The organism is Amycolatopsis sp. La24 (genome assembly GCF_029087445.1).
GTDB classification, from domain to species: Bacteria; Actinomycetota; Actinomycetes; order Mycobacteriales; family Pseudonocardiaceae; genus Amycolatopsis; species Amycolatopsis nivea.
This window is the reverse complement of sequence record NZ_JARACH010000043.1, coordinates 1-57671: the sequence shown is the minus strand read 5'-3', so window position 1 is coordinate 57671 and position 57671 is coordinate 1. Positions and strand designations below refer to the sequence as shown.

Below are 57671 nucleotides of genomic sequence, written 5' to 3'. Positions count from 1 at the left end.
TGCTCGACGCGCTCACCGATTCGTCAGTCACCCTCGGCACGATCAACGCCAAGCGCACAGACCTCGGCTCGCTGTATCAGCAGGTGACCACGTCGTCGCAGGACCTCACGACGTTCCTGCAGCAGAACCGGAACAACATCATCGCGTTGTCCGCGGACAGCCGCCGTCCGCTCGAAATCGGTGCTAAGTACTCCCCCAGCTTCCCTTGCACTCTACAGGCGCTCACCGACTTAAAACCGTCGATGGACAAGGTCCTCGGCGCCGGAACGAAGGAACCCGGGCTGCACGTCGAGGTCACCGTGTCCAAGTCGCGCGGGAAATACGTGCCGGGCAAGGACGATCCGGCGTACACCGAGAAGACCGGCCCGCGCTGCTACCCGAGCGGGGTGACGCCGACCGCGGGCACTCCGGCGACCGTGCCGTCGACCGGCGACCTCGGTATCGCGAATTCCCCGCAGGAGCAGCAGTTCCTGGGCCCGTTGCTCGCGCCCCAGCTGGGTGTTCCGACCGCTGACGTGCCGATGTGGAGCAGCGTCCTGGTCGGCCCGCTCTATCGCGGAACGGAGGTGACGGCGAAGTGAGAAACCTTGCCGCTCCCCTGGTCAAAAGCCTGATCTTCATCCTGGTCACCGTGCTCGCGACGGTCGTTCTCGCGTTGTCGATCACCGGCGGCTCGGTCGGCGGGAGCCAGCGGTACGGGGCCACTTTTGTCGACGCCACCGCGCTGAATGTCGGCGACGACGTGCGGATTTCCGGGGTGAAGGTCGGGCAGATCGAAGGCCTCGACGTCGTCGACCAGAACCGCGCGCACGTCAGCTTCTCACTGGAAGACGGCCGCACGGTGCCCGCCAACGTGACCGCGGTGATCAAGTACCGCAACATGGTCGGCCAGCGCTATCTCGCTTTGGAGCGCCCCCGCGACCCGGCCGGGGTGTTGCCGTCCGGCGGCGAAATCCCGCTGGACCGCACGACTCCGGCGCTCGACCTGACCGACCTGTTCAACGGTTTCAAACCGCTCTTCCAGGCCCTCTCACCAAAGGACGTCAACGACCTGTCCGGCGAGATCGTCCAAGTGCTGCAAGGAGAAGGCGGCACGGTGACCGAACTGCTGCAGCACACCGGATCGCTCACCAGCACGCTCGCCAGCCGCGACCAGGTCATCGGCGAGGTGATCGGCAACCTGAACTCGGTGCTGAAAACCGTGAACGGCAAGGGAGATTCGCTCGCGACGCTGGTGTCGACGCTGCGCCAGCTCGTGTCCGGGCTCGCCGAGGACCGCACGGCGATCGGCGACGCGGTGTCCGGGCTGGCCGAGCTGACGCAGTCCACCAGCGGGCTGCTCACCGAGATCCGGCCCGGGCTCAAGGACAGCATCTCCGGTCTCGACGCGCTGACCCGGAACCTGAACAAGGGGGAGGCCGACGTGGACAAGGCATTGACCACGCTGCCCAAGAAGATGGACCGCATCGGCACGCTCGGGTCGTACGGCTCGTGGATGAACTTCTATCTGTGCAAAGCCGTCCTGGAGACGTCGCCGCCGCGCGGCGTGGCGGAGACCGCGGCGAGGTGTGGCGCGTGAAGTCGTTCCGGGAGCGCAATCCGCTCGTGCTGGGGGTCGTCGGCAGCCTCGCGCTGGCCGCGGTGCTCACCGGCACGCTGAACTACAACCGCCTGCCGTTCCTCGGCGGCACCACCTACCAGGCCGAATTCAGCGAGGCCGCCGGGCTGCAGGCGGACGACGAGGTGCGGATCGCCGGGATCAAGGTCGGCGAAGTGTCCCAGGTGGACCTGGACGACGACCACGTGGTGGTCAGTTTCCGGGTCAAGAACGCCTGGATCGGCAACCGGACGTCGGCGCAGATCAAGATCAAGACGTTGCTGGGCCGCAAGTTCCTGGCTCTCGACCCGGCCGGGCGGGCGGAGCAGGACCCGGACCAGCCGATCCCGCGCGACCGCACGGTGACCCCGTACGACGTGACCGACGCGTTCAACGGCCTCGCCGACACCGCGGGCGCGATCGACACGAAGCAGCTCGCGACCAGCTTCTCCACGATCAGCGACACCTTCCGCAACTCGCCGCAGCACGTCCGCACCGCGCTGGACGGGCTGAGCGCGCTGTCGAAAACGATCTCCTCGCGCGACAACGAGATCGCGGAACTGCTGGCCAACGCGCGCAAACTGACCACCACGATCGCCAACTCCAACGACGACTTCGAGAAACTCGTCAAAGACGGCGACCTGCTGCTCACCGAACTGGACCACCGCCGCGACGCGATCCACCAGCTGCTCGTCGGCACCCAGCAGCTCGCGAAGCAGCTGTCCGGGCTCGTCGCGGACAACACGGCGCAGCTCGCACCGGCGTTGCAGCAGCTCGGCCGCGTGACCGATCTGCTGCAACGGCAGGACGAGAACCTCGCGCAAAGCCTCAAGCTCGCCGGGCCGTACTTCCGCGTGCTGACCAACACCGCCGGCAACGGCCGCTGGATCGACAGCTACCTGTGCGGCCTCCTGCCGGAGAACCGCGATCCGTGCACCCCGCCGAAGGAAGGCGCGAAATGACCACGCGCGCGTACCGTTTCGTCGTCTTCCTGCTGGTCATGGCCTTGGTGGTCTGCGGCGTCCTGTGGTGGGTGTTCTCCGGGTCCGGCCGATACCGCGTCACGGCGTACTTTTCGCGGGCAGTCGGTGTCTACAGTGGATCCGACGTCCGGGTGCTCGGGGTGAAGGTCGGCGAGGTCACCGCGGTCCTTCCGCAGGGCAGTCAGGTTCGTGTCGACTTATCGGTAGATCCGCACATCCCCGTCGCCGCCGACACCACCGCGCTGGTCATCGCGCCGAGCGTGGTCGCCGACCGCTATGTCCAGCTGGGCAAACTCGCCCGAGGCGGCCCACGTTTAGCCGACGGCGCGGTGATCGGCACTGCCCGCACGGGCACGCCAGTGGAGCTGGACCAGCTGTATTCGAGCCTGGACACGCTGAGCAAAGCGCTCGGCCCGAACGGCGCGAACTCCCACGGCGCGCTGTCCGACCTCCTCCGCACCGGCGCGGCGAACCTGGACGGCAACGGCAAGGCGTTCAACAGCTCCGTCCGCGACTTCGCCCGCCTCGCCCGCACCCTGGCGGGCAATTCGCAGGACCTGTTCAGAACCGTCGACGAACTGCAGAAGTTCACCACCATGCTCGCCACGAACGACCATCAGGTCGCCGACGTGAACCAGCAGCTGGCCAAGGTGTCGGCCACCTTGGCGGAGAACCGCGGCGAACTGTCCGACGCGTTGCGCTCGCTCGGCGGCGCGCTGGCTTCGGTCCAGGGCTTCATCCGGGACAACCGGGCCGCGATCAAGTCCAATGTAGACAAACTGGCCAAGACGACGCAGACGCTGGTCGACCAACGCGCGTCGCTGGCCGAAGCGCTGGACGTCGCGCCGCTGGCCGCGCAGAACGTGCTGAACGCGGTCGATCCGGAAACCGGACGTCTGCAAGGCCGCGCTGACCTGCTGGATTACCTGCCGTTCCCGACGACGGACGCGGCCGTGACGGGAGGTGGCCAATGAAGGCGCGAAGGCTCTTCCTTGCGCTGGCAGTGAGCACGCTGGCCGGCTGCGCCGCACCCGGCGGCTTCCGGGGCGTCTACGACCTCCCGCTGCCCGGCGGTGCGGACCTCGGCGCGCATCCGTACGAGGTCACCGTCCAATTCGCCGACGTCCTGGACCTGGTGCCGCAAGCCGCGGTGAAGGTGGACGACGTCCCGGTCGGGCGGGTCCAATCGATCCGCCTGGGCGCGGACGGCTGGACCGCCGAAACCGTCCTGGCGGTGAACGGCGACGTCCACCTGCCCGCGAACGCCGTCGCCCGGCTGCGGCAATCGTCGCTGCTGGGCGAGAAGTTCGTGGAACTGGCCGCGCCGGTCGCGTCCCCCTCCGGGCAGTTGGGCGACAAGGCGGTCATCCCGGTGTCGCGAACCAACCGGAACCCGGAGTTCGAGGAGATCTTCGGTGCACTGTCGCTGCTGCTCAACGGCGGCGGGATCGGGCAGTTGCAGACGATCAACCGCGAACTGACGAAGGCCATGGACGGCAACGAGGAGGAGATCCGCAGTTTCCTGTCCGGGGTCAACCAGCTGATGACGAACCTCGACGCGCACCGCCGCGACATCACCGCCGCGCTGGACGGTCTCAACCACCTGTCGGCGTCGCTGGCCGACCGGAACCAGCAGATCGCCGACGCCCTCACCGACCTGACCCCCGGTCTGAAGACCCTCACCGACCAGCGGCCGCAACTGGTAACGATGCTGCAATCGCTGGACCAACTGTCCACAGTGGCCACTGATGTCACGAACAAGAGCCGCGACGACCTGGCCGCCGACCTGCGCGCACTCGCTCCCATCCTGCGCCGCCTGGCCGATGCGGGGCAGAACCTGCCGAAGGCGCTGGAAATCCTGCCCTCGTTCCCCTTCACCGACCCCGTCCTGGACGCGATCAAGGGCGACTACCTGAACGTCTACGCCACGGTCACTCCGGGTGCCGGTGTCCCGCTGCCGCCGCCGGGTCAAGGCGTCCCGCCCGGCCTTCCGACACTGCCTCCCCCTTCCGGGGGTCAGTGATGCTCACCAGACGGATCCGGATCCAGGTCATCGCCTTCGTGATAGTCGCGCTGGCCGCGACCTCGTTCGTCGGCGCGAAATACGCCGGGATCGCGCGCCTTTTCGGAGCCGGGACCTACACCGTGCACCTGGAACTTTCCGAAGGCGGCGGCATCTTCACCAACGGCGAGGTCACCTACCGAGGCGTGGCAGTCGGCCGGATCGGCCAATTACGCCTGACCGAACACGGCATGGAAGCGGATCTGCTGCTGGACACCTCCGCCCCGCAGATCCCCTCGAACGCCCGCGCAATCGTCGCGAACCGCTCCGCCGTCGGCGAGCAATATGTCGACCTGCAACCGACCACCGACCGGGGTCCCTACCTGGAAGACGGCAGCGTCATCCCCCGCAGCTCCACCACCCTGCCCCTTCCCGTGCAGACCTTCTTGTCCGACGTGGACTCGCTAACGGCCTCGGTCCCGACCGAGGACCTGCGCACCGTGGTCAACGAACTGGACAACGCCCTGCAAGGCAGCGGCCCAGACCTGCAGTTGCTGATGGACACCGCGAGATCCTTCACCGATTCCGCCTCCGCCCACCTGCCCCAAACCACAAAACTCCTCGACGACGGCTCGACAGTCCTGAAAACGCAAGCCGCGTCCTCGACCGCGTGGCGCGACTTCAGCCGGAACGCCCACCTGTTCGCCTCGCAACTGGCTTCGTCGGACGGTGACCTGCGCCAGCTGATCGCGACCGCCCCGCCGGCTGCTACCCAGGTGACGGGCTTGCTGCGCGACAACAGCCCCGGCCTCCCCATCCTGATGGCCAATCTTTTGACGACAGCCGACGTCTTCAGCGCCCGTACCGACGGCCTGGAGCAACTGCTGGTGACGCTGCCGAAAACCGTAGCCGCAACGTCGTCAGCCATCACCCCCGACAGCGGACGGCTTTCACTGGCCCTGACGTTCTTCGACCCGCCGCCGTGCCGGAAAGGCTACGAGAGCACGAAGATCCGCAGCAGCGCCGAGCTTCCGGTGCTCCCGTTCAACACCTCAGCGGCCTGCACGCTGCCCGCCGGAGACCCGTCGTCGGTGCGCGGCTCCCAGCACGCACCACACCCCGGAGTCCCAGAGCCCGCCCACCCAGGCGGCCTCCCCGCGGCGGCTGCCGGACTTCCGACGTCGACTGATCTGGAGGAGATGCTGTGGCTACGCCGGGGAAACTGACGGTCTCAGCGGACGAGACTTCCTCCGTCGACGACGTTTTGCTGCCTGCCGCGGAGTCTTCGCTTGTCGCCGACTCGTCGACCGACACAACCTCCTCCGATTTGCTGCCTGACGCGGAGTCCTCACCCGTCGCCGACTCCGCGACCGACACAACTGCCTCCCCCACGACCGCAAAATCCCCTCGCAGGTGGACGTGGGCCGCCGGAATCGCCCTGACCGCAGCCGCCGCTTTCGCCGCCTGGTCAGCCTGGTCATGGCACGCCGCCGCGACCGCTCCCGCCTCGACCGCAGGCGCGACCCGCGACGAAGCCGTCACCGCCGGCCGCGCCCTGATCACCACGGTCACCACCTTCGACCCCCAACACCGCGACCAAACCCTGACCCACTGGCAATCCGCGACGACCGGCTCTCTCCAGTCGACCTTGCCCAGCAACATCCCGCCCGACGGCTCCGCCACCACAGGCCACGTCCTAGACGCCGGACTCTCCGACCTAGACGCCGAAGCCGGTACCGCGAAACTTCTGGCTTCCGTGGAAATCACCGTCACCAAGGACGGCACCGCACAGCCCATCCGCCGCACCCGCCTGGCCGCGACCATGACCCGCACAGCTTCCGGCTGGAAACTCAGCTCACTGGAGCAACTGGGGGTGGCGGGGTCATGAAGCTCTCCCTGCACCGGCGGAAGCCACGCACCGAACCCGCTGACTCCGCTGGGGCCGCAACCGACTCCGCGCAGCCGAGCGCTGTTGCGGCCGATTCCGCGCAGCCGCATGCAGCAAGTACCGACCAGCCACCAGCCGCAGCCGTCCAGCCACGCACTTCCGGTGCCGGAACTGCCAAGGCATCTTCCGAACCCGAGACCACCGCAGCAGCGCACACCGCTCCCGAGCACGCCACTGCCCCAGCCGAATCCGCCCAGCCACCCGCGAACCCCGCCCAAGCCTCAGCCACCGACCAGCGAACCACCGCGGCAGCCATTCAGCCAGCACACACCACCGCTCAGCCACCCTCTCCCGCGACCGCCACCTCCTCCCGCACCGACTCAACTCCCCACACCACAACAACCTCCGATCCCCACCAACCACCCGCCGACACCGAACCCGCCAAACCTCCCGCTCCCGGCCCCAACGCCGAGCATCCCCGCAACACCCGCCTCCTCGCTCTCCTCCTGTCCTTGACCGTCCTGTTCACCGCCGTCGGCGTCTGGTGCACCGTCGAAGCCCGTTCCACCAGCGCGTCCGCCGCCGCCTCGAACCGCGCGCTGACCGATCAGCCCGCGACCGCCGCGGCTACTTCCGCCATCAGCCTCACCCTCAACAAGATCTTCTCCTACACCTACGACAAAACCGACGTCACCGAGAACGCCGCCGCCACCCTGCTCCGCGGCCACGCCCGCGATTCCTACGAAAAACTCTTCGCCCAAGTCCGCACGATGGCCCCGAGCCAACGCCTGACTCTCACCTCCCGCGTCTCCGCCGCCTCCGTCCAGCACCTCACGAACGATCACGCACAGTTGCTCGTTTTCCTCGACCAGTCCGCCACGAGGGGGAATTCCGCCACTCCCGAGACAGCCGCCGCGCAACTGGCCGTCACCGCTGAACGCATTGACGGAAACTGGTTCGTCACCGATCTAGCTCCCCGATGAAATTCTGTTTCCTCACCGCCGAAGGAGTACCGTCATGCCCATTTCCCGGATCGCCAGAATCGGCGTGCTCGCAGCGGCCGCCGCGACCGCGGTCAGCCTCGCCTCCGCCGTTCCCGCATCAGCGACCGAAATACCCATTCCGATCTCCTACTCGGTAACGGGCAGCACGGTCGTGAAGAAGACCGGAAGCACCCTCGACCTCGGCCCCGGAAGTCTCGCCGGAAATCTCCTGGTCGACGATCAAACCGGAGCCGTCGGTCTCAACGCCAATCTGCAATTGCCGCCGGCCACCGCGCACATTTCGCTGCTCGCGGGCGGCTTCAAGATCAAGGCGAAGGTCACCGTCACCCCGACCGCACCCGCTACTGGCACCCTCGCGAACGGCACCCTCACCACGCACGAAACCGCGAACATGGAGATCAGCGACATCTGGGCGGGCCCGATCGTGCCGGTCTTCCCGGTCCCGACCGTGCCCGGCAGCTGCACGACCGTCAAGCCGATCGACCTGACCCTGACCGCGGCGAACGTCGACATCACCAAGCCGATCACGCTCACCGGGAATTACACCATCCCGGACTTCAAGAACTGCTTCATCGCCGACCTCGCGCTCGGCGCACTGGTGTCCGGACCGGACAACACCATCTCGCTGACCTTGACCTCCAAGAACTGATCAACCACCCGAAAACGGAGTGCCGGAAAATGTTTCCGGAACTCCGTTTTCGCATATACAACCTGAGCACAATTGTCATGCTCACACGAAACGCCGATACTGTTTACGCGGCCGATGACAAAAGAATCGGTCCAGTCGCCGACTCGCGGACAAGGCGCTGACCAGGGTTGTTGCCGACTGAACTCGCGGGTAACCTTGGGCTCGCGGCCGGTATTGCTCACCGAGCCGATCCCCGTTCCCGAAAACCTGGTCCGGAACGGAATCCGCGGAAACCTCCGTCCCCACTGCGCAGGATCGCCGCGAAAACTGCAGTCCGATCTAAGGAGAATGGTATGCCCCGGCTCAGCAAACTGTCCACGGGCGTGGTGACCGGCGTCGCGGTAGGCGCGATCGCGGTCCTCACCGCAGGCACGGCCTCGGCCGCCACCGCGACCTACCAGGCCGGCCCCGCGAACTACAGCTGCACGTTCCCGGCCATCCCGGCACAGAACGTGGCGATCACCGCGCAGTTCGGCGGCCCGGACACGATCCCCGTCAACGGCACCACGACGCCGTCCAATGTTTCCGGCACCGCGACCATCACCGCGCTGGTCCACGCGCTGCTCACCGCCGCGGGATACGACGGAATCCGCGGCACCGCCGACGTCCCGATCACCGTCGACAACGGTTCGCTCTCCCCGTCGGACGCCTCCGGCCTGCAGATCCCGGAGCAGATCTACCCGGCGGGCGGCGCGATCACGGTGAACATCGCCCAGACCTCGACGTCGTCGATCCCGACCTACACGGCGCCGAGCACCCCCGGCACGGTGACGTTCGGCCTCGACACGGGACTCTCCGCGCAACTCGAGTTCCACAAGGCGTCAGACGGCAGCTGGACCCCGTGGACCATGCAGTGCAGCGCCCCGTCGGGCACCAGCTTCAGCCCCTCGGGCACCATTTCCTGACCCATTCCGGCGGAGGGGCGGCCGAGTGCCGCCCCTCCGCCGTCGTATCCAGGACCGGCGCAGCCAACCAGAAGACCAGCTCCCGCCCGGCCGTGTGCCCCGGTCTGGCACCTGAGAACCGCTTCCCGTCGTGACACGGAGAAGCGCCTTCCTCAGCATGCGGGCAACGATCCGCTGGTGCGGCGAACGAGAAACCGGTTCAACGCCCGAGCTTCCCAGCGCACCGGAAACCGGCTCCGTTCAACGTCCGGCAACCGGCTCGACCCGAGACGAACAGTCGTGACCCCGTTCCAACGCACCGGAAACGCGGCCCTGCACCCTCGCCGCCTGGCGCTTCACCGACGGCAGCGGATCGACAGATCCGTGATCACCAGGTTGTACTCGTAGCCCGCCGACGCACCGGTGACCGGCCCGCACACCGGCGGTTTCGGCACCGTCGCCTGGCTGTAAGTGTTGTTGCCCCAGAGGACCATCGACCCGTCCGCCTTGACCACCAGGTTGTGGTTCCACCCCGCATCAATGGCGACAACCCCGCTCTTGGCCGCCGCGGGGACCTCGGTCTGGCCGTCGTTGTCGTGCCCCCAGGCGATCACTCCGCCGTCTTTCAGCGCGAGGCCGTGCTCATACCCGGCCGAAATCGCAGTCACCCCGGACCGCGCCGCCTCGGGAACTGTCGCCTGGCCGAAAGTGTTGCTGCCCCAGGCGAATACGGAGCCGTTCTTCAGTACGAGGCTGTAATCCCCGCCCGCCGAGATCGCGCTGACGCCGGACTGCGCGAAGTCCGGAACGTCCGACCGGTTCCCCCAGCTGACCACCCGGCCGTCCGCCAGCAACGCGAGACTGTGCACCGCACTGGTGGAAATCGCCGTGACCCCGCTGGAGACCGACGCGGGAAGCTCCGTCTGGCCGTACCAGTCGTTCCCCCACGCATACACCTTGCCGTTCTTGAGTCCAAGGCCGTGCGTCCAGCCCGCAGCGATCTGGCTGGTGCCCGACGACAGTTCCGCCGGCACTTCGCTTTCGCCGAAATTGTTGTCGCCCCAGGCGAGCACGGCACCGTTCTTGAGCGCCATCGCGAACTCTCCTCCGGCCGAAACCGCGGAGAGACCCGAGGTCAGGGCCGGTGGCATGGGCGAGGGCGCTTTTTGCGTCCCCCACTGGTAAAGCCCGCCCGCGGCGGTCAATTGCGGCACGTTCGCCGCGCCGGCCGCACTGCCTGCCTCCCGCTGCGCTCCCGCCGCATTCGGTCGCGTCGGCTGCGGCGCCCACGTCGCGGCTGCCGGACCGCTCGACGAGGTCCCTGCGCCCACTACGACGACCGCGAAGACCGCCGTCGCTGCCTTGCGCCATCTCCGGCGTCCGGCCGCCATCGCAGCTCCTTCCTCCGTGCTTCCCGCAGAGATGTTCCCAGTCCCGCGGCCTGCGCGGGGAACGCGCGAATTCTTTGTCAGTTTCCGATGAAAAACCGGCTCCAGACTAGCTCCCGGCCATAAGAAAACCCTTTTCCCGCAACGGAAAACGACCGTCCGCCACCCATGCTTGCGCACCGGCGAAACTCACCGGTAACTTCGCTCGGAACCCATTTTCCGGACCGCAGGGCGAGGAGGTACACGATGCCGAACCCACGCGGGCGCTCCGCCCGCCGCCGCCCAGCTTCCCTCGCCCTTGCCGTACTCGGCGCACTGTCGATCGGCACCGGCGCCCTCACCGGCGTCAGCTCCGCCTCGACCGAGACACCCACCCCCGCCGCACCGCCCCCGTTGTCAGCCAGCGAACAGAGTGTCAGCAAGGACATCGTCCTCGACTGCCCGTTCGCCGCCCCCGCCGGCTCGCAGCAGATCACCCTCACCGTCTCCGCGACCGTGCCCGCGACGGTGCCGGTCGGGTCCGCGCTGAAATTCCGTTCCCTGACCGCGTCTTTCACGCTTCCGCGCGCCGTCGCCGTCCAGCTGGCACCAGATGCCCCAGACGGCATCCGCGGCGGCCTGACCCTCGACCTCACCGCGCGCCAAGGCGACAAGAGCACCGCGATTCCCGCTCCGTTCACGATCGCCGCGACCCCGTTGCCGCCAGCAGGCGACGTGAAACTCACCGCGACCGCGGACCTGCCGGAACAGGCGGTTACCGTCCCCGGCAAGGTCAGCTTCGACGTCGGAGCCCCGACCATCGCGGTGAAACCGGCTGCCGACGGCGCCGCCGAGACCGCACCGGTCGCCTGCACCCTTCTTCCCGACCAGACCACCACCCTCGCGTCGATCCTCGCCACCGGAGCGCCCACGACTGTCCCGAAGAAGCCAACCGAGCCGAGCACCGCGCCGTCGCCGCCGCCTTCAGCCCGCCGCGACGCGGCTACTCCGCAGGACGACCCTCCTTTCCCGCTCATCACCCCGCTCGACTACGTCCAGGTCGCGGCGACTTCGTCCGTCTACCGGCTGGGCGCGACCGTCGCCAGCGCTCGGACCGGGGTGCTCAACGGAACCTGGACGGTCCTGCTCATCCCGCCCGACTATCTCCAGCACGACCCGAGCACGATCAGCGGAAACGTCGGCTTCCGCCCGGTCGACGCGACTTTCCTCGGCTTCGGCTTCGTTCCGGTGACCGCCACCGTCGAGTTCCTGCCCGTCGACTACCGCAACTCCAAGCTGATCGAGTTCACCGGCAAGCTCGTCCTCTCCGGCGATTTCCTGACCACGCACATCCAGGTCATGGCCCGGATGAGCAACGCCAGAATCAACGGCGTGCCGCTTGACCTCGGCCCGGACTGCGTCACCGCCAAGCCGATCTCGCTCAGCCTGTCCGGTGCGTACAGCGCCTTGAAGGGCGGCATCCTCAGCACGGACCCGAATTCGCCCGACCCCGACTACCGGGGTTTCGCCCTGCCGCCGTTCGTCCACTGCGGCACCGCCGAACCGCTCAGCCCGCTGCTCACCGGCATGGCCTCCACCACGACGAACGTCAACCAGGCCAAGGTCGTCAACGTCAACTTCGGCTCCTGCCCCGCCAAGGACTATCCGGATCACACCAAGTGCAAGCCCATCCCCAGCACACCGCCTCCTGGCTGAGACCGAACACCGCACCGGCTGCCGGAACCGTCGGGGTTCCGCCAGTCGCCGAAGACCGGGCGTCACCGGTTTCGCTCCGCTGCTTCACCCGGTGGCCGCCGACCACGACCATGAAGCCGGCGGCCCGGCCCCGGCACCCGCGCACCGGTCGCCGCTCGTCTAGCAGCATCGCGGCACGCGGCCGATCGGTCATCCGCTCGCCCGACAGGAAGCCGCCAGCACCGGAATGCGCGGCGCGCTCAGACCATGACAATCCAGCCAAGCACGACCGCCACGAAGGCAACGTCAATGAAGGGCGGAAACCTGTGCCGTCATCAATGAGGAAATTATGCGTGGCAACAACCGCGTTAGCCGCCACCGTATTGGCTGGATCCCCACCGGCCTCAGCCGCCAGCGGAACGGAGTACACACTCGGAGCGGATCAGCCGGTGCAACTGTCGTGCCTGCTAGGCCCGCTCGGGCCCGAGCCCGCCGAGATCACGGCACACTTCACGGGACCAGCTTCTGCCGGACGGGGAGACACCGTCACGTTGACGGAGTTCGGCGGAGCACTCACCCTTACCGGGTTCGTCAGCGCAATCCTCCAAGCCGCAGGAATCGACGGACTACGAGGTGCCGCGGACGGACACGCCTTCGACTTGTCGCTGTCGGCCTCCGCGGGCTCGCTGTCGCCGCCTTCTGTCACCGGGTTCACGATCCCTGAAACCGCTACCTCGGCAGGCAAGGGAAACGACCCCATCGCGCTGCCGATCGTGCCAGCTGCCTCGTCGGCCGTCTCCTACAGCGCTCCCGGGAGTCCAGGAAGCGTCTCCTTCTCGACTACCGGAAACGTCCCCGGCATCGACGACTTCACCTTTCACCTGCAAACCCACTACAAAAGTTCTGGCTGGCAAGACCTTCTGGTGCAGTGCCACCCGACAGTCGAAATACCCGACTTCTCTCCCAGCATGACGATCTTGTGAAGCCGCGAAGGGTCGTCGCAAGCCAAGCCGAACGCCCCTAGGCCGCCAACGTCAGCCCGCGCTCATCGCACACTGCTCCAGTCTCACCCGCAAACCACACAAAATTCGCCATTGAGCGGCTACGTTGGCTGCTACCAGCGATTCCGACGCTGTCCGTCCTGGTGTTCGCCGGGTTGCGTTCCCTCCCCGCCGGGCCCTCTGCTCGAGGCAAAGCGACCCCGGAAATACTGGCGAACCTGAATCACCTGCCCGACCTTGGACCGGACGAATTTTCGAGCGAAGTCGGCCGACGGCTGGCGGGCACCATATTCGCCCCGGCAAGAGGCTGCGGCCAAGACAGCCCCGAACGTGGCCGGTCGTCCGCGGCCGCGCGCAAGACCAGTTCCATTTCGAACCGCGCGGCTGGATCGCGCAGCAGCTCGCCGAAGGTTGCCTGCAATTGGCGCATGCGGTACCGCACCGTCTGCGGGTGGACTTGCAGGCGTTCGGCGATCTCGACCACGTTCCCCTGACTGTCGAGCCAAGCGCGCAGCGTTTCGAGCAGACGCTCCTGTTGCTTGTCGGTCATGTCCGCCAAAGGGGCGAAAAGCCGGGTGCGGAGGAGGTCGGTGAGCGCGCCGTCCGAGTGCACCAGCAAGGAAGCGAGATATTCCTCCGCGCGCAGCACCCGCTCACCAGGGATTCGCCCCCGATCGGCGAGAACCAGCGTCCGGCGTGCCCAGCGCAGGGAATCGGCGAGGCTCGCCAACGGAACACACGGCCCGATGGACAGTCGGCAATTCGGCAGCGCAGCCTGAAGTGTCGCCAGCCGCGCACCATTGACCGCGCCGGGCACGACGATGCACGGCTCGGCGGAGTCCAACTCCGCCAGGACGTCCGAGTCCAACGTCGCGTGCCGGCGGGCCCTGCCGTTCAGCGGCGATTGGACGGCAATCGGCGACGCCTGTTCCGGCACGGCCCATCCGGTCAGCTGCGCCAGCTCCGCGATCGCCTTCGGCGGAGCGGCCGGGACCTCCAGCAGGACGCCGAGCAACCGTCGCCGCCAAGTGTCCAATGCGCCGGCGGTGCGAGCTTTCGCCTCTAAATAGCCATCGAGCGCGACCGACGCCAATTCGTCCATGAACGCCAACATCGCGTCAGCCAGCTGCGACATCACCGCCGACGAAAGGCCGGCCCGCCGTCCGACGCGCATGATCCGGCGCCACGACACGCGCGCGCCGACCCGGTAGGCCGACTGCAGAGTGTCGAGGCTCCGCCCTTCCCGCATCTCGTTCTGCCCGAGCCGATGGTGCACCTCGTGCGACTGTTCCTTCGACGCCCGCGGGTCGGCGATCTGCGCGACGAACAACGTGATCGCATACTCGACGCCAGCACGGATCGATCTCCCGTACGGACCGTCGAGCGGCCGCGCGTAGGCGGGAATCGTCGCGCGGATTTCGTCGACGATCTCGGCGGACAGGCTCGCCAGCTCGGGCCGCAGGATCTCGGCGAGTTTGCGCGGCAGCGCAGCCGACGGCACAGCGTGATCGAGTCCCCGCTCCACCGACATCGCAGCTCCTTCGCTCCGCCCCGGTTCCCCGACCGCGCCACGGCGCCGCCGGAAGCCCCCGCATCCATTGAGGGGTGACACCCGACACATCGAAAAACCAACGCCAAACGTGTCACCACTCCCCGAAGAAACCGATTTCTTGTCACGTTCGTGACAAGTTCACGAGGTCGGAGGGGCACATCGCGACAACACACCACCAGGTGCGCTACGCGATGCCTGCAAACGGGCGAACCTGGACACCTGCCTTCAGCGGCGGCCCGCCGGGTCGCCAAAACGACCACAGAGCGTCACACGGCAAAGCCCATGGCCCTCTTGTAGCATGTACTTGATACAAGAGGGAGGGGTCCACGATGCAACTCGACTCGGCGCTCGCCGTCGCGGGCATTACCGGCCTGTTCGGGCTGATCATCCTCGTCGTGTTGTGGCCAGGCGAGAAACAAGGCGCTCGACTGCTCGCGAAATGGGGCGTGCGGAACCCGACTGCCGACCAGGTGCCGGTAGCCGTGCGCTATCTGCGCCGTCGTCGATTCTGGTATCCGTGGCTGTTCCTCGGTCTCCCCCTCATCCCGGGCGCGACGAATCTCGTCGGAGAACGGACGGCGAACTCGCTCGTGTTCGTGGTGCTGCTCGGCGGGCTCGCCGCCAAAATCCTCGCTCAGCGTCCCTCGCGGGAACCCCGCAGGGAAGCCGTGCTGGCTCCACGCGCCGTACTCGATTTCGCTCCGTTGTGGACGGTCATCGTCTCCGGGCTGGCCACTGTCGCCGCCGTCGTGCATCTCGCCGTTTTGCGGCAATGGGGCCCGCTGGCGGTGACTGTCGGCGCGGCGGCGGTGTCGTGGATCATCGTGCTCCTCGCGGTGCGGCGTCCGGCCGCCGGCGACCCGGAAGTCGACCAGGCACTGCGCGTGCGCAGCGCCCGCGTCGCTCTCGGGCTCGGCACCGGAACGGCTGCCACGCTCGGCTGGACGGTCGGCGACCTCGCCTCGTTCCTCGCGTTCGTGGCCACCGTCGCCGCGTTCCTCGCGATCGTCGGCCCGCCGCCCAAGCAGCGCGCGACAACCACGGCAGCGCGGTAGATGCCGCTGCGAGTAGTGGTCGACGCCGAAAGCGGGGTTCCGCCCTGGCGTCAGGTGCACGACCAGATCATCCGCGCGATCACGACCGGCGCCCTCGTCCGGGACGCCCGTCTGCCGCCGATCCGTCAGCTTTCAAGGGACCTCGGACTCGCCTCCGGGACCGTCGCCCGCGTGTATCGCGAGCTCGAGGCCGCCGGCTGGGTCACCACCGCACGAGCACGCGGAACCGTCGTGACCGGCCCGGCCGAACGACCGGATCCGGGCACGCTGCTTCTCAACGCGGCCGTCGAATACGCCCGGCACAGCCGGGAACTCGGGGTCGCGCCGGACGAAGCCGTCGACGCCGTGCGCGTGGCATTGGCGAGCCTGGACGCACCGTCGCAGTGAATCCGGGCGATCGTCCGGCCGGCGCGGTTTTCGCCGTTCTGTGAACCGTCTTCCGCACGGTCTCGGGCACACCTCCTTCTTGCCCGTGCGTTCCCGTGGTCCACTCACCGGACGAGGCGCGGATCCCGCCGCCTCGGCGCGGAGGTTCAGCCCTCCATCAGCACCCTCCCCACCGCGGCCAGCACGGGTTCCAGCGCGGCGACTTCCGTGCCGACGCATTCCGTGATGCCCGCACCGACGACCTCCATTCCGGAAAGCCCGTCGATTGCGTCAACCAATTCTGCGATCGTGAGCCCGCCGGGCTCCGGATAATTCACTCCGGGGAACTCGCCGGGATCAAGAATGTCCAAATCCACATGCAGATAAACGCGGTCGGCTCCGGCGGCGTTCAGCGCTCCGGCGACATCGTCGGAGCGCACGGCGAGGCCGCCGGCAATGGCTTCCTCTTCCGCGGGATCGAGCGAGCGGGCGCCGAACAGCACCGCTCGGCCGCGTTCGATCGCCGGACTCGCGGCGAACTCCTTGTCGCCCTCGCCGAGCAACGACCGCAGCACCATGCCGTGATACGCGCCCGACGGCGAGGAATCCGCTGTGTTCAAGTCCGCGTGCGCGTCGAACCACGCGACGCCAAGCGTTGCGCCGTAACGGAAACGCGCGACGCCGACCGGGACCAGCTCAACGCCGCAGTCGCCGCCGATCGTGAGCACCGGGCCTTCCGGCGCTTCGAGCGCAGCGAGCTGCAACTGCCGGTTCGTGCCCGTAAGCACGGACCGGTTGGCTATCCCGGCGACGACGTCGGACGCCGCTGCGTCCTGGCGTACGTGGTGCACCGGCTTGCCGAGCACGTGCCCGGCCAGTTCGGAAAGTGCGCGGCAGCCCTCGATCAGCCCCTTCGCCCCGGGGCTGATCGCGCCCTGCCATTGCGGCACCGCGTTGATCAGCATGCTTCGACGCTAGCGCGAACACCCCGGAAAAAGCGAGCCGTAAATGGTGCGAGGGGTCCCCTCGCTCCGTTTGGAGCGAAGGGACCCCTCGCACAGGAAAAAGTGGCGCGGGAGCCGGTTATTCGAGCACGATGAGAAGGTCTCCGCCCTCGACCTGCTGAACGGAGGTGATTGCCAGCCGACCGACTTTGCCCGCCGCCGAAGCGGTGATCGACGCTTCCATCTTCATGGCTTCGATCGTCGCCACGGTCGCCCCTGCCGCCACCTGGTCGCCTTCGGCCACCTGCAGCGTCACCACGCCCGCGAACGGCGCGGCGATCTGCTTCGGGTTGCCCTTCTCGGCTTTTTCGGTGGCCGGGATGTCCGAGGCGATCGACCGGTCCCGGATCTGGATCGGCCGGAGCTGGCCGTTGAGCGTGGACATGACGGTCCGCATGCCGCGCTCGTCGGCCTCGCCGATGGCTTCCAGCTCGATGAGCAGCCGGACGCCGGGCTCGAGGTCCACCGAGTACTCCTCACCCGGGCGCAGACCGTAGAAGAAGTCCTTGCTCGGGAGCACACTGGTGTCGCCGTAGGCGTCGCGGTGCGCGAGGAATTCCTTGGTGGGACCGGGGAACAGCAGCCGGTTCAGCGCGCCGCGGCGGTTGTCGGCGAGTTCCTTGTGGTCCTCTTCGGACAGTTCGGCGACCGGTTTGGCCGCCGAACGGCCTTCGAGCGCCTTGGTGCGGAACGGTTCCGGCCAGCCGCCGGGCGGGTCGCCCAGTTCGCCGCGCAGGAAGCCGATCACCGAGTCCGGGATGTCGAACTTGTTCGGCTCCGCCTCGAAGTCCGCCGGGGAAACGCCGGCGCCGACGAGGTGCAGCGCGAGGTCGCCGACCACCTTGGACGAAGGCGTGACCTTCACGAGGTGGCCGAGGATCTTGTCCGCCGCGGCGTACATGGCTTCGATGTCCTCGAACCGGTCGCCGAGGCCCAGCGCGATCGCCTGCGTGCGCAGGTTGGAGAGCTGGCCGCCGGGGATCTCGTGGTCGTAGACGCGCCCGGTGGGCGACGCGAGACCAGCCTCGAACGGGGCGTAGATCTTGCGGACGCTCTCCCAGTACGGCTCCAGATCGCCGATCGCGTGCAGGTCGAGGCCGGTGCTGCGATCGGAGTGGTCGGTGGCCGCGACGATCGAGCCGAGCGACGGCTGCGACGTGGTGCCCGCCATCGACGACACGGCGCCGTCCACCGCGTCGGCGCCCGCCTGGATGGCGGCCAGGTAGGTGGCGAGCTGACCGCCGGCGGTGTCGTGCGTGTGGATGTGCACCGGAAGGTCGAATTCCTTGCGCAGCGCGGTCACCAGCCGAGCCGCGGCGGGCGCACGGAGCAGACCGGCCATGTCCTTGATGGCCAGCACGTGCGCCCCGGCTCCGACGATCTGCTCGGCGAGCTTGAGGTAGTAGTCGAGCGTGTAGAGCTTTTCGTTCGGGTCCGACAGATCGGAGGTGTAGCAGAGCGCGACCTCGGCGACCGCGGTGCCGGTGGCGCGAACGGCTTCGATGGCCGGCCGCATCTGCTCGACGTCGTTGAGCGCGTCGAAGATGCGGAAGATGTCGATGCCGGTCGCGGTGGCCTCCTCGACGAAGGCCGTGGTGACCTCGGTCGGGTAAGGCGTGTAGCCGACGGTGTTGCGACCGCGCAGAAGCATCTGCAGGCAGATGTTCGGCACGGCTTTGCGCAGCTGCTCCAGGCGTTCCCACGGGTCCTCGGCGAGGAATCGCAGCGCGACGTCGTAGGTCGCGCCGCCCCAGCACTCCAGGGACAGCAGCTGCGGCACCGTCGCGGCGACGACCGGGGCGACGGCGAGCAGATCCTTCGTCCGGACGCGCGTCGCGAGCAGCGACTGGTGCGCGTCGCGGAAGGTGGTGTCGGTGACGCCGAGCTGCGGAGTTTCCCGCAGCCAGCGCGCGAATCCCTCCGGGCCGAGTTGGGTCAGCTTCTGCTTGGAGCCGTCCGGCGGGACGAGATCCGCGGGCAGCTTCGGCAGCTTCGTCGCGGCCTCGGGAGTGCGCGGACGCTCGCCGTGCGGACGGTTCACCGTCTGGTCGGCGAGGTAGGTCAGCAGGCGCGTGCCGCGGTCGGCGGAGTGCCGTGCGGTCAGCAGGTGCGGCCGTTCCTCGATGAACGACGTGGTGACGTTGCCCTCGCGGAAGTCCGGGTCGTCCAGCACCGCCTGGAGGAACGGGATGTTCGTCGCCACGCCGCGGATCCGGAACTCGGCGACCGCGCGGCGGGCGCGGCCGACCGCGGTGCGGAAATCGCGGCCGCGGCAGGTGAGTTTCACCAGCAGCGAGTCGAAGTGGGCGCTGATCTCGGTGCCGGAGAACGCGGTTCCGCCGTCGAGCCGGATGCCCGAGCCGCCCGGCGAGCGGTAGGCGCTGATCATGCCGATGTCCGGCCGGAAACCGTTGGCCGGGTCCTCGGTCGTGATGCGGCACTGGAGCGCGGCGCCGCGCAGGTAGATCTTGTCCTGCGACAGGCCGAGGTCGGCGAGGGTCTCCCCGGAGGCGATCCGCAGCTGGGACTGCACGAGGTCGACGTCGGTGACCTCTTCGGTGACCGTGTGCTCGACCTGGATGCGCGGGTTCATCTCGATGAACACGTGCTTGCCTTCGCGGTCCAGCAGGAATTCGACGGTGCCCGCGTTGCGGTAGCCGATCTGCCGGGCGAATTTCACGGCGTCGGCGCAGATGCGGTCGCGCAGTTCCGGGTCGAGGTTCGGGGCGGGGGCCAGCTCGACGACCTTCTGGTGGCGGCGCTGCACCGAACAGTCGCGCTCGAAGAGGTGGATCACGTTGCCCTCGCCGTCGGCGAGGATCTGGACCTCGATGTGCCGCGGCTCGACCACGGCCTTCTCCAAGAACACGGTCGGGTCGCCGAACGCGGATTCGGCCTCGCGCGCGGCGGCCTCGATCGACTCGCGCAGCTGAGCCGGGTCCTCGACGCGGCGCATGCCCCGGCCGCCGCCGCCGGCGACCGCCTTGACGAACACCGGGAAGCCGAGTTCGTCGGCTGCCGCGACCAGTTCGTCGACGTTGCTGGACGGCTCCGACGAGCCGAGCACCGGGACCCCGGCCTCGCGCGCCGCCTTGACCGCACGCGCCTTGTTGCCGGTCAGTTCGAGGATTTCGGCGCTCGGGCCGACGAAGGTGATCCCCGCTTCTTCGCAGGCCATGGCCAGGTCGGGGTTCTCCGACAGGAAGCCATAGCCCGGATAGACCGCGTCCGCGCCCGCCTTCTTCGCGGCCTTGACGATCTCCTCGACCGACAGATACGCGCGGACCGGATGGCCCGGTTCGCCGATCTCGTAGGCCTCGTCGGCCTTCAGCCGGTGCAGCGAGTTGCGGTCTTCGTGCGGAAACACGGCGACTGTGCCCGCGCCCAGTTCGTAACCTGCGCGGAACGCCCGGATCGCGATTTCGCCGCGATTGGCCACCAGCACTTTGCGGAACATGCCCGGTCCTTCCCTTTTCGGATCGGTATCGAAGGCACGTTACCCGGTTCGTCCCGCGGTGCGGGAGCCGTAGTCCAAGTGATGGACATCATGCACGCCGACCTGCATGCATGATGCTGGTCGGACCGCGGTGCCGCAACCGTCAGGGCGTTCCCGCAGGCAGTGTGCACAGCAGCCGATTCGCGGTTCCGGAGGGCGCATTCTTGACCACGTTCTGCGTTGCGTCCTGCACAATTGCTTCGCCGACCGCATTGGGCGCGGCGTCGGGATGTGCGGACCGGTAGAGGGTCACCGCGCCAGCGGCCACCGCGGCGGCCATCGCTGTGCCGGACAAAGTCCCGACGTCGGCCGTTCCGGCGATCGGCGCGGGAATGTCGACGCCCGGTGCGTACAGGTCGAGCGACGTGCCGAAGTTCGAGAACGGCGCGACCTGGTCCTGGACGTCGGTCGCGCCGACGGTGAGCGCTTCCGGCACTCGCGCGGGCGAGGTCTGACTGGCGTCGGTGCTGCCCTCCCCCGCCGGAAGCACGATCGGCATCACCGCGGCGACTCCCTTGACCGCGTTGTCGAGCTGCTCGTTCGGCACGCCGCCGATGCCCAGCACCGCGACCGCTGGTTGGTGTGCGTTCTGGGCGACCCAGTTCAGCCCGGCGATGATCGTGTCGGTCGCGCCGCCGCCTGCTTTGTCGAGCACTCGGACCGGGAAGATCTGCGCGCCCTTCGCGACGCCGTAGCTGTGTCCCGCAACGATTCCCGCGACGCGGGTGCCATGGCCGTTGGTGTCCGACGTGTCCGTGCCGGTGGTGAGGAAATCCTTGCCGGGCAGGACGCGGCCCTGCAGATCCGGGTGTTTGGCGTCGACGCCGCTGTCGATCACGTAGACGGTGACGCCGGAGCCGTCCGAGTCGTAGTGGTACTTCTGATCGAGGCCGGTTCGCTGGTCGATCCGGTCGAGCGCCCAGCTCGGCGGGTTGTCCTGCGTCCCGCTCGCCGCCAGCGCGGCCGGTTGCACCCCGGCGACCAGCAGGAATGTCAGAGTTGCCGAAAAAAGGCCACGCGCCGCTCGGTTCCGCATGCCTGCGGTCGTATCCCGGTGGCCATTCGGCGGCAACTCGACGTCACACGATGGGCTGGTCTCAGTCCAGCAGCCGCCCGCCCCGACGCACTGATAGGTAAAAGGCAAGGGGGGGGGACGATGCACGGCACCTATCTCGCCGTTAAGAGGCAAACTGCTGTCCGACCGACGCGTTTCGCCGCTCCGTGGCCAACGGTTGACCGGCTGAGAGCTTTAGCCGCTAGCCGGCCAACCGTTGGCAGACCGACAATTACTTCTCCGCCGGGACGTGCGCGCTCACCGACATCGTCGGCAAGTAGACCAGCGCGTCGAAGGCTTGCACGACGTCGACCTTCGTGAACATGTGCGCGTGCCGCACGCTCGACGGTCCGGTCAGGCCCTGCGCCCGGTCTTGCCGCAAATCGACCACGCACGGATCCGCACCGGCCAATGCCGCTTCGACACTGCCCTCGGCGGGTGGCTCCAACTCCTGCGCGTAGACCCGGAAGCCGAGCCGCTCGTTCTCGTCCGGTTCGAGGCCGGTGGTCGTGCCGGTGCCCGCAGTGAGGCCGAGGGCGAAATAGTCGTCGCCGAACTCCTCGGCGAGGTGTGTGCCTGCGGAAGGGAACGTCATGGTCGGCATAGCGGCGAACGGCACTCGCTGCAGGTGTCCGTTGTGGACCATCACCACGATCTTCTCGCCTTCGCCGTACAGCTTGCGAAGCAGCTTCACGGTTGCGGCCATGTACGTGTCGCGAGACGACCCCTGGAGCGACGGTGCCGTTCCCGACATCATGGCGCTCAACTCGCGCAGGTACGCGTCGACGCGAAGCGCGCCGACCGCGTGGTGCTCGGCGATCGCATACCGGGCTGGCTCGCTCCGTTGCCGATAAACTGGCGAAAGAGAACGAAGGTGCGCGACGAGAGTCGTCAACGCGGCCGTGGCTGCGTCCCGGTCCGCAGCGGTCATTGCCGCATAACGGCCAGGCGCGACCGCGCTGCTGACCGCCGAGTACGGCTCGGACGCGGCGATCGCGGCGTCGACCAGCGGAAGAACCTCCGGATCGACCTCCTCCACGAAGCCGCGGACAATCTTCAACGCCGGCTGCGGCGAACCGCTCGAACTGGGCAGGTCGAGTCCGGAAAACCGGACGCCGCCGTGGCTGCGCATCCACGTCAGCATCTCGTGCACCTCGGCCGACTCGCCGAGGGAAAAGGTGAATCCTTCTCGCCCGACCTCAGCGACCGTGCCGGGGCCGCCGTCGAGCCACTGCTGCACCAGGTCGCCCTCGGCGAAGCCTGATTCGAAGCCGAGCACCGTGAACCCGTGGTCCTCGACGAGGCGGCGGAGCAACCGGTCGCGGAGTTCGCCGAACTCGCGGATGTGGTGGTTGTTCTCGCCGATCGCGACGATGCGCGCGTCGCCGATCAAGCTGGTGATCGAGGCGACGTCGCCGTCCAGCGGCGAACGGGTGCTCAGCGGTGTCATACTGAGGACACTAATGCAACAGGGGTAGCGATTGGCCACTGAGGTACCCGGGACCAGCAGGCCGGGCGGGCGCACGGAACGCACGCGCGTCGCCGTTTTGCGGGCGACGCTCGATCTGCTGGCGGAGGTCGGTTTCCCGGATCTGACGGTCGAGGCTGTCGCCGAACGGTCGGGCGTGCACAAGACCACGGTTTACCGGCGATGGGAGTCGCGCGAAGGACTGGTCGCGGCCGCACTGCGGTTCGGCACCGGCGAACCGTGGAGCCCGGCGGACACCGGTTCGCTTGTCGCCGATTTGCGGCGAATGGCGTTGGACGTGGTGCACATATTGACCACCCCCGGGCAACGCGAGCTGCCGACCGCCGCGGTGCTGGCGGCCTTCCACTCGGAACGGGCGGCCGAGGCGTTGCGGGACTTCTATCAGGATCGGCATGCCCGGGCCGCGGTGATCGTGGAGCGGGCGGTGGCGCGTGGGGAGGTGCCAGCCGACACGGACCCAGACGAGGTGACGCGGACGGTGTGCGGGCCGGTGTTCTACCGGTTGTTCGTGTCGCGGGAACCGGTGTCGGAGGAGACGGCTGAGATCGCGGCGGAGGCTGGGGCCGCGGCTGCCCGGGCGGGGGTGTTGTGCAGGCGGTTGCCGGGCGATGGCGACCGGGGTTGATTCCGAGGTGTGGGCTTTGTTGCCGGAAAACGGCGACGGGTGGAGGGCGCCGCTGGATTGGGTGGTTTGGCCGCGGAACGGCGAAAGCATAGTGCGGCTGAGCTATGGGCTGGCTCGATGCTCTCGGCGAAGCTGGGACGACGCAGGCGAAGCCGGGCGGCGGGAAGAGAGGCACGGTCGGTGATTCGGTTCTGCTTTCGCCGCTGAACGGCGAAAGCAGGGTACGGCCGTTCGACGGTCCCGGCGAAGCGGGGCAAGCCAGGCGTCGGGCACCAGACGACGGGCGGAGAAGAGCGGTTGGCGGGTCGGCTCTGGTTTCGCCGCAAAAGGGCGAAAGCAGAGTGCGGCTCAGGGACGGGCTGGCTCAACGTTCGCAGCAAAGCGGGGACGAACCAGGCGAAGCCGGGCACCGGGCACCGGGCACCGGGCACCGGGCACCGGGCACCGGGCACCGGGCACCGGGCACCGGGCACCGGGCACCGGGCACCGGGCACCGGGCACCGGGCGATGGTCGCCAACGAGCGGCATGCGGAGCGACCCTGACGGGCGAGATGTGCAGGAAGTCGCCGTCAAAGCGGCAACGCACGATGAGAGATCGCAGCCAGGCTGAGCAGGCAATCGCCACTCAACGGCAACAGCCCGAACAGCAACAGGCCGAGCTAGCTGCCGAGCAACCCGACGCGCGTTGCCGCCAAACGGCGACAAGCGCGAACGGCAGGGAGCAGAGGCAAGCAGTCGCCACTAAACGGCAACAACCGGAGCTCGCTCAAAGAAGCACGACTACCCCAACGGCAGCCGGTACCGGACCTCCTCCAAGGTCACCGCTCCGTCGGACATCGATTCCACCTTGGTCTTTCCGTCCGCAACCCACCCGGCCCGCTCGTAGAACTTCCGGGCCCGGGTATTAGTCGAGAGCACCCACAGCGTCGCCGACTCGAACTGGGACGACAGGCCGCGTACGCACTCCTCGTGCAGGGCTCGGCCCATCCCCTGGCCCCACTCGGACGGGAGGAGGTAGATCGACGACAGTTCGCCCGTCTCAGGGGTGGCGTCGTCGTCTCGGCTGGGGCCGAAGACCGCGAAACCGGTGATCTTCTCGCCGGTGCTTGCGGTCAGGACGGTGTGGGGGCGGGAGGTGTCCGCGAGGCTCGAGGCCCAGAACTGTTCCCGTGTCTCGACCGACAGGCCGGACAGGAACTCGTCCGGCAGCAAACCCGCGTAAGCCGCTTGCCAGGAGCCGACGTGGACCGCTGCGATGCCTGCCGCGTCTTCCGGGGTCGCGGGGCGGATGACCAGGTCGGGCACCATTCCTCCAGAGGCTCGGCACGAAGGGCGATCGGGCTGGGAGCAGTTCAGCACACAATCCCGCAGGCCCGCATGCGGTTTACCGGAGTGACCACAAAGGACAGTCAGGGAACCGGACAAGGGCGGCGGGGTCAGCGGGGAGTGAGTGTGTTCGGGCAAGGGTTCCGGGACTTCAGGCATCGCCGCCCCGCCTGGGAGGCTCGTCGGGACTCCGGCCGATAGCCTCGTCGGATTGGCGGGTCAGGCTCCGCTCGTTCGTCATGCCCGTGCGCACCAGGAAATGGGACTATCGATGACCAACCCGTTGATCGCGCCGGTGAAGGACTCCACGACCGCGATGTCCGGGATTCCTTTGCTGGAGGACGCGACCGGCCTCAAGACCGCGATCGAGAGCAAGAACTGGGCGGCCGTCGCGATCGGGGCGGTGGGCACCGCGATCGACGTGCTCACCGCGGTGATGGATCCGTTCGGCGCGATCTTCGCCGCGGGGGTCGGGTGGCTCATGGAGCACGTCGGGCCGCTCAAGGAGGCGCTCGACGCGCTCACCGGCAAGGCGGACGAGATCAAGTCCCAGGCGGAGACCTGGACGAATGTCGCTAAAGAGCTCGAAAGCGTTTCGGCGGAGCTGACCGAGCTGGTCAAAAAGGACCTGCAGGACTGGAACGGCGAAGCGGCCGACACCTATCGCAAGAAGGCGGAAGACACTTCGGCGCTGATCGCCAGCGCGCAGAAGGGCAGCGAGGGCGCGGCGAGCGGGGTCAAGACCGCAGGCGAGATCGTCGCCGCCGTCCGGTCGCTGGTGCGGGACACGATCGCCGACCTCGTCGGGCACCTGATTTCGTGGGCGTTGCAGGTGCTGTTCACCGCGGGAATCGGGATGGCCTGGGTGGTTCCGCAGGTCGTCACCGCCGTCGCCAAGACCGCGTCGAGCATCGCGAAGGTCACTTCGAAGCTGGTCAAGGCGCTCAAGGCGTTGGTGCCGCTGCTGAAAAAGGCCGGCGTGCTGTTCGAGGACGCTGGCAAAGCGTTGAAGGGCCTCAAGAGCGGCAAGGCAGCGCCGACGCACACTCCCAAGGACATCAAAACCGGGAACAGGTCTCACCCTGGCGGAGACGAGGGCACGCATACTTCCAGCGCCGGAGGAGACAGCGGGCACCACGGCGGCAGCCACTCGAGCGGCAGCCACGAAAGCGGCGGCGAGCACGGCGGCAGCGGAGGGGCGGGCGGGCACACGTCGGCTTCCAGCAGTTCCTCCTCAGGCGGGGCCAGGGGGAACAGCGACGCCTCGCGGTCGCTCGACAAGCAGGGCGAGAATTCGCGCAGCCTCGACAACATCTGCACCACCGGCGACCCGATCGACGTCGCGAGCGGCCAGATGGTGATGGCCGAGACCGACGCGACCTTCCTCAGCGCGCTGCCGATGGTCTTCGAGCGCACGCACTTCTCGTCGTTCCGTGCGGGCGGCTGGCTCGGCCCCGCCTGGGTGTCCACTTTGGACGAGCGGATCGAGGTGCACGAGGACCAGGTGTGGTTCGCCGGCGCGGACGGGATCGTCCAGGTGTTCCCCCGGCCGCGCGGAGACCAGTGGGTCGCCGCCGAGCACGGGCCCGCGCGGTATCTCGCCGAGGAGCCCGGCGGCGGGTTCGTCCTCGAGGACCGCGAAAGCGAGCGGGTCCTGACCTTCGAGCGCGGCAACGGCCCGGTCCGGCCGATCCGCTCGATCAGCGGCCGCGGCAAGGAGCACATCTACTTCCAGCGCGACCAGCACGGCACGCCGGTCGCGATGCGGCACAGCGGCGGCCACCTGATCCAGATCGCCACCGAAGGCGGGCTCGTGACCGGGCTGTCCACCGTCACCAAGGACGGGGACGAGGTGCCGCTGGTCCGCTACGGCTACACCGCGGGCAACCTCACCGAGATCACGAACGAATCCGGTCTCCCGTTCCGCTACGCCTACGACAACCTCGGGCGGATCGTCGAGTGGACCGACCGCAACGGCGAGTGGTACCGCTTCCACTACGACCGCGACGGCCGCGTCGTGCGCACCGAAGGCTCCGGCGACTGCCTCACCGTCACCATGCACTACGACCTGGCCGCCCGGATCACCCACGTCGTCGACTCGCTCGGCCGCCGCAGTGCCTATCACCTCAACGAAACCGGCCGGGTCGTGCGCGAGGTGGACCCGACGGGCGCGGCGCGCGCCTACGAATGGGACGCGCTGGACCGCCTGGTCGGCGAAACCGACGAAATGGGCAGGCAGCGGACCTACCGCTACGACGAAATGAACAACCTGGTCGCCCTCCAGCGGCCGGACGGCACGGAATTGACCATCGAGCGCAACGACTTCGGCCAGGCCGTCCGCATGGCCGAGGCACCCGGCGTCGAAACCCGCTGGGAGTACGACGAACGCGGCAACGTGACCCTCGTCGTCGAACCGGGCGGCGCGACCACCAGCTACACCTACGATGAGTGGGGGCACGTCGCGTCGGTCACCGATCCGAACGGCTCGACGCTGACCGTGGTGTCCGACGACGCGGGCAACCCGATCACCGTCACCGACGCCCGCGGCGCGACGACCGCCTACGCCTACGACTGTTTCGGCAGGCTCTCCGCGATCGTCGATCCGAACGGCGCGGCCGAGGAATTCGGTTACACCGTCAGCGGCGCGCTCGCCTGGCACCGCCTGCCGGACGGCTCGACGGAGGAATGGTTCTACGACGGAGAAGGCAACAACCGCCTGCACTCCGACGCCTCCTCGGCGATCGCCCAGCAGGAAGTGACCCACTTCGACCTGGTCTCGGCCGAGATCCGGCCGGACGGCACCCGGCTCGAATACTCCTACGACACCGAACTGCGGCTCACCGCGGTGACCAACGAACAGGGCCAGGTCTGGCGCTACGAATACGACCTGGCGGGCAACCTCTCCCGCGAGACCGATTTCGGCGGGGCCAGTTCGTCCTACGGCTACAACGCCGCCGGCGAGCTGACCGAGATCCGCAACCAGGAAGGCGAGGTCGTCACCCTGCGCCGCGACGTACGCGGCAACATCGTCGAGGAAACCGTCGAAGGACCGTCCGGGACGCTGCGCACTCGCTTCGAATACGACGTCCTCGGCGAGCTCGTCGCCCTCGACGACGGGACGACCCGCATCGAGTACACCCGGGACGCGGCGAGCCGGATCGTCGGGGAAACGGTCAACGGGCGCGCCGTCCGCTCCGAACTCGATCCCGCGGGCAACCAGGTCCGGCGGCAGACGCCGTCCGGGGCGGAAAGCGTCTGGGAATACCGCGAAGCCGGGCTCCCGGCCGCGGTGCGCGCCGCCGGCCGGACCACCCGGTTCGAGTACGACCGGGCAGGCCGCGAAACCCTCCGCGCGTTCGGGCAGGACGCGGCGATCGTCCGCTCCTGGACCCCGGCCGGACGGCTCGCCCGGCAGGCGGTCCGGTCCGCGACCGGCGAATTCGGCCAGGACCGGCAGTACCACTACCGGCCCGACGGCCTTCCCGACCGGATCGACGACGGGACGGCCGGGTCGCGCTGGCTCGCGATGGACGTCCGCGGCCGGGTGATCTCGGTGCGTGCCCAGGGCTGGAACGAGCAGTACGCCTACGACCCGACCGGACGGCTCGTCGACGCCGACTGGCCCGCGCCCGAGGACGAGGACCGCCGCGGCAGGCGGGCCGGGCCGGCTTCGGTGATCACCGAGGCGGGCGGCGTCCGCTACACCTACGACCAGTCCGGCCGGATGCGCACCCGGCGGCACGAGGACGGCCGGACCTGGACCTACACCTGGGGCCCGCTGAACCGGCTCGTCGCGGTCGAGGTCCCGGACGCCACGACCTGGCGCTACACCTACGACCCGCTGGGCCGCCGCATCCGCAAGGAACACTTCGCCGCCGACGGGACGACGCTGCTCGAACGCGTCGATTTCGCGTGGGACGGCGAAACGCTGGCCGAGGCGACCAGTTCCGGCCCCGGCGCCGCCGAAACCACGGTGTGGGACTACGAACCGGGCAGCTTCGTGCCGCTGCTGCAGCGGCGGCGCACCGGTTCCGCGGACCAGAAACGCGTCGACGAGCAGTTCTTCGCCATCGTGGCCGAACCCTCGGGCACGCCGACCGAACTGCTCGACGACCGCGGCGAGATCGCGTGGCAGTCCCGCAGCAGCCTGTTCGGCGTCGTCGTCGCCGAGTCCGGCGGCACCGGGATCCCGCTCCGGTTCCAGGGCCAGTATTTCGACGAGGAAACCGGGCTGCACTACAACTTCCACCGGTACTACGACCCGGTGCTCGCCCGGTACCTCAGCCCCGACCCGCTCGGGCTCGGCGGCGGACTCGACCCGCACGCCTACGTCAGCAACCCGCACGTCTCGGTCGACCCGCTCGGCCTCGTCGGGGGATCCTGCAACACCCCGCGCGGGTCCGGCGGCTCCGGCGGCGGTTCCCAGCGCGGCCGGGGCCGCACCCGCTCGCCCAGCCCCGGCCCGAACGGGGAGCGCCGCGTGCGCTCGCCCGGCGGCCGGGTCTACCAGGAGGGACCGCCCACCCTCGCGGCCGGCGCGCGCAGGCGCGAGCACTACGGCTACAAGAACCTGTCGCACAAGCATTCCAAGATGCGGCCGCTGTTCGAGCGGAACGCCGTTTCGCCGCCGCCGAAGTTCCGCAGGCGCGGCGACGACACCAAGTGGTACATGGACCCGAACCGGCGCTACCAGACGCACGACTACCTCGGCAACCCCACCGGCATCGTCCGCGGCCACAGCAATGTCGTGATGGGCCACAACCCGTCGGCCGGAACCCATTTCAACCAGACCGGCCATCGGAACACGCCCGAACAGAACTTCGCGCACAACTCCGACGTGCGGATCTTCAAGCACCTCGAACCGAAGAGCAACTCCGCCGCGAGCGGATCCCAGGAACCCCGGTTCGGCGCCCCGGACCCGCGGGACTCCAACCGGGTCTACTGGGACAAGAACCACCGCGGCTATGTCGGCAACCCGGACCACGACTGGGATCTGGTGAGTCCGCAGCCGAGCCGGTCCTCCGGCCACCGCGGGTCAGGCGGCGGGAGCTACAGCGGCGGATACAGCGGGAGTTACGGCGGCGGTTCCAGCAGTTACGGCGGTGGCTCCAGCAGCCACGGCGGATACAGCGGTGGCTACGGCGGCAGCGGCGGATACGGCGGCGGCAGCAGCTACGGAGGCAGCAGCAGCCGCCGGAACCACGGCTACGACTCCGACGACGACCTCTACGACGCCTGACCCGACGAGAAACCTCGAGCAAGAAGGCGTGGCCTGGGAAACCCCCGGGTCACGCCCCGCTCAGCTCTTCTCCAGGTACTCCGCCCGCTCCAGGTCGACGACGTCCGCCACCATCTGCGCCAGACCCGGCAGCGAAGCCAGCTCCGGATCGGCCGTCACGATCTCCTGAGCCTGCGCCCGCGCCTCGGTGATCACGTCCTCGTCCCGCAGCAACGACAGCAGTTTCAGCCCGGACCGCTTGCCCGACTGGGCAGCACCGAGGATGTCGCCCTCCCGGCGCAGTTCCAGGTCCAATCGGGACAGTTCGAAGCCGTCCGTGGTGGACTCGACCGCCGCCAGGCGTTCGCGGGTGGAAGTGCCGTCCAGGGTTTCCGTGACCAGCAAACACAATCCGGGCACGCTCCCCCGCCCGACCCGGCCGCGCAGCTGGTGCAGCTGGCTCACGCCGAAGCGGTCGGCGTCGAGGATGACCATCGCCGTCGCGTTGGGGACGTTCACGCCGACCTCGACCACGGTCGTCGCGACCAGCACCTCGACCTTCCCCGCGCCGAACGCCTGCATGACGGCGTCCTTCTCGTCCGTCGGCATCCGGCCGTGCAGGGCGGCGATCTTCAAGCCCCTCAACGCGCCGTTGGCGAGATCCGGCGCGACGTCCAGCACCGCGAGCGGCGGCCGCTTGTCGCTCTTGTCCGACGGCGGTTCGTCGCCGATCCGCGGGCACACGACGTACGCCTGGTGTCCCTTGCCGACTTCCTCGCTGACCCGCTGCCACACCCGGTCGAACCACGCGGGCTTCTCCGCGACCGGCACGACCGTCGTCTTGATCGGCGAGCGGCCGACCGGCATTTCGCGCAGGGCCGAGATTTCCAGGTCGCCGTAGACCGTCATGGCGACCGTGCGCGGGATCGGCGTCGCCGTCATGACCAGCACGTGCGGACTCGTCGAATCGGCACCGCGCGAGCGGAGCGCGTCCCGTTGCTCGACACCGAACCGGTGCTGCTCGTCCACGACCACGAGCCCGAGATCGGCGAACTGCACGGTGTCCTGGATCAGCGCGTGCGTGCCGACGACGATGCCCGCCTCGCCGCTTACCGTCTCCAGCAACGCTTTCTTGCGTTCCTTCGCGCCCATCGACCCGGTGAGCAAGGTGATCCGGGTGGAATTCTCGGCCGCGCCAAGCTCGCCCGCCATCCCGATGTCGCCGAGCATTTCGCGCAGCGAGCGCGCGTGCTGCGCGGCAAGTACCTCGGTGGGCGCGAGCATCGCCGCCTGCCGTCCGGAATCGACGACCTGCAGCATCGCCCGCAGCGCGACCACCGTCTTGCCGGAACCGACCTCTCCCTGCAGCAGCCGGTTCATCGGATGCTCGGTCGACAGGTCGGCCGCGATCTCGTCGCCGATCGCGCGCTGGCCCGCGGTGAGGTCGAACGGCAGCCGCTTGTCGAACGCGTCGAGCAGGCCGCCGTCGACGTGCGGGCTCGCCTTCGCCGGACGCGACACCGCGGAATGCCTGCGCTGCGCGAAAATCAGCTGCACGGCCATCGCTTCGTCCCACTTGAGCCGGTGCCGCGACGACTCCAGGTGCGCCCAGTCCTCCGGGCGGTGGATGCCGCGCAGCGCGCGCTCGAGGCCGGGCAGCCCGTGCCGCTTGCGCAGTTCCTCGGGCATCGGGTCCTCGCCGACCTCCAGCACGTCCAGCACTTGCCGCACGCATTTGGCGATCGACCAGGTCGGCATGCCTTGCGCCGCCGGGTAAACCGGGATGATCTCGGCGAGGAAGTTGTCGACCGCCTCGGCCTCGCGTTCGGCGTCGAGCAGTTCGTACTCCGGGTTGGCCAGCTGCAGCGTGTCCCGGAACGCGGTGACCTTGCCCGCGAACAGCCCGGTCTTGCCGGGGGCCAGTTCCTTCTCGCGCCACGCCTGATTGAAGAACGCGCACGCGAGCCGTCGCTTGCCGTCGGTGATCACCATGTCGAGGATGGTGCCGTTGCGGGATTTCATCCGGCGCTTGCTGATCTTCTCGATCCGCGCCAGCACGGTCGCGTGCTCGCCGAGCTCCAGCCCGGCGATGTCGGTCAGCTCGCCGCGTTCGGCGTAGCGGCGCGGATAGTGGCGCAGCAGATCGGAAACCGTCTCGATGTCGAGCGCACTCGAGAGCGCCTTCGCCGTTTTCGCGCCCAGCAGCAGCGGGAGCTTGTCGCGAAGCCCGGCCATGATTATTCGACCCCCATCAGCAGCACAGCATCGTTTTGCCCGCCGGCGTAACTCGTCAACTCCACCTCGGGGTGCTCCAGCCGCAGTTGTTCGGCGAGCTCGGCGGCCACCCTCGGCGGAGCGTCCGCCCCGCTCAGGACGGTGACCAGCTCGCCGCCGAGCGCCAGCATCCGGTTCAGCACGCTGACCGCCGCCGCGACGAGATTCGTCGCCGACGCCGGGGCGGGCTCGATCAGCACCACCTCGTCGTCGACCAGGCCGATCACGTCGCCGGACTGGGCCCGGCCCACCCAGGTTAGCGACTCCTCGTGCGCGATCCGCAGCTCGCCACGCCTGGTCGCGGCGGCCGCCTCGGCCATCGCGACGACGTCGTCGTTGACCCGGCGTCCGCTGTCGTGCACCGCGAGCGCGGCCAGCACCTGCACCGGCGACGCGCACGGGATCACCACGACGTCGCGCTCGCCCGCCATCGGATGCCCGGCGGCGGTGTCGGCGGCCGCGGTGAGGTCCGGCCCGCCCGGCAGGACGCTCAGGTGCTGTCCGGCCGCCTCGTTGAACAGCCCGATCATGTCCTCGACGCTCGGCGTCTCGCTCTCGGGCACCGCCAGCACGGCGACGCCCTCGGCGCGCAGCAGCTCGGCGAGCCCGCCGCCGCGCACCACCGCGACCACAGACCGGTCGATACCGCCACCGGGTTCGATCGGCGTCGGCGTGATCAGCGGTTCGACCCGGATCTTCCGCGGCCTGCCCAGCTGCAGCCCGGCTTCGATGGCCGCACCGATGTCCGCGCAGTGGACGTGCACCGCGTGGCTGCCCGAACCGTCTCCTGCCACGGTCACGCTGTCGCCGAACCCGCTCAGTTCCTTGCGCAACGCCGGCAGCCGGGCCTCGTCGACCTCGTCCAGCAAGTACATGACCTCCCACGCGTACGGCGCCTGCTCCGGCAGCGAAGCGACTGCCTTCAGGTCGTGCCCGGGATCCTCGGGTTCGCCGGTGATCACCCCGGCCAACGCGTCGAGCACCGCGACCAGACCCCGGCCCCCCGCGTCGACGACTCCCGCCTTGGCCAGCGCGGGCAGTTGCTTGGGCGTCTCCTCCAGCGCCGCCGCAGCCACGGTGACGACCTCGCGCGCGACCTCGGGCAACGTCCGCGTCGTGTCTCGAACGGCGGCGGCCACGGCGTGCAGGACGGTCAGCATCGTCCCGGCGACCGGCCTGCTGACCGCGCCCGTGGCGGCCTGGTCCGCGTGCCCCAGCGCGGCGGCGAGACCCGATCCGTCGAGGTCGCCGCCGGTGGCCGCCCAGTCCGCCATCCCCCGCACGACCTGGGAAAGGATCACTCCCGAATTGCCCCGCGCGTGCGCCACCGCCCCGCGCGCCAGCACCGCCAGCGCCTCGGCCGCGCCGGCCGGTTCCGCCGCGGCGAGCGCCTCGTGCGCGCCGGTCATCGTGTACAGCAGGTTGGAACCGGTGTCGGAGTCCGCGACCGGGTAGACGTTGATGCCGTCGATGGCCGCGCGCAGCCTGTCCAAGCTGCGCACAGAGGCCGCCGCCCAGCCCGACACCGCCGCCGCGTCCAGCACCCGCACCCCGTAACCTCCTAGCCGGTCCCCGCGAGGGTAACGACCCCGCGGCAAGGCCCCCGAGACCACTCGTTACTATGGTCGAGTTGCCCGGCACGTTCGGGCGCGCATTCTTTGTCCCATATCCAGAGGAGTTCGACGTGGCTGCCGTGTGCGACGTCTGTGGCAAGGGACCCGGCTTCGGCAAGTCGGTCTCGCACTCCCACCGGCGTACCAACCGCCGGTGGAACCCGAACATCCAGGTTGTGCACGCGAAGGTCGGCGTGTCCCAGCGCAAGCGCCTGAACGCCTGCACCTCGTGCATCAAGGCTGGCAAGGTCGTGCGCGGGTAGCGACAAACTCGAAGGGTGGCGAGTGCTCGTGGAGAGCACTCGCCATTTTTTGTCGCTACGTGTCTTCCGGGGGTCGAACCCCCGGGCCCCCACCAGGGGGCAAGCCCCCTGGACCCCCGCGTTGGGTCGCCTGGGAATCGAAGGGGCGAGTGCCGTAGCACCCGCCCCTTTTTCGTCACCGCAGGAAGTTCGCCAGCACCTCTCGCAGGGACTCCGGTGCGTTCAGCACCCCGTGGTCCTGCCCCGGAATCTCCTCGTACCGCCCGTGCGCGACCGCAGCGGCGACGGCCTTGGCGGACGACGTCATCCACGCCTCCCCCGCGCCGCCGGACAGCGACAGCACCGGGACGGTGATCGCCGCCAGGCGGTCCGTCGGCAGGTAGTTGCCGCGGCCGCACACGGTCAGGTCGTACGGCAGCGTGTGCGCCAGTCCGACGAACCAGCCCCACACCGGCGCGGACTTCATCGAGTCCACCACCGAGGCCGGGGTCCCGGTGCCCTCGACCAGGAACAGTTCGACCGCGCCGTCCCGATCCCCAGAAGCCAGGCAAGCGCTGACCCGGTCCACCAGGTCTTCAGCCGGCCGTGGGCGGTCGTCGCCGATGAACGGCGGTTCGTACACCGCCACCTTCGTGATCGGCAGCCCGCGCGCCGCCGCTTCCAGGGCCAGGATCGCGCCGGACGAGTGGCCGAACACCGCGGCCGAGCCGCCGACGGCCTCGATCAGCACCTCGAGGTCATCGATCTCGCGCTCGACGGCGTAGACCGGCGCGTCGCCGCTGTCGCCGCGGCCTCTCCGGTCGTAGGCGACGGCGGTGAAACCGGCGTCGGCGAGCACCGCGGCGAGCGCGGCGACGGTCGTGCGGTCGTTCACCGCGCCGCCGACCAGCAGCACCGGCGAACCCGTGCCGTAGGTGTCGAAGGCGATCGGGGTGCCGTCGGCGGACGTGACGGTGGCGGTCATGGCGTTCCTCCAGGGTTTCAGTCGCTGCTTACCCTGGTGGTCGGCGCCGATCGCCGGAACTGGACACGCCGCGTCAGGGAAGTTTCCAGTCGAGCGGTTCCGCGCCCTGCTGGACCAGCAGCTGGTTCGCCCGGCTGAACGGCCGCGACCCGAAAAAGCCGTTGCGCGCCGAAAGCGGGCTCGGGTGCGCCGATTCGATGCACGGCACCTCGCCGAGCATCGGCCGCAGGTTCCGCGCGTTGCGGCCCCACAGGATCGCCACCAGCGGTCCGCCGCGCGCGGCGAGCGCCTTGATCGCCTGCTCGGTGACCTGTTCCCAGCCCTTGCCCTGGTGCGAGTTCGACTTGTGCGGCTGCACGGTGAGCGACCGGTTCAGCAGCAGCACGCCCTGCTCCGCCCACGGGGTCAGGTCGCCGTTGGACGGCGTCGGATGGCCCAGGTCCTCGCAGTACTCCTGGTAGATGTTGATCAGGCTCTTCGGGATCGGCCGCACGTCCGGGGCCACCGAGAAGCTCAGGCCGACCGCGTGCCCCGGCGTCGGGTACGGGTCCTGGCCGACGATCAGCACGCGGACGTCGTCGAACGGCTGCTTGAACGCGCGCAGCACGTGCTCGCCCGCGGGAAGATAGGTGCGGCCCGCGGCGATCTCGGCGCGGAGGAACTCCCCCATCGCGGCGACCTGCGGGGCCACTGGTTCAAGGGCTTTCGCCCAGCCGGCTTCGACGATTTCGTCCAGCGGTCGTCCAGTCACGGCCCGCGAGCCTAGCGCCACGTGCCCGAGGTCACCGGGGCGGGTCCAGACTCCGGCGAGCGGTCCGTGAAGGACTCCTTGGGGAACCAATGCCCGATTCTCTCCCCCATTTGACCGCGTCTTGAGGTCCGTGAGGGCCACCCTGAGGGAATCTGATTCCCTCAGGGTTCCCCTCACGGACTTAGTCCAACTTGCGCAACTCCGCCCGGAACCGGGCCCCGCGCCGGACGTAGGAATCCACGACCGCGGCGATCTGGTCTTCGGAAAACGACTTGTTCGGCCGCGTTTTCGCCGGAACTCCCAGTGCGATCTCGCCGGTGCCGACGCTCGATTCGTACGACAGCACCGCGCCCGCGCCGACCATGCCGCCGTCCTCGATCACGCTTCCGTTCAGCACCACCGAACCCGACGCGATCAGGCAGCCGGTGCCGATCGTCGCGCCCTCGATGTGCACCGCGTGCCCGACCGCCGAGGACGGGCCCACGATCGTCGGATGCCGCGCGGTGCAGTGGACGACGCAGCCGTCCTGCACGTTCGAACGTTCGCCGATCTCGATGTACCCGTGGTCGCCGCGCAGCACCGTCTGCGGCCAGACCGAGGCGCGCGCGCCGATCCGGACGTCGCCGATCACGGTCGCGTCGGGATGGACGTAGGCGTCCGGGTGGATAGTCGGGACCAGGTCGCCGAGCGCGTAGATGGCCAATGCCGCCTCCGGGTCGTTCAGTGTTGTCGGTCGCGGGCCAGATCCTTGCCGTAGTACCGGCTTTCCGGCATATCGCCGTAATAACCGAAAGCCGGGACCTCGACGTAGCCCGACGAACGGTAGAGGGCGATCGCCTCCGGCTGTTCGGTGCCCGTCTCCAGCACGACGCGGCGGCGTCCGGCGGCGACCGCGGTGCGTTCCAGTTCGGCGAGCATCGCGCGGGCGAACCCGCGGCCCCGCGCGGATTCGACCACGTACATCCGTTTCAGCTCGACGTCGCCGGGCCGGAACGTCGGCTCGGGACCGTCGTGCGCGCGCCACGCGCCGGACGCCACCGGCACGTCGTCCAGGTACCCGACCAGGAACAGGCCCCGCGGCGGCGCGAACTCCGCGGGGTCCATCGGGGTCTCGTCCTCGGAGCCGTAGCGGCGCACGTACTCCAGTTGCACCTCGGCCATCAGCTTGGCGGCGTCGGGGTGGTCGAAGGCGACGGCACGGATGTCCACGGCGCCAGCCTAATGAAGGATCACTGCTGCCAGTGCTCCCAGCCGCCCTGCTGGTCGTACTCGCGCCCGTCCACGGTGACGCCGGATCCGGGCATGGTGACCACGCCGATCTTGCGCCAGCCCTCGGGCAGGTCGTCGAACGGCGGGAACGTCGCGACCAGCGCGTGGTCCTCGCCGCCGGTCAGCACCCACTGCATCGGGTCCGCGCCGAGCGCGCTGCCGACCTCCTTCAGCCGCGTCGGCACCTCGAGCAACGCGGTCTGCACGTCGAGCCCGACCTCGGAAGCCGCGGCCAGGTGCGCGAGGTCGGCGAGGAGCCCGTCGGACACGTCCATCATCGCCGTCGCACCGGCGTGCGCGGCCTGCGGACCGGCCGAATACGGCGGTTCCGGGCAGCGCTGCGCGTTCACCACCCCGACCGGCGACCGGAATCCGCGGCGCAGCACCGCGAGCCCGGCCGCGGCCCAGCCGAGCCGTCCGCACACCGCGAGCACGTCGCCGGGGCGCGCGCCGGAGCGGGTCACCGGTTCGCGGTCTTCGAGGTCGCCCAATGCGGTGACGCTGATCACGAGCTGGTCCGCGCTCACGAGATCGCCGCCGGACACCCCGATCCCGGCCGCGTTCGCCTCGGCCCACATGCCGTCCATGATCTCGGTCACGACCTGCGCCGGGGTGTCGGCCGGGCACGCGATCCCGACGACCACCGACGTCGGTTTCGCGCCCATCGCCGCGACGTCGGACAGATTCACCGCGACCGCCTTGCGCCCGACCTGCTCCGGGCTCGACCAGTCGAGCCGGAAGTGCACGCCGTGGACCAGCACGTCGGTCGTGACGACCACGCGGCCGTCCGGCGCGGCGAGAACCGCCGCGTCGTCGCCCGGGCCCAGCAGTGTCGACGGCGGCTGCGCGCGTCCTTCGGTGACCCGCCGGATCAGGCCGAACTCGCCTGTCGCGGCCACCGAGTGCTCGTCCGGTGACACCGGTCACCTCCTGTTTCCCTCGCCTGTGTCGGATCGGCCACCGACAATCGGATCCCCTAGGTTTTTCCCAGGGCTGGCGCTACGTTTCCTACACCGTTCCTACCTCGACTAGACCGCCACCGACGAAAGGGCACGCCGTGGTCCACGCATACATCCTCATCCAGACCGAGGTCGGCAAGGCGGCCGCGGTGGCTGCGGAGATCGCCGGGGTCCCGGGCGTGACCAGCTCCGAGGACGTCACCGGCCCGTACGACGTGATCGTGCGCGCGGCCGCGGACACCGTGGACCAGCTCGGCCAGCTCGTCGTCGCCCGCGTGCAGAACGTGCAGGGGATCACGCGCACGCTGACCTGCCCGGTCGTGCATCTCTGAGCCGTGGTCCACTGAGGCGGTGGCAGACACCGACACCGGGGCTCCTCCGAAGGTCGTCCTCGTCACCGCGTCGTTGCTCGTGGCCGCGCTGGCGGTCGCGGTCGCGGTCGTCGCGCTGACGAAGAGCTCTTCGGGACAGCCCGATCCGAACCAGCCGCTCGCGCTCGTGTCCGTTCCCGCGCCGCAGGCCGGGTCGCCGGACTGCGCGAAGCTGATCGCCGGGGTCCCGGCCACGCTCACGTCGAACGGCAAGGAACTGTCGCCGCGCACGCTCGCCGAGCCCGCGCCGAAGGCCACCGTCGCGTGGGGCGAACCGGATCCGGTCGTGCTGCGCTGCGGCCTCGAACGCCCGCCGGAGCTCACCCAGACCGCGCAGCTGCGCGTGGTCAACAAGGTGCAGTGGCTGCAGATCGAGCAGGGCGGTTCGGCCACCTGGTACGCGGTCGACCGGCCGGTCTACGTCGCGCTGACCGTCCCGGAGAGCGCCGGGACGGGACCGCTGCAGGCCATTTCGGACGCTATCTCGGCCAAGCTGCCGGTCAAGCCTCTGAAGTTCTAGCCGCGATCGTCTCCAGCGACTCGCCGGTGGTCCGTGGGCCGAGCACCGCCACGTCGACCATCAACAGCACCATCGCACCCGCGACCACCGCGAACATCGTCGTCGCACCCGCCGAATGCAGAACCGGCAACAGCACGAACGGCATCGCCGCCGTCGCCAGCCGGGACAACGCGTAGGCCGAGCCGGCGGCGGTGCCGCGCAGCGACGTCGGGAACAGTTCGCCCTGGTAGGTGTGGAAGGCGTTCGAGAAGACGTTGCTGACGGCAGTGTAGCAGAAGCCGAACACCGCGATCAGGACGCCGGACGTCGCGTAGCCGAAGGCCAGCCCGAACACCGCCATCGCCGCCGCGCTCGCGACGATCAGCCACTTGCGTTCCAGCCGTTCGATGATCGGGATGGACAGCGCCGACCCGATCGGGTAGCCGAGGAAGGTGAGCGCGCTGAACGTCAGCGACGTGACGAGGCCGAAACCCTTGGCGGCCAGCACAATCGGCACCAGCGAACCGAAGCCGTAGTAGCCGAACGATTGCAGCAGCTGGAAGACGTACAGCATCGCCGTGCGACGGAACCACGGCGGACGCAGCAATGCCGACGCGCGCACGGGTTCGGGCGCGGGCGGTTCCGGCTCCGGTTCGGGCAACGGCTGCGGCGCGCTCGCTTCGAGCTTGCGCACGACCTCGTCCGCTTCGCCGATTCTTCCTTGTGCCGCAAGCCAACGCGGTGACTCCGGCAGCGTGAACCGCAGCGCCCACACGACCGCCGCGCCCAGCGCACCGATCACGAACAGCCAGCGCCAGCCGTCGATGCCGAGCGGCGCGTGCCCGACCAGCGCACGGGCGAGGAATCCGGCAGCGGGGACGCCGCAGAAGCCGATGGTGTAAGCCCAGGCTGTCGCCCGGCCGCGGGCGCGCGCGGGCAGCAGGTCGGCGAGATAGGCGTCAGCGACCGGCAGTTCCGCGCCGATGCCGATCCCGGCGATGAACCGGCAGATCACCAGCATCCACACGTCCGTGCTGAACGCGCCGAGCAGCGTGAACACCGAGTACAGGCCCAGGGTGAGCAGGAACGCGCGGCGCCTGCCGAGCCGGTCGGCCAGCCTTCCGAGGAACACCGCGCCCACGAACGCGCCGACGAACGCCGACGCCAGGACGTACTTCAGCGTCGTCGGGGTGACGCCGAACTCCTTGGTGAGGACGGTGCTGATGGTCGCGGCGAGGAACAGGTCGTAGAGGTCGAAGAAGGTCGCGATGCCGACCACTGCGACGAAGTACCGGTGCCGCCGGGTGACCGGGAGCCGGTCGAGCCGGGATGCGATCTGCACGCGCTGTTTTCCTTACGGTGGGGACAGGCCGTTTGTTCGAGGGCCATCGTAAGGTCGCCGGCCTAGTCCGGCCGCGCGCGCCGCGGTCGCGGCGGTCAGCGCAGGCCGGTGCCCCGCGCGAGCGCGGTGTCGATCAGCGTCGACAGCAGCGTCGGGTAGTCCACCCCGGTGACCTCCCACATCTTCGGGTAGGCGGACTTCGTGGTAAACCCGGGCATCGTGTTGACCTCGTTGATCACCAGGTCGCCTTCCTCGGTCACGAAGAAGTCGACGCGGGCGAGGCCCTGGCAGTCGAGCGCGCGGAACGCCTCGACGGCCATCGCGCGCAGTCGGTCGGTGAGCGCGTCGTCCAGTTTGGCCGGGATGTCCAGTTCGGCGTCCTCGCCGAGGTACTTGGTTTCGAAGTCGTACCAGGCGTCCTCGCCCTCGGCGAGCACCCGGATCTCCGCCGGGAGCGACGCCTCGACGCGGCCGTCCGGGAATTCCAGCACGCCGCATTCGACCTCGCGCCCGCGCACCGCGGCCTCGACGAGCACCTTCGGGTCGGTGCGCCGGGCCAGTTCGATCGCGGCGTCCAGGCCGGCCCAGTCGGCGACGCGAGAGATGCCGACCGACGAACCGGCGCGCGAGGGCTTCACGAACACCGGCAGGCCAAGGCGTTCCCGGTCCGCTTCGGCCAAAGTGGACTGTCCGCGGCGCAGCGCGGCGTAGGTGCCGACCGGCAGTCCTTCCGCGGCGAGCAGCTTCTTCGCGTATTCCTTGTCCATCGCCGCCGCGCTGGCGAGCACGCCGGGGCCGACGTACGGGATGTCGGCGAGTTCGAGCAGGCCCTGGATGGTGCCGTCCTCGCCGAAGGCGCCATGCAGCACCGGGAAGACGACGTCGACGGTGCCGAGCACCTCGGTGGCCTGGCCCGGGTCGACCGTGCGCAGTTCGCGGCTGGTCGGGTCGCCGGCGAGCACGAGCGCGCGGCCGGACTCGACCGACGGCAGCTCGCGGCCCTGGATGCTGAGCTGCTTCGGGTCGCCGGTGCCGAGCACCCAGCCGCCGTGCGGCGTGACGCCGACCGGGAGCACCTCGAAGCGGTCCGGATCCAGGTTCGAGATCACACTGCCCGCGGACAGGCACGAGATGGTGTGCTCGCTGCTGCGGCCACCGAACACGACCGCGACCCGGATCTTTTCAGCGCTCATAGCCGGTCACCGTACCGGGTGAGCCTCGTCAACAGCGCGCGCCGGGGGTGTCTGCGCTGGTCGGGAGGGTCGAGCCGCTGGTCGGCGAGTCCGCGAGGCGGCCAGCGCGAACCACCCCAACCCGCGCACCGCGAGGAACGCTGTCCCGGCGAGGACGAGGACCGTGAAGTCCGGCAGCGTCTGGAACGCGACGTCCACCGGCAGCCAGCCGCCGTAGCTGAGCAGGCCGACTCCGACGAACACCGCCGCGTACAGCGCCGCTGCGGCGATGAGATGTCCGACCAGCGGCCGCACCGCTACCCGGCGGAAACCCTTGTCCCGCAAGAGTTCCGGCAGCTTTCGCGCGCGACGGATCTGTCGGCGGGTCGCCAAGACCATCGCAGCGAGGGCCAGGAGCGCGACGCCGTCGATGACGCCGTAGGTGAACAGGAAACCGTTGCCGATCTCCGGGGCCGGTGCGCCCGCGAGCATCGCGAGGGTGTGGTGGAACGGCGCGCCGTTGTCCAGCAGGACCGGGTTGCGCGAGGTCAGCACCACGAGGCCGACCTGCTGGTTTGGCAGAAAGCCCAGGTTGGCGTGGTAGCGGGTCAGGTCGCCGTCGTGCTGGACGACCGGCTGGCCGTGAAGAGTGCCGGTGCCCCAGCCGGATCCGTAGTGGTCGATGCCGTCGATCGCGTGGTCGTCGCCGGTCGGGACGGCCGCGCTGTGCATCAGGCGCAGGCTTTCGGCGGACAGCGGACGGGTGCCGCGATAGGCGCCGGTCATCTGGAAGATCAGGTAATGGCTGAGGTCCTCGGCGGTCGAGACCAGGTAGCCGTCAGGCAGCGCGCCCGGGAAATCCGGTGTTTCCATCGGCACGTTCAGGCCGAACAGCACCGACGAACCCTCGATCAGGCCCGCGCGACGGGCGTCGGCGAGGTTGGTGAAGGTGCGGTTCATGCCGAGCGGGGCGAGGACGTGCGCTTTGAGGTAGTCGGCGTAGCTCTGGCCGGAAACCTGCTCGACCAGCAGACCCAGCGTCGCGTAGTTCTTGTTGCAGTAGTGGAAAGCGGTGCCGGGGCGAGACACCGGGACGACGTCGGCGAGTGCGCGGACGCGCTGCTCCAGCGTGGTTTCCGGTTCGTAGAGGTCGACGGTGCCCGCTTCGGTCGGCAGCCCGCTGGTCTGGTTCAGCAACTGCCGCACGGTGATCGGATCGTTGGATCCGGCGGTGCGGAACCACGGCAGGTACGCGGTGATCGGGGTGTCCAGGCCGACTTTGCCCGCGTCGACGAGCTGCATGACTGCCATGGCGGTGAACGATTTGCTCAGCGAGCCAAGCAGAAACGGCGACTGCGGCGTCACGTCGGGGCCGACCGCGCCGGTCGTCACCTTGCCGTCCGCGGGCACCAGCGCGTAGGACGACGGCGGACCGCCCGCCAGTTCTTCACGCAAGTGCGCTACCGCAGTGTCTGCTGGCTGCGCTGAGGCCGGTGCGGCGAACACCGCCAGCATCGCGGTCGCCATCGCTGCTACCCGGATCCGCCAAGTCATCCCGCACTCCTCCGCGCGCCGAACTGATCGGCAAAAGCCTCGCGGAGCAGCGGATCCGGCACCATGAAGCTGACCGGCGGACCGAAGGTAGGGCTGGCCCCCGTAGTCAGCGGAGAAGATCGACCAGCGTCGGCACCGCGGCCATCAACGCTTCCCGCGAGCAGCCCGCGTAACCCAGCGCGATGCCGTGCACCGTCGGCGTTCCGGCGAAATGCCGCGCCAGCCCGTCGAGCCGGATCGAATGCCGTTCCGCCGCGGCGATCAACTCGGCCTCGGTCTCGGCGCTTTCCGTCCGCACCACCAGATGCGCGCCGGCGTCGTCGCCGACGAACGGGATTCCGGCGTTCGACAGCGCGGTCACCAGCACCGTCCGGCGTTCGGCCATTTCCCGGCGCAGCTTCCGCAGGTGCCGGCCCAGATCGCCGGTCCGGGCGAGTTCGACGAGCACCCGCTGCCCCGCCGGCGACGGACGGGTTCCGGTGAGATCCCGGTACGCCAGAATGGAATCGGCCACCGAAGCGGGCGCGACGAGCCAGCCCGCGCCGAGGGTCGGGGTGAGGATTTTGCTGGTGGTGCCGAGGTGCACGACGACGTCCGGGGCGAGCGCGGCCAGCATCGGCAGCGGGGCGACGTCGAAGCGCAGCTCGCCGTCGTAGTCGTCCTCGATGACCAGCATGCCTTCCGCGCGAGCGCGTTCCACGAGCTGCACGCGGCGGGCCGCGCTCATCCGGCTGCCCATCGGGTACTGGTGCGCGGGCGAGCAATAAACGGCGCGCGCCCCGGCGGGAATCGCGTCCGGACGAAGACCTTCCTCGTCCACCGGAACGCCGACAACGGTGAGCCCGGCCTGCCGGAACGCTTGCACCGCACGCTGATAACCCGGTTCCTCGAAGGCCACGACCGCACCTCGGCGCAGCACGGCAGCGGCGAGTTCCACGACAGCCGCAGTGGTACCGCCGGTCGCGAGCACCGAACCGGCGGCCAGACCGCGGTGGCGCAGCAGGTGTTCCGACACGGTCGCGCGGTATTCCGGCAACCCGGCGCGGTGCGCGCGCGTGAGCGGCTCGGGATCGGCGGCGGCCCGCCACGCTCGCCGCCAGGCCGCGCGGTCGAGGCCGCCAGCCCACGGCGTACCCGGCGCGAGGTCCAGCAACGGGGCTTGTTCCGCCTCGGCGAGCAGCGAACCGGGCACCGTGACGGACGCGGCGGCGCGGGTCGGCGGAGTGGTCACGTAGGTGCCGGAGCCGTGTCGGCCGGCGATCCAGCCTTCCGCGTGAAGTTGCTCGTACGCAGCCGAAGTGACCGTGCGCGAGACGCCGAGCCGTTCCGCCAGCGCGCGCGTGGACGGCAGCCGGTCGCCGCCGCGGAGATGCCCGCCGGCCGCGGCTTCGCGCAAGGCGTCGGCCAACTGCACGGCCAGCGGGGTGGCCGCTTCGCGGTCGAGACTGACCGGCAGGGCGGTGTCGGCGTAGGACACGGCGGACCTCCGTTACGGCGAAGTGGACTTCTCAAGTGTAGAAGAAGTGGACATTCAACGTAGCCACTTGGCCGCCGCACACTGAACGCATGAGCAGCCTTTCGCCCACCGAACGCACCACGCTCGGCCGCAAACGCCACCGCGCCGCCAGCGAGCGCGCGGTCCTGCACGCCGTGCTCGACGAGGCGCTGATCTGCCACCTCGGCGTGGTCCGCGACGGCGTCCCGCTGGTGCTGCCCACCGGATACGGCCGCGACGGCGACATCCTGTACCTGCATGGTTCCACGGGCGCGGCCAGTCTGCGAGCCGCGACCGGGGAAACCGACGTGTGCGTGACGGTCACCCTCCTCGACGGCATCGTCTACTGCCGCTCGGTGAACAACCACTCGGTCAACTACCGCAGCGCGGTGATCCTCGGCAAGGCCCGGCTGGTGACCGACCCGGACGAGAAGATGCGCGGCCTGCACGTGCTCACCGACCACCTCTCCCCCGGTTCGTGGGAGCACGCTCGCGCGGTGAACAAGAAGGAATTCGCCGCGGTGTCGGTCATCGCGCTCGACCTCGCCGAAGCGTCGGTGAAACTCCGCGCCGAAGGACCGGACGACGAGCCCGAAGACGTCACCGCAAATGCCGCCTGGGCCGGAGTACTGCCGGTGCGCACGGTCTTCGGCGAGCCGGAACCGTCCGCCGACCTGCCACCCGGCTGGACGGTGCCCGAACACGTCACCGCACGCGTCACGAAGGCAGCGGCAACCGCACGGTGAATACCGTCCGTCCGGGGCGGCTCTCCAACGAGACCGTCCCGCCGTGCTCCACCACGAGCGAATGCACCACTGACAACCCCAGCCCGGTGCCGCCAGCGGCCCGGGTGCGGGAGTTGTCGACGCGATAGAACCGGTCGAAAATCCGCTGCTGATCCGCCGCGGAAATCCCCGGTCCGGCATCGGTGACGGTGGCGACGGCCATCCCGTCGGCCACCGTTACCGCCAGCTCGACCGGCGTTCCCTCCGCGGTGTGCACGGCGGCGTTCGCGAGCAGGTTGTCCAGGACTTGCCGCAGCCGCGCCGGATCCGCGTGCAGCAGCACCGGTTCCTCCGGGATCGAGACCGTCAGCGGATGTCCCGGCCGACCGGCCCGGAACGCGTCCGCGGCGGCCGCGGCGATCTCGGTGAGATCCATCCGTTGCGGCCGCACCGGCGGTTCGACATCGCGCGCGTCCAGCCGCGCGAGCAGCAGCAGATCGTCCACCAGCACGCTCATCCGCGCGGTCTCGGCCCGGATTTTCTCGAGGTGCGCCTCGCGTTCCTCGGGTTCGTTCGCGGCGGCGTAACGGAAAAGATCGGCATAGCCGCGGATGGACGTCAACGGCGTCCGCAGCTCATGCGAAGCGTCGGCGACGAACCGGCGCAGCCGATCGTTCGCCTCGGTGCGCGCGGCCAGCGAGGATTCGATGTGGCTCAACATCAAGTTGAACGCCGTCCGCAGCTCCTCCACCTCCGCGCCGCCACCTGTGCCGGACGCGCGCACCGGCAAATCCGCCGTGGCAGTGAGGTCATGCGAGGCAATGTCGTGCGCAGTGCCAGCCATGTCCGACAACGGACGCAATCCGCGCCGCAGCACCACCCGGCCCGCGACGACGAGGATCGCCAACGCGATGAGAAACGCGAGCACTTCGATCAACATCAGCTGCTGCACGGTGTTGTCGAGATCAGCCTGCGGCGCGGCACTCAACAGCACGGTGCCGGTCCCGTTCTGCGAGGTCTCCACCGGACAGGCCCGGACGCGGTAAGAACCCTGACCGGGCAAGGCGATCGTGCGAAACAGGTCGCCGCTGGTCGCTTCTTCGGCGACCTGCGCCAACGGCCGCACGTCGTTCGGCAACGTGCTGCCCGGCTGCGGGACGGCGTGCCCCTCCCGCACGTCGAAAACCGCGGAGTACCAGGAGTAGACGACTTCCGGATTGTCCTTCGATTCCCGCAGATGCGGCACCTGCGCGACCTGGCTGGTTTTGAGCTGCTCGTCGAGCCGCCGGTTGAGGTAGTCGTGCATCAGCTCGACGGTCAGCGCGCCGACGATCGCGAACACGACCAGCGACAACGCGCCCAGCCCGAACGCCAGCCGCGTGCCGAGCCGGGAAGCGCGCCAAGCCCGGTACCACCGGCGAGCCCAGCGCCCGACCCGGTTCACCGGCCCGCCTGTCGCACGGAATACCCGACGCCGCGCACGGTGTGGATCAGCGGTTCGGCCTCGGTGTCGAGTTTGCGCCGCAGCCTCGAGATCGCGAGTTCGACCACATTGGACCGTCCGCCGAAGTCGTACTCCCAGACGTGGTCGAGGATCTGCGCCTTGGTGAGCACCGCGGGCGAACGCCGCATCAGGTAACGCAGCAGCTCGTATTCAGTGGGCGTCAGCTCGGCGAGCTGGCCGCCGCGGCGGACTTCGTGCGTCTCCTCGTCCAGGGTGAGATCGCCCACCTGCAGCACCACCGTGCGGGTATCCGGCTTCTCGGACGTCCGCCGCAGCACCGCGCGCAGCCGCGCCATCAATTCCTCGACGGAGAACGGCTTGACGAGGTAATCGTCACCCCCGCGGGTGAGGCCGGCGATGCGGTCGGCGGTCGCGTCCTTGGCGGTCAGGAACACCACCGGCACCGCGTCGTGTTTCTCGCGCAGCTTGTCGAGCACGGTGAAGCCGTCGAAATCGGGCAGCATGAGGTCGAGCACGACGATGTCGGGAGCGAACTCCGCGGCGCGCGCGAGCGCGTCGGCGCCGCAGCCGGCCGTCACGGCCTGCCAGCCCTCGTAACGGGCGACGGTCGCGACCAGGTCGGCGATGTGCGGCTCGTCGTCCACGACGAGCAGCCGCACCGGGTTCGGGTTCTCCACCCCGCCATCCTCCGCGACGTCCGCGCGGGCGCGCGAGCCGAACCCCCGGCTGACAGCGACTCGACAGGAAACCTGTCGCGCGCATCGGGCATTCCGGGCAGACTCCGGACCGGCAGCAACCCTGGCACAAGGAGCCCGATGACCTCGTACGTGGACAACATCACCGTCGACTGCGCCGACCCGTGGGCTCTGGCCCAGTTCTGGACCAAGGTGACCGGCCGCCCGGTCGGCGAGGACGGCCGGCAGGGCGATCCGGAGATCGGCATCACGCTCGATTCCGGCGTCACCCTCCTGTTCATCGCCGTCCCGGAGACCAAGACCATCAAGAACCGGATGCACCTCTGCCTGGCACCGGACGACGGGACCCGCGACGAAGAGGTGGACCGGTTGCTCAAGCTGGGTGCGACACTGCATTCCGACCACCGCCGCGACGACGGCACCGGATGGGCTGTCCTCCAGGATCCGGAAGGCAACGAGTTTTGCGTCCTGCGCAGCGCGGCGGAGAAGGCGTGACCGATTCGTTCGAGATCAACCGCGCCAACTGGGACGACCGCGCGCCGATCCACGCGCGCTCGGCGTACTACGAGTTCGACAAGTTCAAGGCCGATCCCGGGCACCTGAGCCAGATCGTGCGCTTCGACCAGCCTCGCCTCGGCGACGTTTCCGGGCTGCGCACCGTGCACCTGCAGTGCCACATCGGCACGGACACGCTGTCGCTGCACCGGCTCGGGGCCAAGATCTCTGGTCTGGACCTTTCCCCGGCGTCGCTCGCCGAGGCGCGCGAGCTCGCCGACGCCACCGGCGCGGACATCGACTACCACGAAGCGAACGTCTACGACGCGGTGGAAGTCTTCGGCGAAAACGCGTTCGCCCTGGTGTACACCGGGATCGGCGCGATCTGCTGGCTGCCGAAGATCGCGCCGTGGGCCGAGGTGGTCGCGCGGCTGCTGCGGCCCGGCGGACGGCTCTTCATGCGCGAAGGCCATCCGATGCTGTGGACGCTCGACGACGAATCCGAACGCGCGTGGCCGAAGTACGACTACTTCGAGCACGACGAACCGCTCGTGTTCAGCGACGACACCACCTACGTCGACACGGACGAACCGCTGCGCACGACGACCACGCACAGCTGGAACCATTCGCTCGGCGAGATCGTCACCGCGCTGCTCGACCAGGGCCTGATCCTGACCGGGCTGACCGAACACGACACCGCGGCGTGGAACGCGTTGCCGCACGAGATGGAAGAGGCCGGGGGCGGCGAATGGCGGTTGCGGGACAACCCGCGCCGGATCGCCGCGAGCTACACCCTGCAGGCGCGGCGCCCCGCATAGAGTGCGGGGCATGACTCGCATCGCCGTCGCCGCGCTGGGCGGCACCATCTCGATGGCTCCCGGACGTTCGATCGAAGACGGCGTCGTGCCGCGGCTCAGCGCCGAGGACCTGCTGGGAGACCTGGGTTCCCGGCTGCCGATGGAGATCACCGCGGCCACGCTCGCCGGGCTGTCGAGTTCGTCGATGGACTACGCGACGCTCGCGCGGACCCGGCAGTGGGGCGTCGAGCAGATCGAGGCGGGCGCGGACGGTCTCGTGGTGGTGCAGGGCACGGACACGCTGGAGGAAACGGCGTACCTGTTCGACCTCACGTGGCCGTCCGACGCGCCGGTGGTGATCACCGGCGCGATGCGGAACCCGAGCCTGCCCAGCCCGGACGGGCAGGCGAACATCCTCGCCGCGCTCGCGGTCGCCGCCGATCCGCGCAGCCGCGGCCGGGGCGCGCTGGTGGCGTTCAACGACGACGTGCACGCGGCGCGCTGGGTGCGGAAGACGCATTCCAGCCACGTCGAAACGTTTTCGTCGCGGCCAGCGGGCCCGCTCGGCATGGTGGCCGAAGGAGCGGTGCACTACTTCCACCCGTCGCCGCCGCGCCTGCCGGTGCTGCCGGGAGCCAAAACCGTCGATCTCGTTCCGCTGCTGGAATCGGGCCTCGAAGATTCAGGCGAACTGCTGTCGTTGGTCCTCAAGGGCGGCGCGCGCGGCGTAGTGGTGGCCGCGAACGGCGTCGGACACGTGTCGACCGGAACCGCGGACGTGATCGCGGCGGCCGAAGTACCGGTGGTCGTCGCTTCCCGGACCGGCGCGGGCCCGACTTTCCGCGGCACCTACGGGTTTCACGGCTCCGAATCGAGCCTGATCCGGATGGGCGCGACGATGGCCGGCTGGCTGTGCCCGCGGAAATCGCGGATCCTGCTGCAGGTTCTGCTCGCGGCCGGCGTCTCCCGGGAGGAGATCGAACGGCAGTTCAGGCTGCGCGGCGACCTCGACCGCTGATCACGCCCGGAACGGCCCGTCGACCGGATTCGCCTGGTACGACCGCATCTGCCGGCCGCCCTGGCGGTAGACGTGCACGCTGATCGCCGGGTCCGGACCGTCGTTGCGCACCTCGTGCACGTAACCGGGCCCGAACACGCGCGACTGCCCGGCGGACAGCCCGTGCACCTCGGTCACCGCACGCCCGCCAGGGGCGCGCCGCGCGACGGTTTCGGTCAGCCGCCCGGACACGACGGTGAACGCACCGGTCGAGAAGGCGTGGTCGTGCAGGTCGGTGTGCTGGCCGGGAAGCCAGCTGAGCAGCCAGATCTCCTGGTCCTCGGTGCGTTCGACGAGGGCGGAGAACCGCTGGTCGGGGTCGTAGCGCAGCAGGGCGCCCCAGCGCTCCCGGTCAGCGGCCACGTCGACGGCGACGCGGACCGGATGACGCAGGGCGGGGTTCTCGGGACGCAGCAGGGTGTTGTCCGGAACGGCGAACATGAAAAGAAGTCCTCACGGGAAGAAGATGGGTGTCGAACTGGGCCGGGACGGTTTCACCGACAACAGCGACACGACATGCCCATGACGGGGCGGAGGTCGTCAGACCCCGGCCGCATCGTCATCTCGCACGTCAGCATGCCGCACAGAGAACCAGCCCCGGACCGCCCGGTCAACCCGTCTCACCCCCTGGACCGCCCAGGTGAGCGCAGGTTCACACCCTGGTGTGCCCGCTCGTGCGCGGCAACGCCGGTTCTAACCGGCAGCGCCGCTCACGACACCCAGCCCGCTCGCCAGGCCGAGCTTCCCGCCTTCGCAACTCGTGCGCGGCAACGCCGGTTCTAACCGGCAGCGCCACTCACAAGTCTCAGCGCCACTCCGGCTTCCGCGACCGCCCGAGCAGTTCCGCGCCCGCCTGCCGCGGGTCGACGCCCTCGTGGCACACCCGGTACATCGCGTCCGTGATCGGCATGTCGGCCCCGTGCCGCTGCGCCAGTTCGCGGATCGACGAGCACGACGCGACGCCCTCCGCGACCTGCCCGCCGGTCGCCGCCTGCGCCTCGGCCAGCGTCTCGCCTCGGCCGAGGCGTTCGCCGAAGGTGCGGTTGCGCGACAACGGCGACGAGCACGTCGCGACCAGGTCGCCGAGCCCGGCGAGTCCGGCGAAGGTCAGCGGGTCCGCGCCGAGTTTCGCGCCGAGCCGCGCCATTTCGGCGAGGCCGCGCGTGATGAGCGTCGCCATCGTGTTCGCGCCCAAGCCCATTCCGGCGGCCATCCCGCAGCTGAGCGCGATCACGTTTTTGCACGCGCCGCCCAGTTCGCAGCCGACCACGTCGGTGTTGGTGTAGGGCCGGAAATACTGGTTCGACGTCGCCTGCTGCACCGCTTTCGCGCGCTCGTGGTCGGCGCACGCGAGCACCGCGGCGGCGGGCTGCCCGGCGGCGATCTCGCGGGCCAGGTTCGGCCCGGACACCACCACGATCTCGCCCGGATCGACTTCGGCGAGTTCGGCGATCACCTCGCTCATCCGCTTGAGCGTGCCCAGTTCCACACCCTTGGCGAGGCTGACCAGGATCGCCTCGGGCGGCAGCAGCGGCCGCCAGCCGGTGAGATTCGCGCGCAGGCTTTGGCTCGGCACCCCGAGCACGACCGCTTGCGCGCCGTCCAGCGCCTCGGCCGCGTCGGACGTCGCGGTGATCCGGTCCGGCAACGTCGTTCCCGGCAGATACGACTCGTTGGTGTGCCGCTCCCGGATTTCCTCGGCGACGCTTTCCCGGCGCGCCCACATCGTCACGTCCCGGCCCGCGTCGCCGAGCACCTTCGCGAACGCGGTGCCCCACGAACCCGCGCCGAGCACGGTGACCCGCTGCACGTCGGCGGCGAAACCCGCCATCAGGCACCGTCCTCCGGCTTCTCGGCCTCCGCCTTGGGCTCGGCGGTGATCTCCGCCTTGGTGTCGGCCGCCGCGTCCGTTTCCGGCTTCTTCGCGGGCGGTTCCTCTTGCCGGATCTCGGCCAGCAGCCGGGTCACCTCGTCCATCAGCACCGCGGTGACCTCGCGCAGCGTCGAGGCGCTGCGCGGGTTCGCGCCGCGGAACCGCGACAGGTCGATCGGGTCGCCGACCAGGTGCGTCACCGTCTTGCGCGGGAACGGCGTGAACTTCTTGGTGTAGCCGTTGAAGATCTGGTTCGTGCCCCAGCGCGCGATCGGGATCACCGGCACGTCGTTCTGCAGCGCCAGCCGCGCCGCGCCGCTGTAAGCCTCCTTCGGCCAGCCCAGCGGGTCCTTCGTGATCGTGCCCTCGGGGTAGATCACGATTACCTTGCCCTCTTCGAGCGCCTGGTGCGCGGCCTTGAGGCTGTCGCCCGCCGCGCTCGACCCGCGCGCCACCGGGATCTGCCCGGACCCGGTCACGATCCGGCCGAAGACCGGCACGTTCTTCAGGCTCGCCTTGAGGAAGAACCGCGGCACCCGCTTCTGCCGGTGCACGAACACCGCGTCGACCGGCGGGTCGAGGTGCGAGATGTGGTTCATCACCAGCACCGCGGGCCCTTCCCGGGGGATTTTCTCCGCGCCGAGGTACACCCGCTTGCCGATCGCGGTCATCGGGTAGAACGCGGCGGCGGCCAGCCCCACCCAGAATCCGCCCTTCTCACGCCGTGCCACAGTTCTCCTCCTCGGGTCGCCTCTGCTCCGGGTGATCCTGCCGCGCGCCGGTTCGCGCAGTCCAGGGAGGGTGCGCTCACGCACGCGCGCGAGCGGTTTCGGGTAAAGATGGACAGGTGGACGCAGACCTGGTCATGCCGCTGAAACCGCCGGGCGCGGGCAAGTCGCGGCTGCGCGGCGCGGTCGCCGCGCACCGGCACGCCGAACTGGTGCTGGCGCTGGCCTGCGACACGCTGGCCGCGGTCACGTCGGTCGCCCGCGTCCGCCGCGTGCTCGTCGTCACCTCCGATCCGGCCGCCCTGTCCGAATTGGCCGGTCTCGGCGTCGAACTGGTCGCCGAACCGGCGGAGGGCGGGCTCAACGAAGCGTTGCGGCACGGCGCGGAGCTGCTGCGCGCGGACGCGCCGGACGGAGTCGTCGGCGCGCTCCAAGCGGATCTCCCCGCGTTGCGCGCGGTGGATCTGGAACAGGCGCTCACCGAAGCCGCCGGCCGCCGCGCGGTGGTCTTCGACCGGCAGGGCACCGGGACCACGCTGTTGCTGTCCGCGCCGGGGAAACCGCTCGACCCGCACTTCGGCGCCGGTTCCGCGGAACTGCATCGGGCGTCCGGTGCGATTCCGCTCACCCAGGCATTGCCGTCGCTGCGCAGCGACGTCGACACCGAAGATGATCTGCGCCACGCCGCGCGACTCGGTCTCGGGAAGCGCACCGCGGCATTGCTCCCGGCCGAACGGACGCAATTGCGCTGACGTGTTCACTCGACCTTCATCGCGGCCTGCGCAAACCGCGGCTTCGTAGTGAACAATGGGCAGCGTGAGCACAGAAGACGGCAGCACTCCGGCCCGGCGGCGCGTGAAGAGCGGCAGCAGCGCGTCCCCCTCGTCCCCGGCCCCGCGCACCGCGGGCGGGAAGGCGACCTCGCGCGGGAACGGCGACGCCGCGGCGGCCCGCCGGGCAAAACCCAAGGCGGCTCCGGCTGAGGACAAAGACAAACCGGCCAAGCGCAAAACCGCCTCGTCGAGCGCGCTGCGCACCTCGGCGAAGAAACCCGCCGCGCCGCCCGCCGCCGCGCGATCGCGCCGGACCACGACCGAGAGCGGCGAGGAATTCCGCTCCGTCCCCTCGGCCCCGCCCGCCGTCACGTCCGCGCCCACAGCGGTCGAGTCGCTTCCCGACGACCGTTATTTCAACCGCGAGCTGTCCTGGCTCGACTTCAACGCCCGCGTGCTCGCGCTGGCCGAGGACGAATCGCAGCCGCTGCTCGAGCGGGCCAAGTTCCTCGCCATTTTCGCGTCCAATTTGGACGAGTTCTACATGGTCCGGGTCGCCGGGCTGAAACGGCGCGACGGCACCGGCCTCTCGGTGCGCAGCGCGGACGGGCTCACGCCGCGCGAACAGCTGGACTACATCGCCAAGCGCAACCAGGACCTGGTCGAGCGGCACACCGCCGCGTTCAAGGAGCACCTGCGCCCGCAGCTGGCCGAGCAGGACATCCGGATCGTCGGCTGGTCCGACCTGTCCGGGGCCGACCAGCTCCGGCTGTCGAGCTACTTCTCCGAGCAGATCTTCCCGGTGCTCACGCCGCTCGCGGTCGACCCGGCGCACCCGTTCCCGTACATCTCGGGGCTGTCGCTGAACCTCGCGGTGACGGTGCGGGATCCGCAGGGCGGGCTCGAACGGTTCGCGCGCGTGAAGGTGCCGAGCAACGTGCCGCGGCTGATGCGCGTGGAAACCGAACGCGGCAACCGGACCGCGACCTTCCTGCCGCTCGAGGAACTGATCTCCGCGCACCTGAGCGATCTGTTCACCGGCATGGAGGTCACCGAGCACCACGTCTTCCGCGTCACCCGCAACGCCGACTTCGAGGTCGAGGAAGACCGCGACGAGGACCTGTTGCAGGCATTGGAACGCGAGCTGGCGCAGCGCCGGTTCGGCCCGCCGGTGCGGCTCGAGGTCGCGCAGGACATGAGCGAGCACATGCTCGAACTGCTGCTGCGCGAGCTGGAAGTCGATCCCGAGGACGTCGTCGAGGTGCCTGGGCTGCTCGACCTCACCTGCCTGTTCCAGCTGTCCGCGGTCGACCGCAAGGAGTTGAAGGACCGGCCGTTCGTGCCCGCGACGCATCCGGCGTTCGGCGAACGCGAGACGCCCAAGAGCGTGTTCGCGACGCTGCGCGAGGGCGACGTCCTGGTGCACCACCCGTACGACTCGTTCTCCACGAGCGTGCAGCGGTTCATCGAACAGGCCGCGGCCGACTCGAAGGTGCTGGCGATCAAGCAGACGCTGTACCGGACGTCGGGCGATTCGCCGATCGTGGACGCGCTGATCGACGCCGCCGAAGCGGGCAAGCAGGTCGTGGCGCTGGTGGAGATCAAGGCGCGGTTCGACGAGCAGGCCAACATCACCTGGGCGCGCACGCTGGAACGCGCGGGCGTGCACGTCGTGTACGGCTTGGTGGGCCTCAAAACGCACTGCAAGGTGTCGATGGTGGTGCGGCAGGAGGGTTCGACCATCCGCCGCTACTGCCACATCGGCACCGGCAACTACAACCCGAAGACCGCGCGGCTGTACGAGGACCTCGGCCTGCTCACCGCGGACCCGAGCATCGGCGCGGACATCACCGACCTGTTCAACGTCCTCACCGGCTACTCGCGCCAGGACACCTACCGCACGATCCTCACGTCGCCGCACGGCATCCGCCGCGGCATCGTGCGCGCGATCGGCGAGGAGATCGAACTCGCGCGCGCCGGGCTCGACGCGGGCATCCGGATCAAGTGCAACTCGCTCGTGGACGAGCAAGTGATCGACGCGCTGTACCACGCGTCGCAGGCAGGCGTTCCGGTCGACGTGGTGGTGCGCGGGATCTGTTCGCTGAAGCCGGGCGTCGAGGGCTTGAGCGAGAACATCCGCGTCCGCTCGATCCTCGGCCGGTTCCTGGAGCATTCGCGGGTGTTCAACTTCCGCGCGGGCGGCACGCACTGGATCGGCAGCGCGGACATGATGCACCGCAACCTCGACCGCCGGATCGAGGCGCTGGTGCGGGTCAAGGACCCGAGGCTGACGCGGCAGCTGGACGAGGTGTTCGATTCGGCGCTCGATCCGCACACGCGCTGCTGGGTGCTCAGTTCCTCAGGCGAATGGCAGCCGTTCCCGGCCGCCGGTTCGCAGGTGCGCGACCACCAGCTCGAACTCGCGAAGCTGCACGGGGCCGTCGGATGAGCGTGGACGTCCGGGCCGCGGGCGCGGTGCTCTGGCGCCGTGCCGGGGCGGGGATCGAGGTAGCCGTCGTGCACCGGCCCCGCTACGACGATTGGTCGCTGCCGAAGGGAAAGGTCGACCCCGGCGAGACGATCGCGGCCACCGCGGTGCGCGAGATCGCCGAAGAGACCGGGTTCCGCGCGGTGCTGGGCCGCTATGTCGCGCAGACGAGGTACGAAGTCCCCGCGAAGAACAACGGGCGGCTGCTGCGCAAGAGCGTCGACTACTTCAGCGGCGAAGCCGTCGAGGGAGCCTTCGCGCCCAACGAAGAGGTCGACGAACTGCGCTGGCTGGACCCGATCGCGGCCGAGCAGCTGCTCACCCGGCCGGCGGATGTCCGGGTGCTGCGCGAGTTCTGCGCCCTCCCGCCCGCGCCGACGACGGTGTTGCTGGTGCGGCACGCGAAAGCGGGCAAACGCGAAGACTGGACCGGCGACGACGACCTCCGCCCGCTGTCGGAAGCCGGCCAACGCCAAGCGGCCGCACTGCGAGACCTGCTGCCGCTCTTCGGCCCCGACCGGGTGTTCTCCGCGCCGCGGCTGCGCTGCGTGCAGACCGTCGGCGGAATCGCGGACGCCCTCGGCGTCGAGGTGCGGCACGAGCCGTTGCTGTCGGAAGAGGGCTACTGGCCCGACCCGCTGCTCGGAATCCGCCGCCTGCTGGCGATCGCGGCCGACGGGGGCACCCCGCTGATCAGCAGCCAGGGCGGGGTGATCCCGGACCTGGTGAGCGCACTGGCGGACCGGGACGGCCTGGAACTGCCCGCCGCCCGCGACGGGGTGGTGCCGAGCAAGAAGGGCTCGCTGTGGGTCCTGTCGTTCTCCCCCGGCGACGACGGACCGGTTCTGGTGGGCGCGGACTATTACCCGAGCCCGCTGCCCGCTCCGGTGCCTTCGGCAGGCTGATTTTTTTCACCAGGGGCCCGGCGTGCGCGCCGGGCCCCTTCTCGTGTGCGCTCTTCAGCCATTCGGATTCTATAGAGACCGGTATTGCTGAGCGCCGCTCAGCAGTTATCCCGGGTCCGGCATAAGCGACGTCCGAGACACGCTCGCGGGGTTTATTTACCCCCGGCGGGGATTTATCTCCGGGCGTCGGATTAGCCCTCCCGGACCGACCTCTTCGGGGAATCCGATCGCCTTCCCGGACGGCCCCGAATCTGTTGTCTTATCAGCAATTCGGCGGGTTCTCCCCGGAGCCCGAACAGGCCGCCGACCTCGGGAAACGCGGTCTTCCCACTGCCCCAACACCATCCGGGCAAGTGCTCCGGCAACCCTGGCGGGGCAGCGAATTCGCGACCTCCGGAGAGACTCGCCACACCGGCTCGCCCGCCCCGCTGTCCCGCCTCGCCCGGAAACCCCGCGACCACAACGGGGTCTGGCCGCCTACCGCTCGCCCCGCCTCGAAACCCGCCCGCCACAACAGCTCGCCCGCCCTCTCGCAGCAGGTCGACACCGCAATCGCCCCCGCAACGCCATCCCCGCAACGCACCCGGTTCGCTCGTCCGGGCACCCCTCAGCCACCCGCGACCCACCGCCGTCCAGCCACAATCCCAGCCCCCGCAACCTCGTCCGACTCCCCGCCCGAAGCACCCCGCGCAGCCGCAACCTAACCCCGCACCAGCACAACAGCCCTGCCCCGGCTCACCGCGCGAAGCACCCACCCAGCCGAAACCCCAACCCCACGCCAGCACAGCAACCCCCGCGCCGACGCACCGCCCCAAACACGCCGCCCAGCCGAAACCCCAGCCGAGCGCCC

The 57671-nt window shown here is 69.4% G+C and carries 49 protein-coding genes (1 of these 49 running past the window's edge); 26 read left to right on the top strand and 23 right to left on the bottom strand.

The features are described 5' to 3' along the window. The 10 genes from PUT80_RS31640 to PUT80_RS31595 form a co-directional block, all read left to right on the top strand. Positions 1-581, top strand: partial view of an MCE family protein gene (locus tag PUT80_RS31640; RefSeq protein WP_275294369.1) — the end only. It extends 661 nt beyond the left edge of the window; 581 of the gene's 1242 nt are visible here — the last part of the coding sequence; its start codon lies beyond the left edge, outside the window; the stop codon is at positions 579-581. After that, positions 578-1579 carry an MCE family protein gene (locus tag PUT80_RS31635; protein WP_037811670.1) on the top strand — a complete coding sequence of 334 codons (1002 nt, stop codon included), beginning with the start codon at positions 578-580 and terminating at the stop codon, positions 1577-1579. Before PUT80_RS31640 ends, PUT80_RS31635 begins: the two co-directional genes overlap by 4 nt. Next, on the top strand, positions 1576-2559 hold the full coding sequence (locus PUT80_RS31630; protein ID WP_275294368.1) for an MCE family protein: 984 nt from the start codon (positions 1576-1578) through the stop codon (positions 2557-2559). Before PUT80_RS31635 ends, PUT80_RS31630 begins: the two co-directional genes overlap by 4 nt. Next, positions 2556-3554, top strand: a complete 999-nt coding sequence (locus PUT80_RS31625) for an MCE family protein (RefSeq protein ID WP_275294367.1) — start codon at positions 2556-2558, stop codon at positions 3552-3554. Before PUT80_RS31630 ends, PUT80_RS31625 begins: the two co-directional genes overlap by 4 nt. Next, complete coding sequence (locus PUT80_RS31620; protein WP_037811674.1) at positions 3551-4603, top strand: MCE family protein; 1053 nt, start codon at positions 3551-3553, stop codon at positions 4601-4603. Before PUT80_RS31625 ends, PUT80_RS31620 begins: the two co-directional genes overlap by 4 nt. Continuing rightward, positions 4603-5808: an MlaD family protein gene (locus PUT80_RS31615; protein ID WP_275294366.1), complete on the top strand. Its 1206-nt coding sequence runs from the start codon at positions 4603-4605 to the stop codon at positions 5806-5808. The genes PUT80_RS31620 and PUT80_RS31615 overlap by 1 nt, the downstream gene beginning before the upstream one ends. Next, positions 5787-6470 carry a hypothetical protein gene (locus tag PUT80_RS31610; RefSeq protein ID WP_275294365.1) on the top strand — a complete coding sequence of 228 codons (684 nt, stop codon included), beginning with the start codon at positions 5787-5789 and terminating at the stop codon, positions 6468-6470. The genes PUT80_RS31615 and PUT80_RS31610 overlap by 22 nt, the downstream gene beginning before the upstream one ends. A gap of 512 nt (positions 6471-6982) precedes the next feature. Then, entirely contained in the window at positions 6983-7453 is a 471-nt protein-coding gene (locus PUT80_RS31605; protein WP_275294364.1) for a hypothetical protein, read from the top strand. Positions 7454-7487: 34 nt separating this feature from the next. Then, positions 7488-8123, top strand: coding sequence for a hypothetical protein (locus tag PUT80_RS31600; RefSeq protein ID WP_037811678.1), 636 nt, complete (start codon positions 7488-7490; stop codon positions 8121-8123). Positions 8124-8455: 332 nt separating this feature from the next. Continuing rightward, the gene (locus PUT80_RS31595) at positions 8456-9067 is read left to right on the top strand and encodes a DUF6801 domain-containing protein (RefSeq protein ID WP_238607883.1); all 612 of its coding nucleotides are present in this window, start codon (positions 8456-8458) and stop codon (positions 9065-9067) included. Between the two features lie 335 nt (positions 9068-9402). Here the strand turns inward: PUT80_RS31595 and PUT80_RS31590 are convergent, their stop codons facing one another. Then, on the bottom strand, positions 9403-10437 hold the full coding sequence (locus PUT80_RS31590) for a hypothetical protein (protein ID WP_134727853.1): 1035 nt from the start codon (positions 10435-10437) through the stop codon (positions 9403-9405). A 243-nt stretch (positions 10438-10680) separates the two neighbouring features. Between PUT80_RS31590 and PUT80_RS31585 the strand changes: the two genes are divergently transcribed. Both PUT80_RS31585 and PUT80_RS31580 read left to right on the top strand, forming a co-directional pair. After that, positions 10681-12129 carry a DUF6801 domain-containing protein gene (locus PUT80_RS31585; protein ID WP_205673050.1) on the top strand — a complete coding sequence of 483 codons (1449 nt, stop codon included), beginning with the start codon at positions 10681-10683 and terminating at the stop codon, positions 12127-12129. 530 nt (positions 12130-12659) lie between these two features. Further along, positions 12660-13091 carry a hypothetical protein gene (locus PUT80_RS31580; protein WP_275294363.1) on the top strand — a complete coding sequence of 144 codons (432 nt, stop codon included), beginning with the start codon at positions 12660-12662 and terminating at the stop codon, positions 13089-13091. Positions 13092-13332: 241 nt separating this feature from the next. On the opposite strand, the gene PUT80_RS31575 is transcribed toward PUT80_RS31580, so the two are convergent. Continuing rightward, positions 13333-14640 (bottom strand): PucR family transcriptional regulator, encoded by a 1308-nt coding sequence (locus PUT80_RS31575; protein ID WP_275294362.1) that lies wholly within the window; start codon positions 14638-14640, stop codon positions 13333-13335. A gap of 350 nt (positions 14641-14990) precedes the next feature. Here PUT80_RS31575 and PUT80_RS31570 point away from each other — a divergent pair, with 350 nt between their 5' ends. Both PUT80_RS31570 and PUT80_RS31565 read left to right on the top strand, forming a co-directional pair. Next, on the top strand, positions 14991-15716 hold the full coding sequence (locus PUT80_RS31570; protein WP_275294361.1) for a hypothetical protein: 726 nt from the start codon (positions 14991-14993) through the stop codon (positions 15714-15716). After that, the gene (locus tag PUT80_RS31565) at positions 15717-16103 is read left to right on the top strand and encodes a GntR family transcriptional regulator (protein WP_275294360.1); all 387 of its coding nucleotides are present in this window, start codon (positions 15717-15719) and stop codon (positions 16101-16103) included. 146 nt (positions 16104-16249) lie between these two features. Here the strand turns inward: PUT80_RS31565 and PUT80_RS31560 are convergent, their stop codons facing one another. The 4 genes from PUT80_RS31560 to PUT80_RS31545 all read right to left on the bottom strand — a co-directional run bounded on the left by PUT80_RS31560 (position 16250) and on the right by PUT80_RS31545 (position 23086). Next, positions 16250-17047, bottom strand: a complete 798-nt coding sequence (locus PUT80_RS31560) for an arginase family protein (RefSeq protein WP_037811692.1) — start codon at positions 17045-17047, stop codon at positions 16250-16252. Between the two features lie 118 nt (positions 17048-17165). After that, positions 17166-20543 (bottom strand): pyruvate carboxylase, encoded by a 3378-nt coding sequence (locus PUT80_RS31555; protein ID WP_134727847.1) that lies wholly within the window; start codon positions 20541-20543, stop codon positions 17166-17168. Positions 20544-20685: 142 nt separating this feature from the next. Continuing rightward, entirely contained in the window at positions 20686-21618 is a 933-nt protein-coding gene (locus PUT80_RS31550) for a S8 family peptidase (protein WP_107051010.1), read from the bottom strand. A 250-nt stretch (positions 21619-21868) separates the two neighbouring features. Then, the gene (locus tag PUT80_RS31545) at positions 21869-23086 is read right to left on the bottom strand and encodes an erythromycin esterase family protein (protein ID WP_275294359.1); all 1218 of its coding nucleotides are present in this window, start codon (positions 23084-23086) and stop codon (positions 21869-21871) included. Positions 23087-23117: 31 nt separating this feature from the next. Here PUT80_RS31545 and PUT80_RS31540 point away from each other — a divergent pair, with 31 nt between their 5' ends. Then, positions 23118-23750, top strand: coding sequence for a TetR/AcrR family transcriptional regulator (locus PUT80_RS31540; RefSeq protein WP_037811695.1), 633 nt, complete (start codon positions 23118-23120; stop codon positions 23748-23750). A 780-nt stretch (positions 23751-24530) separates the two neighbouring features. Here the strand turns inward: PUT80_RS31540 and PUT80_RS31535 are convergent. Then, positions 24531-25055, bottom strand: a complete 525-nt coding sequence (locus tag PUT80_RS31535; RefSeq protein WP_275294358.1) for a GNAT family N-acetyltransferase — start codon at positions 25053-25055, stop codon at positions 24531-24533. Between the two features lie 292 nt (positions 25056-25347). Here PUT80_RS31535 and PUT80_RS31530 point away from each other — a divergent pair, with 292 nt between their 5' ends. Beyond that, positions 25348-30315: an RHS repeat-associated core domain-containing protein gene (locus tag PUT80_RS31530; protein ID WP_275294357.1), complete on the top strand. Its 4968-nt coding sequence runs from the start codon at positions 25348-25350 to the stop codon at positions 30313-30315. A gap of 60 nt (positions 30316-30375) precedes the next feature. On the opposite strand, the gene recG is transcribed toward PUT80_RS31530, so the two are convergent. Together recG and PUT80_RS31520 are read right to left on the bottom strand one after the other, a co-directional pair. Next, positions 30376-32529, bottom strand: a complete 2154-nt coding sequence (recG, locus tag PUT80_RS31525; protein ID WP_275294356.1) for an ATP-dependent DNA helicase RecG — start codon at positions 32527-32529, stop codon at positions 30376-30378. Between the two features lie 2 nt (positions 32530-32531). Then, positions 32532-34118 carry a DAK2 domain-containing protein gene (locus tag PUT80_RS31520; RefSeq protein WP_275294355.1) on the bottom strand — a complete coding sequence of 529 codons (1587 nt, stop codon included), beginning with the start codon at positions 34116-34118 and terminating at the stop codon, positions 32532-32534. A gap of 134 nt (positions 34119-34252) precedes the next feature. On the opposite strand from PUT80_RS31520, the gene rpmB reads away from it, so the two are divergent. Further along, positions 34253-34444, top strand: coding sequence for a 50S ribosomal protein L28 (gene rpmB / locus PUT80_RS31515; RefSeq protein ID WP_009074135.1), 192 nt, complete (start codon positions 34253-34255; stop codon positions 34442-34444). Between the two features lie 175 nt (positions 34445-34619). Here rpmB and PUT80_RS31510 read toward each other — a convergent pair whose 3' ends face one another. The 5 genes from PUT80_RS31510 to PUT80_RS31490 form a co-directional block, all read right to left on the bottom strand. Then, positions 34620-35408 carry an alpha/beta hydrolase gene (locus tag PUT80_RS31510; RefSeq protein ID WP_275294354.1) on the bottom strand — a complete coding sequence of 263 codons (789 nt, stop codon included), beginning with the start codon at positions 35406-35408 and terminating at the stop codon, positions 34620-34622. Positions 35409-35481: 73 nt separating this feature from the next. Continuing rightward, on the bottom strand, positions 35482-36159 hold the full coding sequence (locus tag PUT80_RS31505) for a uracil-DNA glycosylase (protein WP_037811706.1): 678 nt from the start codon (positions 36157-36159) through the stop codon (positions 35482-35484). 181 nt (positions 36160-36340) lie between these two features. Continuing rightward, a complete protein-coding gene (locus PUT80_RS31500; protein ID WP_275294353.1) occupies positions 36341-36862 on the bottom strand; it encodes a gamma carbonic anhydrase family protein in 522 nt (173 codons plus the stop codon). A 17-nt stretch (positions 36863-36879) separates the two neighbouring features. Further along, positions 36880-37368, bottom strand: coding sequence for a GNAT family N-acetyltransferase (locus PUT80_RS31495; RefSeq protein WP_037811710.1), 489 nt, complete (start codon positions 37366-37368; stop codon positions 36880-36882). A gap of 20 nt (positions 37369-37388) precedes the next feature. Then, the gene (locus PUT80_RS31490) at positions 37389-38348 is read right to left on the bottom strand and encodes a thiamine-phosphate kinase (RefSeq protein ID WP_238607894.1); all 960 of its coding nucleotides are present in this window, start codon (positions 38346-38348) and stop codon (positions 37389-37391) included. A 137-nt stretch (positions 38349-38485) separates the two neighbouring features. On the opposite strand from PUT80_RS31490, the gene PUT80_RS31485 reads away from it, so the two are divergent. Together PUT80_RS31485 and PUT80_RS31480 are read left to right on the top strand one after the other, a co-directional pair. Beyond that, the gene (locus PUT80_RS31485) at positions 38486-38719 is read left to right on the top strand and encodes an Lrp/AsnC ligand binding domain-containing protein (protein ID WP_037811714.1); all 234 of its coding nucleotides are present in this window, start codon (positions 38486-38488) and stop codon (positions 38717-38719) included. A 19-nt stretch (positions 38720-38738) separates the two neighbouring features. Next, on the top strand, positions 38739-39278 hold the full coding sequence (locus PUT80_RS31480) for a DUF3515 domain-containing protein (protein WP_037811716.1): 540 nt from the start codon (positions 38739-38741) through the stop codon (positions 39276-39278). Here PUT80_RS31480 and PUT80_RS31475 read toward each other — a convergent pair. From PUT80_RS31475 to PUT80_RS31460, 4 genes are all read right to left on the bottom strand, one after another. Further along, positions 39259-40599, bottom strand: coding sequence for an MFS transporter (locus PUT80_RS31475; protein WP_037811717.1), 1341 nt, complete (start codon positions 40597-40599; stop codon positions 39259-39261). The genes PUT80_RS31480 and PUT80_RS31475 overlap by 20 nt on opposite strands. Before the next feature lie 95 nt (positions 40600-40694). Further along, the gene (locus PUT80_RS31470; protein ID WP_275294352.1) at positions 40695-41792 is read right to left on the bottom strand and encodes a D-alanine--D-alanine ligase family protein; all 1098 of its coding nucleotides are present in this window, start codon (positions 41790-41792) and stop codon (positions 40695-40697) included. A gap of 6 nt (positions 41793-41798) precedes the next feature. Then, positions 41799-43325 carry a serine hydrolase domain-containing protein gene (locus PUT80_RS31465; RefSeq protein ID WP_275294351.1) on the bottom strand — a complete coding sequence of 509 codons (1527 nt, stop codon included), beginning with the start codon at positions 43323-43325 and terminating at the stop codon, positions 41799-41801. A gap of 106 nt (positions 43326-43431) precedes the next feature. Beyond that, on the bottom strand, positions 43432-44802 hold the full coding sequence (locus tag PUT80_RS31460; protein ID WP_037811720.1) for a PLP-dependent aminotransferase family protein: 1371 nt from the start codon (positions 44800-44802) through the stop codon (positions 43432-43434). An 89-nt stretch (positions 44803-44891) separates the two neighbouring features. Between PUT80_RS31460 and PUT80_RS31455 the strand changes: the two genes are divergently transcribed. After that, positions 44892-45566, top strand: a complete 675-nt coding sequence (locus tag PUT80_RS31455; protein ID WP_275294350.1) for a pyridoxamine 5'-phosphate oxidase family protein — start codon at positions 44892-44894, stop codon at positions 45564-45566. Here PUT80_RS31455 and PUT80_RS31450 read toward each other — a convergent pair. Continuing rightward, positions 45538-46989: a HAMP domain-containing sensor histidine kinase gene (locus tag PUT80_RS31450; RefSeq protein ID WP_275294349.1), complete on the bottom strand. Its 1452-nt coding sequence runs from the start codon at positions 46987-46989 to the stop codon at positions 45538-45540. The two genes, PUT80_RS31455 and PUT80_RS31450, sit on opposite strands and share 29 nt — an antisense overlap. After that, the gene (locus PUT80_RS31445) at positions 46986-47687 is read right to left on the bottom strand and encodes a response regulator transcription factor (protein WP_134727838.1); all 702 of its coding nucleotides are present in this window, start codon (positions 47685-47687) and stop codon (positions 46986-46988) included. Before PUT80_RS31445 ends, PUT80_RS31450 begins: the two co-directional genes overlap by 4 nt. A 138-nt stretch (positions 47688-47825) precedes the next feature. On the opposite strand from PUT80_RS31445, the gene PUT80_RS31440 reads away from it, so the two are divergent. From PUT80_RS31440 to PUT80_RS31430, 3 genes are read left to right on the top strand one after another with little or no spacing between them, the layout of a single operon-like run. After that, positions 47826-48200 (top strand): VOC family protein, encoded by a 375-nt coding sequence (locus PUT80_RS31440; protein ID WP_275294348.1) that lies wholly within the window; start codon positions 47826-47828, stop codon positions 48198-48200. Beyond that, the gene (locus tag PUT80_RS31435) at positions 48197-49018 is read left to right on the top strand and encodes a class I SAM-dependent methyltransferase (protein WP_275294347.1); all 822 of its coding nucleotides are present in this window, start codon (positions 48197-48199) and stop codon (positions 49016-49018) included. Before PUT80_RS31440 ends, PUT80_RS31435 begins: the two co-directional genes overlap by 4 nt. Before the next feature lie 10 nt (positions 49019-49028). Then, positions 49029-50015: an asparaginase gene (locus tag PUT80_RS31430; RefSeq protein WP_275294346.1), complete on the top strand. Its 987-nt coding sequence runs from the start codon at positions 49029-49031 to the stop codon at positions 50013-50015. Here PUT80_RS31430 and PUT80_RS31425 read toward each other — a convergent pair whose 3' ends face one another. From PUT80_RS31425 to PUT80_RS31415, 3 genes are all read right to left on the bottom strand, one after another. Next, entirely contained in the window at positions 50016-50495 is a 480-nt protein-coding gene (locus tag PUT80_RS31425) for a cysteine dioxygenase family protein (protein WP_134727834.1), read from the bottom strand. It abuts the gene before it with no gap. Positions 50496-50859: 364 nt separating this feature from the next. Continuing rightward, positions 50860-51885, bottom strand: a complete 1026-nt coding sequence (locus tag PUT80_RS31420; protein ID WP_043835439.1) for an NAD(P)H-dependent glycerol-3-phosphate dehydrogenase — start codon at positions 51883-51885, stop codon at positions 50860-50862. Next, positions 51885-52598 carry a lysophospholipid acyltransferase family protein gene (locus tag PUT80_RS31415; protein ID WP_238608412.1) on the bottom strand — a complete coding sequence of 238 codons (714 nt, stop codon included), beginning with the start codon at positions 52596-52598 and terminating at the stop codon, positions 51885-51887. The genes PUT80_RS31420 and PUT80_RS31415 overlap by 1 nt, the downstream gene beginning before the upstream one ends. Before the next feature lie 176 nt (positions 52599-52774). Between PUT80_RS31415 and cofC the strand changes: the two genes are divergently transcribed. From cofC to PUT80_RS31400, 3 genes are read left to right on the top strand one after another with little or no spacing between them, the layout of a single operon-like run. Continuing rightward, positions 52775-53407 (top strand): 2-phospho-L-lactate guanylyltransferase, encoded by a 633-nt coding sequence (gene cofC, locus PUT80_RS31410; RefSeq protein WP_238607902.1) that lies wholly within the window; start codon positions 52775-52777, stop codon positions 53405-53407. Positions 53408-53462: 55 nt separating this feature from the next. Next, a complete protein-coding gene (locus PUT80_RS31405) occupies positions 53463-55877 on the top strand; it encodes an RNA degradosome polyphosphate kinase (protein ID WP_199817566.1) in 2415 nt (804 codons plus the stop codon). After that, on the top strand, positions 55874-56821 hold the full coding sequence (locus PUT80_RS31400) for an NUDIX hydrolase (protein WP_037811730.1): 948 nt from the start codon (positions 55874-55876) through the stop codon (positions 56819-56821). The genes PUT80_RS31405 and PUT80_RS31400 overlap by 4 nt, the downstream gene beginning before the upstream one ends. The last annotated feature ends 850 nt before the right edge of the window (positions 56822-57671 follow it).

What these genes read in the sequence shown, in the direction of transcription:
- PUT80_RS31625 (WP_275294367.1), top strand. Translation starts at nt 2,556, where the DNA reads ATGACCACGCGCGCGTACCGTTTCGTCGTCTTCCTGCTGGTCATGGCC.
- PUT80_RS31620 (WP_037811674.1), top strand. Translation starts at nt 3,551, where the DNA reads ATGAAGGCGCGAAGGCTCTTCCTTGCGCTGGCAGTGAGCACGCTGGCC.
- PUT80_RS31615 (WP_275294366.1), top strand. Translation starts at nt 4,603, where the DNA reads ATGCTCACCAGACGGATCCGGATCCAGGTCATCGCCTTCGTGATAGTC.
- PUT80_RS31600 (WP_037811678.1), top strand. Translation starts at nt 7,488, where the DNA reads ATGCCCATTTCCCGGATCGCCAGAATCGGCGTGCTCGCAGCGGCCGCC.
- PUT80_RS31595 (WP_238607883.1), top strand. Translation starts at nt 8,456, where the DNA reads ATGCCCCGGCTCAGCAAACTGTCCACGGGCGTGGTGACCGGCGTCGCG.
- PUT80_RS31590 (WP_134727853.1), bottom strand. Translation starts at nt 10,437, where the DNA reads ATGGCGGCCGGACGCCGGAGATGGCGCAAGGCAGCGACGGCGGTCTTC.
- PUT80_RS31585 (WP_205673050.1), top strand. Translation starts at nt 10,681, where the DNA reads ATGCCGAACCCACGCGGGCGCTCCGCCCGCCGCCGCCCAGCTTCCCTC.
- PUT80_RS31575 (WP_275294362.1), bottom strand. Translation starts at nt 14,640, where the DNA reads ATGTCGGTGGAGCGGGGACTCGATCACGCTGTGCCGTCGGCTGCGCTG.
- PUT80_RS31570 (WP_275294361.1), top strand. Translation starts at nt 14,991, where the DNA reads ATGCAACTCGACTCGGCGCTCGCCGTCGCGGGCATTACCGGCCTGTTC.
- PUT80_RS31565 (WP_275294360.1), top strand. Translation starts at nt 15,717, where the DNA reads ATGCCGCTGCGAGTAGTGGTCGACGCCGAAAGCGGGGTTCCGCCCTGG.
- PUT80_RS31560 (WP_037811692.1), bottom strand. Translation starts at nt 17,047, where the DNA reads ATGCTGATCAACGCGGTGCCGCAATGGCAGGGCGCGATCAGCCCCGGG.
- PUT80_RS31555 (WP_134727847.1), bottom strand. Translation starts at nt 20,543, where the DNA reads ATGTTCCGCAAAGTGCTGGTGGCCAATCGCGGCGAAATCGCGATCCGG.
- PUT80_RS31550 (WP_107051010.1), bottom strand. Translation starts at nt 21,618, where the DNA reads ATGCGGAACCGAGCGGCGCGTGGCCTTTTTTCGGCAACTCTGACATTC.
- PUT80_RS31545 (WP_275294359.1), bottom strand. Translation starts at nt 23,086, where the DNA reads ATGACACCGCTGAGCACCCGTTCGCCGCTGGACGGCGACGTCGCCTCG.
- PUT80_RS31530 (WP_275294357.1), top strand. Translation starts at nt 25,348, where the DNA reads ATGACCAACCCGTTGATCGCGCCGGTGAAGGACTCCACGACCGCGATG.
- recG (WP_275294356.1), bottom strand. Translation starts at nt 32,529, where the DNA reads ATGGCCGGGCTTCGCGACAAGCTCCCGCTGCTGCTGGGCGCGAAAACG.
- PUT80_RS31510 (WP_275294354.1), bottom strand. Translation starts at nt 35,408, where the DNA reads ATGACCGCCACCGTCACGTCCGCCGACGGCACCCCGATCGCCTTCGAC.
- PUT80_RS31470 (WP_275294352.1), bottom strand. Translation starts at nt 41,792, where the DNA reads ATGAGCGCTGAAAAGATCCGGGTCGCGGTCGTGTTCGGTGGCCGCAGC.
- PUT80_RS31465 (WP_275294351.1), bottom strand. Translation starts at nt 43,325, where the DNA reads ATGACTTGGCGGATCCGGGTAGCAGCGATGGCGACCGCGATGCTGGCG.
- PUT80_RS31455 (WP_275294350.1), top strand. Translation starts at nt 44,892, where the DNA reads ATGAGCAGCCTTTCGCCCACCGAACGCACCACGCTCGGCCGCAAACGC.
- PUT80_RS31440 (WP_275294348.1), top strand. Translation starts at nt 47,826, where the DNA reads ATGACCTCGTACGTGGACAACATCACCGTCGACTGCGCCGACCCGTGG.
- PUT80_RS31430 (WP_275294346.1), top strand. Translation starts at nt 49,029, where the DNA reads ATGACTCGCATCGCCGTCGCCGCGCTGGGCGGCACCATCTCGATGGCT.
- PUT80_RS31425 (WP_134727834.1), bottom strand. Translation starts at nt 50,495, where the DNA reads ATGTTCGCCGTTCCGGACAACACCCTGCTGCGTCCCGAGAACCCCGCC.
- PUT80_RS31420 (WP_043835439.1), bottom strand. Translation starts at nt 51,885, where the DNA reads ATGGCGGGTTTCGCCGCCGACGTGCAGCGGGTCACCGTGCTCGGCGCG.
- PUT80_RS31415 (WP_238608412.1), bottom strand. Translation starts at nt 52,598, where the DNA reads ATGACCGCGATCGGCAAGCGGGTGTACCTCGGCGCGGAGAAAATCCCC.
- PUT80_RS31405 (WP_199817566.1), top strand. Translation starts at nt 53,463, where the DNA reads ATGGGCAGCGTGAGCACAGAAGACGGCAGCACTCCGGCCCGGCGGCGC.
- PUT80_RS31400 (WP_037811730.1), top strand. Translation starts at nt 55,874, where the DNA reads ATGAGCGTGGACGTCCGGGCCGCGGGCGCGGTGCTCTGGCGCCGTGCC.